Below are 57,671 nucleotides of genomic sequence, written 5' to 3'. Positions count from 1 at the left end.
AAAGGCGGAAACAGAATGGTTACCGTATATGCGAACGATGGGACGTATTTCTGCAAGTATGATTATTCCGTATCCACCCGGTATTCCACTGCTTGTTCCAGGAGAAAAAATAACCGTGGCAAAGCTGAGTCAGTTAGAGGAGTTACTAGCTACTGGTGCAACGTTTCAAGGAAATCACCGTTTAGAAGAAAAGATGATTAAGATCATTAAATAGTTGGAGGCTATAACAGCATGAATTGCAATTTATTTATTACATTTGAAGGTCCAGAAGGTGCTGGAAAAACAACAGTCATTCAAAAAATAGCCGAGCGACTTGCGGAGGAAAAGATTGATGTATTAGCAACGAGAGAACCTGGTGGTATTGAGATTGCTGAGAAAATTAGGAGCGTAATTTTAGACCCCGAACATACAGCCATGGATGAGCATACAGAAGCGTTATTATACGCAGCGGCGAGAAGTCAGCATTATTTTGAAAAAGTTCGACCTGCGTTGGATGCTGGAAAAATGGTTATTTGCGATCGCTTTATCGATTCCTCTTTAGCATACCAAGGATATGCACGTGGTATCGGCGTTGATGAAGTATTATCTATTAATGAGTTTGCAATCGGTAAGAAGTTACCTGATATGACAATCTTATTTGACCTTGCACCAGAGGTAGGCTTGGCACGGATTCATGCTCATGGAGAGCGAGAGGTCAATCGTTTAGATGTTGAAAGTTTAGCTTTTCATAACAAGGTTCGGGAAGGATATTTACAGCTAGTGGAGCGTTATCCTGAGCGTATACATGTCGTCAATGCGGACCAAAATATTGATCATGTTGTTGAAGATGTATGGTCATTAATATATGAAGCAATACAGTAAATGCATGAAGTTGTCTACCACAATGTGATATAATGGTAACAACTATAATCTTATTTTCATTCAGAAAATGTTTTCTGCGCGACAGTAGCGAATGTTTTGAGATGAATGAAGAAGTAGTTTTATTTTAGTAGATGTTCCGAGCACCTACTGAAACAGAGGAACTCTAACCTATGTCACGGAAAAGGTAACTAAAATCTATTTAGATGAATTTTATCGAAGGGGTGAGTGCGAATGAAGTTAGTAGTAGCTGTAGTGCAAGATCAGGATAGCAGCCGCTTATCGAATGCTTTAACGAAAAATCAGTTTCGTGCAACTAAATTAGCGAGCACTGGAGGATTTTTACGCTCTGGAAATACGACGTTTCTTATTGGAACGGAAGACTCTCTCATACCCAAAGTTTTAGATATTATTCGTGATAATTGTCGTGCACGAGAACAAATGGTTGCACCTGTTTCGCCATTAGGCGGGAATACAGATTCCTATATACCTTATCCTGTGGAGGTAGAGGTAGGTGGAGCGACAGTTTTTGTATTACCAATTGAACAGTTCCATCATTTTTAAATTATTTGCCACGTTAAATGGGAAGAAAAACACATTATAATTTAGCTTTTGTGTATTTGGTATAGAAAGCAAGTGGGGGCGAAACAGCTTGAAGATCAATCAAGATATACGTGTCGGGTTAAATACTAATCGTAAAGAACCACTGCATAACAATAATCAAAATAACCGATTTGGAGATATGGTCGTCAAGCAAGGCACCAAATTGCAAACTGAACAGCTTACGCGATTGCTAGGGGATATTTCTACAGCAGGTGATCGTGTCGCAAGATCGCGTAATTTACGAGAGCTTGCTCGTTTTAAAATGCTTGTTAAACGGTTTCTACAAGAAACAGTAGAGCATGGTATGGATTTAAAACAATCGCATTCATGGAATCGTTTTGGTGAAGGAAGACGTTTGAAAATTATTGAAACTATCGATACGCGTCTTGTGGAGCTTGCTCAAGATATTTTAGATGAAGAAAAGGAAGCAATTGATCTTCTCGATAAAATCGGTGAGATAAAAGGCTTATTAATTAATTTGTATATGTAAAACCCGTGTCTCGTTCTCTTGTAGGCGCGGGCTTTTTTCAAACTGAATGGTATGAATTCAATTCACGATGAAACTAATCTATCTGCTCTAAAACTGTAGATATTTCTGTACGAAAATTGGTTCATCACCAAAAGTTGTGGATGACTTTTATTAATACGTCTACTATGTTAATAAGTTGATTTTCGTTACGACTGGGCGACTCCTTGGGGATTAGTAATAGAGGAACGAAGGCTAAAAGCATCACATCCTGTGATAATGCCCTCGTGACCAACATCGGTGCTGTCGCTGCGCTTTCGCACAAACAAAACCAAAACCCTCTGCTGCCGCTACGTTAGCACTATGCTTTCGCGCAAAAAAACATCTGTTGGCCCGAGACCCTGGAGCGAGCGAAGCGGCTCATCGGACGCCCCCAGGAAGCTCTGCTCTGCGCGAAAGCGAAGCGTCAGCTACAAAGCGCCCAGTCGGAACGGAAATCAACCACACGTTTTGGTGATGATCTATAAAATTGAGCAATAGGAAACAATTATGCTATAAGTGTAATTGATATAGGAAGGAATTTTAATATATGGCCAAGAATGTTGAAGAGCTATTCGCACTGCAACCAGTCGTAATGAAGCAGCTTCAAACGATTTTTGACAAACATAGATTAGCACATGCATACATTTTTGATGGTGAAAAAGGGACAGGCAAAGTAGATATAATGCAGTTTTTTGTCAAATTAATGCTTTGTGAGCAACCAATTCAAAATGTTCCATGTGAAACATGTCGAAATTGCAGACGTGTTGATTCGGGTAATCATCCGAATATTCATCAAATTTATCCCGAGGGTCAATTTATAAAAATTGATCAAATACGTGAATTAATTGCAGAAATGAAGATGATGGGTGTTGAAGAGGGACGTAAGATTTATGTACTTCATCATGCAGACCGTCTCAATATTGCATCTGCAAACATGATTCTTAAATTTTTAGAGGAACCTGATGGTGAGGTAACTGCGATTTTATTAACGGAGCAAATGCAGTCAATTTTACCAACGATTCGCTCTCGCTGTCAGCATATTAAATTTCAAAAAATGCCTCGACATTTATTGTTAAAGCATCTACAAGATAATAATATTTCTTATTCGATGGCTTCTACAGTGAGCATGATGACGAACGAGCTCGAAACAGCTATGATTTTAGCAAATGATGAGCAGTTTGCACATGCTCGAAAAACAGTGTTAAAATTAGTAGAGGCAATTCGTCAGAACGTACATGAAGCAATGCTTGTTGTACATGAAGAATGGTTGCCATTATTTAAAGAAAAAGGCGAGATGGAACAGGCATTAGATTTACTACTATTTGCTTACCGTGATATAGTGTCAATAAAAGCTAATCCCGAATCAGCTTGTACTTACCCAGACATGTTACAGACATTTAAAGAAGCTGCGTTACATTCGACTTATGAACGTCTATCTAGTCAAATGGAGTCTATTTTACAGGCGCGTTCATCTTTACAGCGTAACATGAATAGGACGTTAATGATGGAGCAGTTAATGCTAAATCTGCAGGAGGGGTATACATTTGTATAATGTAGTGGGAGTCCGCTTTAAAAAAGCGGGTAAAATATATTATTTTGATCCAGCATCATATCTACTAGAGGACAGTCAATATGTTATTGTAGAGACAGCTCGCGGTGTAGAATATGGTAAAGTAGTTGTCCCTCAAAAGGTTGTTGAGGATAATGATGTTGTTTTACCACTTAAACAAGTTCTACGACCAGCGGATGAACGTGATCGTATTCAAGTAGAGGAAAATGCTGCCGAATCAAAGCGTGCATTTGAACTAGCAAGTACAAAAATCATTGAACATAATTTAGAAATGAAGCTCGTTGATGTTGAATATACATTTGATCGTAATAAAATCATCTTTTATTTTACGGCTGAAGGACGCGTTGATTTCAGAGATCTTGTAAAAGATCTAGCTTCCGTTTTTAGAACACGTATCGAACTTCGTCAAATTGGTGTACGTGATGAGGCGAAGTTGTTAGGTGGTATTGGTCCATGTGGCCGGATGCTTTGCTGCTCAACATTTTTAGGAGATTTTGAGCCGGTTTCTATTAAAATGGCTAAAGATCAAAACTTATCTTTAAATCCATCTAAAATTTCAGGTCTTTGCGGTCGTTTAATGTGCTGCTTGAAATATGAAAATGATGAATATGAGGAAGCTAAAGAGGGCATGCCAGACATCGGTGAATTAACGATGACACCAGATGGACGAGGTAAAGTTGTAGGTTTAAATGTACTGGAGAGACTCATTCAAGTATATTTACATGAGCAGGAGCGTACAGTCGAGTATACACTAGAAGAACTGCTAGCATGCGAAAAAAATCTTATATAAGATAGAGAACTGAATGAGGTGGCTTGGGTGAAGGACCGTAATTTCTTAGATACCGTTATGGAGTTCGAACAACAGCTCGAAGCAATGCAGGAGCAATTTGGTGCATTGAAACAATTTGTAGCGTTAATGATGGAGGAGCATAAGACACTCGAAACAGAAAATCATCACCTTCGTACACGTCTAGAAGAATTACTTTCTAATGAAAACTCTGAACAGACTACTGATGAGAAGAAAGAGAATCCGTTAGATATTGGCGAGGGTTATGATAACCTAGCACGTTTGTACCATGAAGGCTTCCATGTTTGTCATGTTCATTTCGGAAGTTCACGTAAAGGTGAAGACTGTCTGTTTTGTCTATCATTTTTAAATAAACAAAATGTGTAATAGAAGGCTGATTCCCACTATGGTGGTGTCAGTCTTTTGTTTTGTATAGTAGGAGGAAGAAACATGGAAGAATGGTTGAAAGATGACGAACGGTTAGACTATTTATTAGCTGAGGATTTACGTATTATTCAAAGCCCCTCTGTATTTTCGTTTTCATTGGATGCAGTGCTACTTTCGAAATTTGTTAGTGTCCCATACCATAAAGGAAAAATTGTTGATTTATGCTCAGGTAATGGTGTAATCCCACTTTTTCTAAGTGCTAGAACAAAGGGACATATTACAGGAGTAGAAATTCAACCACGCTTATTTGATATGGCTGAGCGAAGTATCCGTTACAATAAGTTGGAAGAGCAAATTCATATGGTCCTTGGTGATGTGAAGGAAATTCCTAAGGAGCTTGGTATTGAAAAGTATGACGTTGTAACATGTAATCCGCCATATTTTTTAGCACATGAAGCTAGTGATAAAAATTTAAGTGAGCATTACGCTATTGCCCGCCATGAACTATATTTAACGTTAGAGGAATCAATACAGTCAGCAAGTAAATTATTAAAACAGGGCGGAAAGGCCGCTTTTGTTCATCGTCCTGGTCGGTTGTTAGATATTGTTACGGCGATGCGAGCGAATCGTATAGAGCCTAAACGTATGCAATTTATTTACCCGAAAGAGGGTAAGGAGGCCAACACACTATTAATAGAAGGAATTAAGGACGGTAAACCGGATCTGAAAATATTACCACCCCTGTATGTTTATAATGCGGATAATGAATATACAGCAGAAGTGAGAGAAATTCTTTATGGAAAAGAACAGTAACCATTATTTTTATGTGTTAGAATGTGCCGACCAATCCTTTTATGCTGGTTACACGAATAATGTAGACAGGCGTGTCGCTGTACATAATGCTGGTAAGGGAGCAAAATATACGAGAGCACGAGGACCAGTGGAATGTATTTATGTAGAGGAATTCGATACGAAACAAGAGGCGATGCGTGCAGAATATGCTTTTAAACAGCTAACACGAACGCAAAAAATGAAATATATAGGGAGGGATGCGTTATGAAATCTCAAAAAAGTACAATGCACAATCATACAGGTTGTTTATATTTAGTTGGAACACCTATTGGTAATCTAGAGGATATGAGTGTGCGTGCGTTACGTATTTTAAAGGAAGCAGATATTATTGCTGCTGAGGATACACGTAATACCAAAAAGCTTTGCAACTACTTTGATATAGCAACACCCCTGATCAGCTATCATGAACATAATATAGAGGTGGGGGGAGAGAAGTTATTAGCATTCTTACGTGAAGGAAAAACAGTTGCATTAGTTAGTGATGCTGGTCTACCGTGTATTTCCGATCCTGGTGCAGATATAGTCGAAAAAGCAATTGAGCAAGACTTTCCAGTTGTGCCGGTGCCAGGTCCCAATGCCGCAATATCAGCATTAATCGCCTCCGGATTAACACCGCAGCCATTTTTCTTTTATGGATTTTTAAATCGAGGAAAAAAGGAACGTCGACAGCAATTAGAGCAACTAAAAAAACGTCAGGAAACCATTTTGTTTTACGAGGCTCCTCACCGTATAAAGGAAACCTTGAAAGACATGGAATTTATTCTTGGTAATCGTCGAATTGTATTAGCTCGCGAGCTAACTAAAAAATTCGAAGAGTTTTTACGTGGTACGTTGGCTGAAGCAGTGGAATGGTCACAAACAGAGGAAATTCGAGGAGAATTTTGTATTGTCCTTGAAGGAAATGAAAATGATGAGGAAGAAAATGATGAACAAGCCTATTGGATGACAATGTCTATTGTTGAACATGTTGATTATATTATTGATCAAAATGGTGTTACATCAAAAGAAGCTATAAAAGAAGTGGCCAAACTACGTCAAGTAGCTAAGCGAGAAATCTATAATGAATACCATAGTTAATGTAAAGAAAGAGGTCGCCTTAATATAGGCACCTCTTTTTTTGTATATCTATTCAAATAGGTGGTTAACACCAATTTATTAAGGCCATGCCATGTATTTAAGCTGATTGGAGTGGAGGCTGGGCGACTCCTTGAGGATCAGCAATAGCGGAACGGAGGCTAAAAGCATCACATTCTGTGATAACGCCTCCGTGACCAACATCATGCTGTTGCTGTCGCTGCGCTTTCGCACAAACAAAACCCTCTGCTGCCGCTACGTTAGCACTACGCTTTCGCGCAAAAAACATCTGTTGGCCCAAGCGGCTCATCGGACGCCCCCAGGAAGCTTTGCTCTGTGCGAAAGCGAAGCGGCAGCAACAAAGCGCCCAGTCGGAACGGAAATCAACCATACGTTTTGCTGAGGAGCATATAAACTATTTAATTGATAATAATTGTAAAAAATAGTACCCTTAACTATGAAAGGTCTGACATGGACATTATAAGGGACTTAAAAATTGGTTATATTATAGTTATCTTCTATTAAATAATAACGCCTCTGGACGCAATTACGCTAAGGAGAAATTGATAAAAAATAAAACACCCAAATCACTGTGCTTGATTTAGGTGTGTATCAAATTATTTTTTTAAGTTAGATTGGATTTCATTCACTAACATTTCTGCGCCTTCTGGGCTTAAAATTAATTTACCACCAACTAGACGGAAGTTATCATCAGAAACTTCACCAGTTACAGCACATGTCATGTTAGGCATATATTTTTTTAAGATGATTTTGTCGTCATCCACATAGATTTCTAAAGCGTCTTTTTCTGCAATACCTAATGTACGGCGTAATTCGATTGGAATTACTACACGACCTAATTCATCGACTTTACGAACGATTCCTGTTGATTTCATAATTATATTTCCTCCTAATGTTAAAAGTTATATTGGTATTTCGTCAAATTTCGACATAATTCCTTGTCTGATAGTTATCATACCAAGTAATGCCATAAACGTCAATTAATTAATACACTAATATTATTGTTTCGAAAAAATTTTTTGAGAAGAAAACAGATATTTTGGTTTTTTTAAAAGGTTTTTATTATATATTTTAATTTATAGTAAAAAAGCTTCTTATTTAATACATTAAATGGATTTATTATATTATTCGACATTTTTCGCGCTCGAGAAACTTTCAACCAATTATGCCTCGGCATAATTGCGTCTGGAATCGGCTAACATCCTATATTAAGCTCCTTTCTGATTACGTGACACCCACTGAAAGAAGTTGAAACGAATTTCGTACTTAGTTAGAATAGATAGTATACTGTGAAACAATGGAGGCAGTTCTAGTGAGCGAACAAAATAAAACATTCTATATAACAACCCCTATTTATTACCCAAGTGGGAAATTCCATATTGGTACAGCGTATACAACTGTAGCATCAGATACAATTGCACGTTATAAACGTTTACTCGGGTATGATGTACGTTTTTTAACTGGAATGGATGAGCATGGGCAAAAAATTCAAGAAAAAGCCGCTGAAGCGGGAAAGCATCCTCAAGAATACGTAAATGAGATTGCAGATGCTGCGAAAAAGCTTTGGGCATTAATGGACATTTCATACGATGACTTTATTCAAACAACGCAAGAGCGTCATACGAAAACTGTCGAAAAGATTTTCCAAAAGTTTTTAGATAATGGTGATATTTATAAAGGTGAGTATGAAGGTTGGTACTGTACACCATGTGAATCATTTTTTACTGAGACACAATTAGTAGACGGTAACTGTCCAGACTGTGGTCGTTCAGTACACAAAGTTAAAGAGGAATCTTACTTCTTTAATATGAAGAAATATGCTGATCGTCTTTTAGCTTATTATGAAGAAAACCTTGATTTTATTGAGCCTGAATCTCGAAAAAATGAAATGATTAATAACTTTATTAAACCAGGGCTAGAAGATTTATCTGTTTCAAGAACATCATTTGATTGGGGCATTAAAGTTCCAGGAGATCCTAAACATGTAATTTATGTATGGGTAGATGCTTTAACTAACTATATAACATCATTAGGTTATCTATCAGAGGATGAAACATTATTCAATAAATATTGGCCGGCAGATGTACATGTAGTTGGTAAAGATATCGTTCGATTCCATACTATTTATTGGCCAATTTTCTTAATGGCACTAGATTTACCACTTCCTAAAAAAGTGTTTGCTCATGGATTTATCATGATGAAGGACGGTAAGATGTCTAAATCAAAGGGCAATGTTATTTATCCTGAAATGTTAATAGAGCGTTATGGTTTAGATGCAACACGATATTTCCTATTGCGTGAGTTACCATTCGGCTCTGATGGTGTATTTTCGCCAGAATCATTTGTTGAACGTACAAACTTCGACTTAGCAAACGATTTAGGAAATTTATTGAATCGTACTATTTCAATGATTAATAAATATTTCGATGGCATTATTCCAAGTGAAAATCTTCAATCGACAGAGTTTGACGCAGCTTTAAAAGAACAGGCTGAATCAGTTCGTATTAAATATGAAGAAAGTATGGAAAAAATGCAATTTAGTGTCGTATTAGCCGACTTATGGACGCTAGTTTCAAGAACAAATAAATATATAGATGAAACTCAACCATGGGTGCTAGCTAAAGAGGAAACTGATAAGCCAAAATTAGGAGCTGTTATGCGAAATTTGGCGGAAAGTTTACACCAAATTGCTGTCATGTTACAACCATTTATGACTTCTACTCCTAAGCGAATTATTGAACAATTAGGGTTAGATGACAAATTCTTAGCATGGGAAACAATTGAAACATTCGGCAATACTATTCCAGCAAACATTAAAGTGGTAGAAAAAGGAATTCCGATTTTCCCTCGTCTAGAAAATGAAGTTGAAATTACGTATATTCGTGAGGAAATGCGTGGTTCAGTGAAAACTCCGCAAGAAGAAGAATCAAAAGCTGATCAGAAAGCTGCGGATATTCCAGAAATTCCTGAAATTACAATTGATGATTTTATGAAGGTGGATTTACGTGTAGCTACTGTAACAGCGTGTGAAACGATTCCGAAAGCAGACAAATTATTAAAGCTTCAAGTGGATCTTGGATATGAGCAACGACAAGTAGTTTCAGGTATTGCAAAGTTCTATTCTCCAGATGAATTAATTGGTCAAAAAGTGATTGTAGTCGCTAACTTAAAGCCAGTTAAATTACGCGGTGAATTATCGCAAGGAATGATTCTAGCTGGTGAAAAAGATGGGATTTTAAAATTAGCATCGGTGGATTCAAAACTAGAGAATGGCGCAAAAGTAAAGTAAACAATTTTAGGAAGGCCTGCTGAATAAAAAAAGTTCAGCAGGCTTTTAAAATCCATTTGAAAATGAGTAATTTATTATCTTGAAATAATTTATTTGCAGTAAAAATTAGATTTTTTTAGGTAAAAAGTAACAAATGAGGGCGCTTTGGTTATGCGAAATGTTATAATACAAAATTGTTTGTAATAAATTTGTAACAGTTATGTAAAATACGAAATAATAATTTTTAATAAAATCTATGTTAGGAGATCGACGATGTTCATTGATACACATGTACACTTAAACGCAGATCAGTATGAAGAGGATTTACAAGAGGTTATAGATAGAGCTCTTGAGGCCAAAGTAGAAACGATGGTTGTTGTTGGTTTCGATCGCAAAACCATTGAAAAAACAATGCAACTAGTTGAGCAATATGATTTTGTTTATGGTGTCATAGGCTGGCACCCGGTTGACGCCATTGATTGTAAACAAGAGGACTTAGATTGGATTGAGGAATTAGCAGCACATCCAAAGATAGTGGGTATTGGTGAAACTGGGTTGGACTATTATTGGGATAAATCACCGAAAGATGTTCAACAAGCACTTTTCCGCAAGCAGATTCATTTGGCACAAAAGTTAGATTTACCAATCATTATTCATAACAGAGATGCAACTGGGGATGTTGTTCAAATTTTACGAGAAGAAAATGCAGCTTCCGTGGGAGGCGTTATGCATTGCTTTAGTGGCAGCGTGGAAACCGCACATGAATGTATTGCTATGAATTTTATGATTAGTCTTGGTGGACCGGTGACATTTAAAAACGCACGAATGCCGAAAGAAGTAGCGACAGAAATACCAGTAGAGCATTTGATGATCGAAACAGATGCACCGTATTTAGCGCCCCATCCATATCGAGGAAAACGTAATGAACCAGCTTTCGTACCGTTAGTTGCAGAAGAAATTGCACGTTTAAAGGGTTTACCGATTGAGGAAATTGCACAGGTAACGACAACCAATGCGAAAAAATTTTTTAAGATTGACAATTAACTAGCTGAGACGCCTCCAATACTAGGTTTGTGGTTGGCTAAAAAGGCTATGTCAATTTTCTTAGAAATACATTCGGGTTGACAGTGCCAAATCTAGTACGTATAATCCAACCTTGTATATTAAGGAGGCGTTTTTTCATGTCAAATAATTCCATGAAAAACTTGTTCTTAGGATCATTGAGGAGTAAGCAAACAGTAATAAGCGTTATTTCACTTATTCTGTTTGTATCTGTAATTTCATTCGTACTTTATCAAGGTACTAAAAAAACCGTAACGCTGGATGCGAACGGAGAAGCAATCGAAGTAACGACACATGCCAAAACTGTAGAACAATTATTACAAGGTCAAAATATAGACGTAGCAGAGCATGACAAAATATCACCCTCTCTGAACACCAAAATTGTTAATGGATTAGCAATTTCATGGGAACAGGCAAAAGAAGTAACTATTTCAGTTGATGGAAATCAGTCAAAAGTTTGGACAACTGAAACACAAGTGAAAGACATTTTGAAAGAAGCGAATATTGAAGTATCAGAGCATGATTCTTTAAAACAAGGCATAGATACAGAAGTAGGAGCAGACAACAAGATCGATATTCAAAAAGCGTTTCAAGTATCACTTGTCGATGGCGTAAACAAAAGACAAGTATGGTCCACTTCGACTACGGTCGCTAACTTTTTAAAACAACAAGGAATTCAGCTAAATGAATTCGATCGTGTCGAGAATAACCTGAAGGACGTAATCACTCCACAGAGTAAAATCACAGTAGTTCGCGTAGAAAAGGTTATCGATGTAGTGGAAGACTCTTTAGATTTCGCAATTGAAAAGAAGCAAGATGCTTCATTGCAAAAGGGAAAACAAAAAATTGTAACAGCAGGCCAAAAAGGTTTAATGACTAAAACGTATGAAATCGTAAAAGAGAACGGCCAAGTTGTAGCTAAAAATCTACAATCTAAAAATGTTGTAAAAGAACCGCAGAAGCAAGTAGTTGCAGTAGGGACTAAAACAGTAGTAGCTACTGTTGCTAGTGCACCGACAGTTTCACGTGGGTCAACAGAGCCAGCTAGCGGTAGAGAATTTTATGTAACGGCAACTGCCTATACACCGTATTGTAATGGCTGCTCGGGGACATCTGCCACTGGCATTGATTTACGATCAAACTCTGGTTTGAAAGTAATTGCAGTAGACCCTTCTGTTATTAAGCTTGGCTCAAAAGTTTGGGTCGAAGGCTATGGAACAGCTATAGCAGGGGATACTGGTGGTGCAATTAAGGGTAATAAGATCGACATACTTGTACAAACGGAATCTCAAGCAAGTTCTTGGGGAGTTAGGAAAGTTCGCATAAAAGTATTAAATTAAAAAAATTGTAAAATTAATCAAAAATGTTTTTTCACTTACTGGCTTTCCCGTTTTGACTGGCGGGGGAGCTTTTTTTATCTTTTTTCAGTATTTGTACTGGAGGATAAATATAGTCCTATCTACAGAAATTAAGCTGGAACATCAACTGCTCGGTTTACTCGAAAGAGAAAGTACAAGCAAAAGCATAAGGTAAGTAGCCGTGAATTTCTGTACAATCATACAGTGCAGTTGTAAAATGGTCTGAAGATAAGGTAGAAAAGAGGGGCCTTTTTGCAAATAAAAGAAATCATCGTTGTTGAAGGGAAAGATGATACAACGGCTATTAAGCGAGCTGTGCAAGCAGATACAATAGAAACAAATGGGTCGGCTATTTCAGAGGAAACACTAAAGAGAATTCAGCATGCACAGGATAAAAGAGGTGTTATTGTTTTTACTGACCCAGACTATCCAGGACGTCGAATTCGTGCCATTATCGAGGAGCATGTAAAAGGTGTAAAACACGCTTTTTTACCAAAAGCTAAAACAATTGCGAAAAACGGTAAAGGACTAGGCATAGAGCATGCAGCAGATGAAGATATACGCGAGGCGCTACGGCATGTCTATACCCCTAATGATGTTGAGCCAACCAATGATGACATTACGCTCGAAGATTTAATGACGGCACGTTTAATTGGCCACCCACAGGCGAAAGCTCGTCGTGATCGTCTTGGAGAAATTTTGAATATTGGTACAACAAACGGTAAACAACTCCATAAAAGATTAAAAATGTTTCAAATCACAGAAAAGCAATTTGGTGCGGCAATCGCACAGGTAGATCAGGAGGAAAATAATGCATAAGGATATTGCAACACCAATTAGAACACAAGAAATCTTAAAAAAATATGGGTTTTCATTCAAAAAAAGCTTAGGTCAAAATTTTTTAGTAGATCCGAACATTTTACGAAATATTGTTAGTCACGCAAATTTAACTGAAAATAGTGGTGCAATCGAAGTTGGTCCAGGTATTGGAGCACTAACAGAGCATTTAGCAAGAAGTGCAAAAAAGGTTGTATCTTTTGAAATTGATCAGCGACTATTACCTGTATTAGAAGACACACTTAGTCCATATAATAATGTTACAATTGTACATTCAGACATTTTAAAAGCGGATGTTGCTAAAGTAATTCAGGAAGAGATGCCGGGTATTGAGGATATTATGGTTGTAGCAAATTTACCTTATTATGTGACGACTCCGATTTTAATGAAATTACTTAATGATCGTTTGCCAATTCGCGGATTTGTTGTCATGATGCAAAAAGAGGTAGCAGACCGTATTACGGCTAAACCTGGAACGAAAGAGTACGGCTCTTTATCAATTGCGATTCAATATTATGTGAAGGCTGATATTGCCATGACAGTGCCGAAAACTGTTTTTATGCCCCAGCCAAATGTTGATTCTGCAGTGATTCGTCTTATTAAACATGATGAACCTCCAGTAAAAGTAATTGATGAGGACTTTTTATTTGTTGTTACTCGTGCGTCGTTTGTACAAAGACGAAAAACAATCTTCAATAATTTACAATCGGGTTTACCAAATGGTAAGGCAAACAAAGAAAAAATAATGGATGCTTTACAAGCGGTAAATATTGAACCAACACGTCGAGGAGAGACATTAACTATTCAAGAGTTTGGAAAATTAGCCGATGTACTATATCCTACGTTCGCAAAGTAAAAAATTTTTGTTAACTTTTTTGAGTATACGTAAAAAAACATGAGGTTTTTATGAAAAATAAGTTGACAATATTTATAATCTGCTGATAAAATATTATATTTTGTTGACATTTTTGGGCGTATCGCTTATACTAATAAATAGTGAGGTGTAAGCGAAAATGCCAAAAACTTTAGCGGACATTAAAAAGTCGTTGGATTGTCATTTGGGTAAACGTTTGCAGTTAAGAGCAAACGGAGGTCGCAAGAAAACGGTCGAGTGTGCAGGGGTATTGCGTGAGACGTATCGCGCTATCTTTGTGGTTGAGCTTGATCAAGAAGACAATACGTGCAAGCGCGTATCGTATAGTTACACAGATATTTTAACTGAAGCAGTAGAGATTACATTTTTAGACGAAGCAAAAGCTGCTATCGCAAAATAGTTTCTAGTACTTATTTCTATATTTTGAAACACTCATGTATGTTAAAAACTACATGAGTGTTTTACGTTTTCTGGGACATACTAAATTCGTCAGTTGTAAAAGGAGGAGTTTATTATGCCTAGAAAGGGTATCATGTCACCTCGTTTAAAAGAAGAGATCGCTAAAGAGCTTGGATTTTATGATGTTGTGCAACGAGAAGGTTGGGGCGGCATTAAAGCTCGAGACGCCGGTAATATGGTCAAACGTGCCATCGAAATGGCTGAAAGAGCTAATGAGCAAGAAAATAATAAGTAGCCTGAACTAGACTGCTTATTAGAAGTCTCTCATCTCTATAGTGGTGAGAGGAGTCACTTTTCAGCGGGAGTCCAGGCATCTTTGAAAGTGCCTGAGGTCCAACGCCGTGTTTGCCTAATGCCTTCGGCGGACGCAATTATGCCGAGGCTTAATTGATCTTCAGCAGGGATGAAAGCTTCCTGTAGACACAACAACACAACTGACGAGAGAGAACCGTTACACCATTTAGGGGTATACGGTTCTTTTTTTCCATTTTCGCTTTCCCATTATGGTAAAATAAAATGAATTAAAAGATGAACAACAGATTTATCTTCATTCAGAAAATCTTTAATATAGCTAAAATGAACGCCGGCTGCTGATATTTTGTAACAGAAGAATCCTACATTTAAGATAGTGGGAGGTTCAAGTATCGACTGAATGATCTGGCGGTAATTGTTAAGTGGAGCTATAAGGAGGAAGAAAGATGCTTTATGTAAAGGCGCCTGCAAAAATAAATTTAACATTAGATGTGCTTTATAAAAGACCAGATAATTATCATGAAGTAGAGATGGTCATGACGACTGTGGATTTAGCTGATCGTATTTGTTTAGAATCTCGGGAAGATGGTGTAATAGAAATAATTTCGACTGATAATTTCGTACCGAACGATCATCGGAATTTTGCTTATCAGGCAGCGCGTCTAGTTAAAGATACATACGGCATTGGACAAGGTGTATCCATTACTATAGAAAAGGAAATACCAATCGCGGCGGGATTAGCGGGTGGCAGTAGTGACGCGGCTGCTACACTGAAGGGTTTAAATGAGCTGTGGAATTTAGGGTTATCTATAGATGAGTTAGCTGAATTAGGTGCGAAAATTGGTTCAGATGTTTCGTTTTGTGTCTATGGTGGCACAGCATTAGCAACGGGGCGTGGAGAAAAAATTCAGGAATTGCCTGCACCACCAAACTGCTGGGTAGTTTTAGCTAAACCTAAAATAGGTGTCTCTACTGCAGAAGTATATGGAGGCCTAAAGGTTGAAGGGTTAGAACATCCAAATACGAAGCAAATGATTCGTGCTATTGAAACGGAAGATTATGAGCTACTATGTGCATCATTAGGAAATGTTTTGGAAACTGTAACATTTAATCTGCATCCAGAGGTAGTAATGTTAAAGGAACAGATGAAGCGCTTTGGAGCAGATGCAACATTAATGAGTGGAAGCGGTCCGACGGTGTTCGGTTTAGTGGATAGTGAAGCTCGAGTAAGTCGCATTTATAATGGTTTACGTGGTTTTTGCGAAGAAGTATATGCGGTTCGGATTTTAGGCGAGCGAAATACGCTTGCTTAAAACCGCAAATTTGTGTTAATTTTACCTATAAATATTCGTGTTTAGGAGAGGGTCGCATGAAATGGAAGCGTAGTGAACGACTAGTTGATATGACGTACTATTTACTAGAACATCCACATCAGCTGATCCCGCTAACTTATTTTTCTGAACTATATCAATCTGCAAAGTCCTCCATTAGTGAAGATTTGACGATTGTAAAAGAAACTTTCGAAGAAAAAGGAATCGGGTTATTGATGACAGTACCGGGCGCTGCAGGAGGAGTAAAGTATATTCCTAAAATGTCCGAAGCCGAGGTCCGTTTAGTTATTCATGATTTAAAAGCGGAGCTTGAGCATTCAGATCGTTTATTACCAGGCGGTTATTTATTTATGACGGATTTACTCGGCAATCCAGATTTAATTAATCGAGTTGGTAAGGTATTTGCATCCGCATTTGCTGATCAACAAATTGATGTCATAATGACTGTCGCTACAAAGGGTATTTCTATTGCCCATGCGATAGCAAGACATTTAAATGTACCGGTTGTTGTTGTCAGAAGAGATAGTAAGGTAACTGAAGGATCTACAGTTAGCATCAACTATGTATCTGGTTCTTCCAGACGAATCCAGACAATGGTATTATCAAAAAGAAGCATGAAGAGTGGGCAACGAGTGCTTATTACTGACGACTTTATGAAGGTCGGCGGTACAATGAACGGCATGAAAAATCTATTAGAGGAGTTTGACTGTCAACTAGCTGGTATTGCAGTGCTTGTAGAGGCTGAGCATGCAGACGAAACTTTAGTAGATGATTATTATTCACTAGTGAAGCTTCATGAGGTCAATGAAAAAGACCGTACAATTGCATTAAGTGAAGGTAACTATTTTTCTAAAAGGGGAAATGACAAATGAAAGTAGTAGCAACAACAAATGCACCAGCAGCAATTGGACCATATTCACAGGGAATTATTGTAAATGGCATGTTTTATAGCTCAGGTCAGATTCCACTAACAGCAACAGGCGAATTAGTGGAAGGTGATATCACTGTTCAAACAAATCAAGTATTTGCTAATTTGAAAGCCGTTTTAGAAGCTGCTGGAGCATCTTTAGACAGCGTTGTTAAAACGACCGTTTTTATGAAGGATATGAACGACTTTGTTGCGATGAATGAAGTATATGCTAGCCACTTCGGGGATCATAAACCAGCACGTTCAGCAGTGGAAGTTGCGCGTCTTCCAAAAGATGTAAGTGTAGAAATTGAAGTTATTGCTATCGTTAAATAAGAAATAAATTAAGCTCACTGAAAGAGAAATGATTAACTCTTTTAGTGGGCCTTTTTTATTCTTCGTTCTAAAATGTTTTTGTAGACGAAAGCGAAGCGATAGCAACAAATGCTTTCTGGCGAAAGTGGAGCGTCGGGGTGACTGACAAACAATTGTCAAAAATTACGTAAATTAGAGGAAATTACACTAATAAGTATTCAAATTTTTTAGAAAATTTGATAGACTATAAAAAGGAAAATATTCGGTAATAAAGAATATTATAGTTATATTTAGGCATCTAAGAAGAGAGGTGGTGAGAAAATGGAAGTTACTGATGTAAGGTTACGTCGTGTACAGACTGATGGTCGCATGCGTGCGATTGCTTCCATTACACTCGACAATGAGTTCGTAGTGCATGATATTCGTGTGATTGATGGCAATACAGGTTTATTCGTTGCTATGCCAAGTAAACGGACGCCAGACGGTGAATTTAGAGATATTGCGCATCCTATTAATTCTACTACTCGTAATAAAATTCAAGAGATTATTTTAAACGAGTACCATAATTCAAGCGAGGAAGACGCGACAGAAAAGACAGAAGAATTAGAAGGAATTGGCGTATAGTAAAAGGGGATAAGTGTAAATTTAACTACGGCAATTTATACTTATGATGAAAGTGAGTAAAAAGAACTCTTCATATTTGGAGAGTTCTTTTTATTTTGAGAATTAGAGAAAACGAGCAGTTTTTAGGACATACATATTAACATTCGAGCATAAGGTGCATTTGATTTGGAAATTCATCTTTTTGTCAAGTCAACATGCCTTGAAAATAGATGGATTTTGCTATATAGTCATAAGAGAAAATGAGCGTATTGGAGGACTTACAGATGAGCAACATTTTTGCTGTCATTTTGGCTGCAGGTCAAGGTACACGTATGAAGTCCAAATTATATAAAGTGCTACATCCAGTATGTGGGAAACCAATGGTGCAACATGTGGTGGATCACATTCAAACGTTAGATGTGAAGCGCATTGTAACGGTTGTAGGACACGGTGCAGAAATGGTGAAACAACAGCTTGGCGATAAAAGCGAGTATGTTTTACAAGCTGAACAGTTAGGGACAGCTCATGCTGTACAACAGGCTGAGGCAATTTTAAGTAGCGAAGAAGGGACAACATTAGTTGTTTGTGGTGATACACCACTTATCCGCCCTGAAACGATGCAAGCTTTGTTTGAGCATCATCAAGCAAAGAAAGCCAAGGCAACAATTTTAACAGCTATTGCTGAAAATCCAACAGGCTACGGTCGCATTTTACGTGGCGACAATGGACAAGTGGAGCAAATTGTTGAACAAAAGGACGCTTCAGCTGAGCAACAACTAGTGAAAGAGATTAATACGGGCACATATTGCTTCGATAATAAGGCCTTATTTGAGACATTAAAACTTGTGAAAAACGACAATGCACAGGGTGAATATTATTTACCTGATGTCATTGAAATTTTACAAAAACAAGGCGAAGTCGTTGAAGCATATGTAACGGGAGATTTCGAAGAAACACTTGGTGTTAATGATCGTGTTGCTCTGTCTCAAGCAGAGGCGCTAATGCGTACAAGAATTAATGAAAAGCATATGCGTAATGGTGTCACAATTATTAATCCAGAAGCAACATATATTAGCGCTGAGGCAATGATTGGTCGTGATACTGTCATCCAACCAGGTTCTATGATTGAAGGTACAACTGTTATTGGTGAAGATTGTATAATCGGGCCAAACACACAAATCATTGATAGCCGTATCGGTGACCGAACAACTGTACATTCTTCTGTTGTACGTGAAAGCGCTGTAGCAGAAGACACAGCTATAGGACCGTTTGCAAATATTCGACCACTTTCTGATATAGGTAGCCATGTGAAAATTGGTAACTTTGTAGAAGTGAAGAAAAGTAAACTAGGTAATGACACGAAAGTATCCCACTTAAGCTATATTGGCGATGCTGAAATAGGAAGCAATGTCAATGTTGGCTGTGGTTCCATTACAGTAAACTATGATGGAAAAAACAAGTTCCAAACAATTATTGAAGATGATGTATTTGTAGGATGTAATACTAACTTAGTAGCGCCAGTGAAAGTTGGAAAAGGTTCATTTATTGCAGCAGGATCTACAATTACAAAAGAAGTTCCTGAGGATGCACTTGCAATTGCTCGTGCAAGACAAGAAAACAAACCGAATTATGTAAGCAAATTAAATTCAAAATAATTATCAACTAAACAGGAGGCCATCATGCCGTATCATTATGCAAACTCACAATTAAAAATATTTTCACTTAACTCTAACAATCCACTTGCTCAAGAAATTGCGCAGGAAATGGGTGTTGAATTAGGTAAATCTTCTGTTAAACACTTCAGCGATGGAGAAGTTCAAATTAGCATTGAAGAAAGTATTCGTGGTTGTGATGTGTTTATCGTGCAGTCTACTTCTGCACCTGTAAACGAACATTTAATGGAGCTTTTAATTATGGTAGATGCTGTAAAACGCGCATCTGCTCGTACAGTAAACGTTGTAATGCCTTACTATGGATATGCTCGTCAGGACCGTAAAGCAAAAGCACGCGAGCCAATTACAGCTAAATTAGTAGCAAACTTACTTGAAACAGCTGGTGCAACACGTGTTATCGTTTTAGATTTACACGCACCGCAAATCCAAGGTTTCTTCGATATTTTAATCGACCACTTGATGGCAGTACCTTTACTATCTGATCACTTCAAATCAAAAGGTATTCCAGAAGATGAAATCGTTGTTGTTTCACCAGACCATGGTGGTGTAACGCGTGCTCGTAAAATGGCAGAACGTTTAAAAGCACCTATTGCAATTATTGACAAACGCCGTCCAAAACCAAACGTTGCAGAAGTAATGAACATTGTTGGTAATGTTGATGGTAAAGTGGCAATCTTGATTGATGATATTATTGACACTGCTGGTACAATTACAATCGGCGCAGACGCATTACGTGCTGCTGGCGCGAAAGAAGTTTATGCTTGTTGCTCTCACCCAGTACTATCAGGTCCAGCAATCGAGCGTATTGAAAACTCTTCGATTAAAGAATTAGTTGTAACAAATACAATCCAGCTTCCAGAAGAGAAAAAATCTCCAAAAATTACAGAGCTTTCAGTAGCTAAATTAATGGCAGATGCAATCTCTCGTGTCTATGAAAACAAATCTGTAAGTACTCTATTTGATTAATATATAAATAAACAAGAGCCGATATGTGGCTTATTAAGGACAAATCTACGTTTGCAAGTAGATTTGTCCTTTTTTCTAGGTTTACTTTGTTTGAATTTTCTTATAAAAGGGTATATGGTAGTTGTGACTTAATAATATTTACACTACTTTATGAAAAATAGTTTACTTCGCCTAAGGTTGGGATATATTTTGTTAAAGCGTAAGTTATGTGAATAAGTTGATCTTCGTTACGGCAGGGCGACTCCTTGGGGATTAGATGATAGAGGAACAAAGGCTAAAACCATCACATCCTGTGATAATGCCTTCGTGACCAACATCGTGCTGCTGCGGCTACGTTAGCACTACGCTTTCGCGCAAAAAACATCTGTTGCCCCAAGCGGCATCGGACGCCCTCGGGAAAGCGCCTGGCTGGAACGGAAATCAACCCCACGTTATGGTGATGAGCTAAAATGGTAGTCAATATTATTATAGCCTTAATAAATGTCATTGAAAGTAGAGACATTTATAATAAGGCGTAAATAATTTTTCTTGGAAGGGGAAGTATAGATATGAGTACAGTATTAAGTGTTAAAAAGCGCGAAGCTGGGCACCGTTCGACATTAACCCAACTTAGAAAAGGGGGAGCCATTCCTGGAGTTATTTACGGCTATAAATTAGATTCTACCCCAATTTCTATTTCAGCGAAGGAATTCAGAAAATCCATTCAAAAAAATGGACAAAACGGTGTGTTTTCGATGGATTTAGATGGAGAAAAAGTGAATGTTGTTGTATCAGAAATCCAACAATGCTCCATGAAAGATGAAGTAAATCATATTGACTTTTTAGCAATTAATATGTCCGAGGCGATAGAAGCTGAAGTGCCTATTAAACTTGTAGGGGAGTCAGTTGGTGTTAGTGTGGGTGGCATATTAATGCAGCCTAACTTAGATGTAAAGATTAATGTAAAACCAGCAGATATACCAGAAGCTATTGAAGTGGATATTACTGAACTTAAAATTGGCGAAACAATTACAGTAGCAGATATTCGAGACACGATTGATTTTGATATTATTAGTGAAGATGGTCATACATTGGTATCAATTATGGCTCCAGCAGTCGTTGAAGAATCGACAGTGGATAGTGAGCAGGTACAAGAGTAAAAATATTTGTTAAGGAAAGGCTACTGAGGAAGCTAAGCTTCTTCAGTAGCTTTTTTATTTTATTTAGCAAGGGCATTGGTTTCCTTTTTAAGTCATAACGATTTCGCGATATATATATATGGTTGAAGTGAAGATTTTAAATAATATCAAGACGTTATTGAACTTTTACTTTCAAAAATTGTCCAAACTGCTTTCTGAGTGCATGATATGGTAAAATAATGACTATTAGATTTGAAAGAAGAGGGGTACTTATGAAAATTATCGTTGGTTTAGGAAATCCAGGTAAACCTTATGAGCATACAAGACATAATATTGGCTTCGATATTATAGATGCATTAGCTGAAAAATGGGGTGCACCTTTAACTAATTCAAAGTTTAATGGTATGTATGCAACGGTACATCGTCCTGAAGGAAAGGTTCTACTTGTTAAACCTTTAACATATATGAATTTATCGGGGGAATGTGTTGGTCCCCTAATGAACTATTTTGATATTGAAGTGGAAGATTTAATTGTTATTTATGACGACTTAGATTTAGAGACAGGTAAATTACGCCTGCGTCAAAAAGGTAGTGCAGGTGGACATAATGGTATTAAATCATTAATTCAGCATTTAGGTACACAAGAATTTAATCGCATACGAGTTGGGATTAATCGCCCACCAGCAGGCATGAAGGTAGCAGATTACGTGTTATCAAAATTTTCAAAAGAAGATCAAGCCGTCGTCGGCGAAGCTATAGAAAAGTGTGTAAATGCTGTGGAAGCATCTCTTTCAAATCCATTTCTTGATGTGATGAATCGCTTTAACGGATAACAATCATGGATATTACAGTTGTTTAGGATGACGATTTAATTGATTTCAGCAAATTTTTTTAGTAACGAAAGGAAAGCGTCAGCTACAGGCCTAAGCACAGAGCCGTCTCCCGGCGCAATTATGCCGAGGTATAATTGATGTTGTTTTTTTCTGCGACAACAGCTAACTAAATATATAGTATTAACCACAGTGCAAAACTATTCTCTATTTCTAAAATGACCTCTAAGACAAAATTGGAAGTGCATAATCTTTTTTCGAAATGTCTATACTTTAAGTAGTAAGTTGCTTAAAGGAGGATGATTTGGAGATGTCAGTTCGATATCGATGTCGGCATTGTGAAGTAGAAATAGGGACGCTACCATTTGATGCAGATGATACAATTCGAAAACTACATATTTTCGAATTGGGTGAAGCGGATGATTATGTTGAGAAAGATCAACATGGAAAAACGACGGTGCACTGCATTTGTGAGCAATGTGAGGATTCGCTGAAACAATATCCAGATTATCACGCACTCAATAAATGGATTCAATAATTGGAAGGACGCTTTGGCGCACATTACGTGCGTCCAAAGCTTTTTCCGTTTAACTTCGCTCAGGTTTAGGTTTAAAGCCAATTCCAGACGAAATTATGCCAAGGTATAATGGATAAAATAAACAATAAAAATACGTAATATAGTACTAGATTACTAGTAATGGTGACGAGAATTATGCGTTGAAAGGAGCTTTTGACATTGGAAGTTTTACGACAGCTTGTGATGCAGGACAAACATATCACATCATTTTTACAGGAGATTCAGAGCGACCATTCTGCAACACAGCTTATTACAGGATTAACTGGAAGCGCACGCCCAGTAATGGTCGATGCTTTATTTGAATATGTAAAAAAACCAATTTATATTATATCTCCTAATCTATTGCAGGCTCAGAAAATGGCCGACGAGCTGGCGGGACTTTTAGGTGAGGAGCATGTTCATTATTATCCTGCCGATGAGTTTATTGCTGCTGATTTATCTGTTGCTTCCCCAGAGCTACGTGCTGAGCGTATCGCAACACTTGATCGTCTTGCTAGAGGTGAAAAAGCTGTTTATGTAATACCGGTTGCGGGCTTACGTAAAATAATGCAGCCTAAAGAGCATTGGCTACAGTATTTTTTACAAATAGCAGTAGGTGAGGATATTCAGGTTGATGAATGGCTCCAAACATTAGTAGAGATGGGGTACGTGCGTAATTCGATGGTGACGACACCTGGAGAATTTGCGTTACGTGGTGGCATATTAGATATTTATCCTCCGTATTTAGAGTCACCGATTCGTATAGAATTATTTGATACGGAAGTGGACTCGATTCGAACATTTTCTGCGGACGATCAACGTTCTATCGATAAATTACAGAAGATTCGTATCCTCCCTGCTTCAGAAGTTATTTTGACAAAGGAAGAAAGAACGGCATTGGCAGGTCGTTTAGAAGCTGCATTAGCGACAAGCTTAAAGAAAGTCAAGAAGCAGGAGACGAAGGAGTTACTGTATCAACATATTCAATATGATATTGAATTGTTACAGCAAGGGAATTTACCGGACTATGTAAATAAATATGGTTCGTTATTGTATGAGAAAACAGCCTATTTAGGAGATTATTTTGTACACGACGGCATTGTGCTATTTGATGAGCTCGGGCGCATTCAGGAGGTTATGGATGCATGGGAGCGTGAAGAAGATGAATGGTTTTTATCTCTAATTGAAGAAGGGAAAATGGTGCATGATGTAAAGCCCGCATTCTCTTTAAAAGAGATTCTAGCAATGTTATCTCAGCAAAAACTATATTTCTCATTATTTTCGCGAACTTTTGCAGGTGTATCCTTCAATAAGACGACGAACTTTTCTTGCAAACCAATGCAACAATTTCATGGCCAAATGTCATTGTTACAAAGCGAGGTTGAACGCTGGCTACTCGGTAAATTTACTGTACTAATTGTGGCGAGAGATAAAGACCGTGTTAAACGTGTACAGCAAATGCTTGAGGAATATGATATTCATACGACAATTGGTCAACCGACAGAAGCGGGTATTTATATTGTGGATGGCTCGCTATCTAGTGGCTTTGAATTACCGTTACAGCGCTTAGTGGTAGTTACAGAGGATGAGCTGTTTAAACAGCAGGCGAAGAAAAAAGCACGTCCTCAAAAAATGACGAACGCAGAACGTATTAAAAGCTATACAGAAATTAAACCTGGCGACTATGTTGTACATGTACATCACGGTATTGGGAAATATATTGGCTTAGAAACACTGGAGGTAAATGGTACACATAAAGATTACCTACACATTCGATATCGCGCAGATGATAAGTTGTATGTTCCAGTAGAGCAAATAGATTTAATCCAAAAATATGTAGCATCTGAAGACCGTGAACCGAAGCTACATAAATTAGGTGGAGCAGAGTGGAAAAAAGCTAAAGCTAAAGTATCCTCTGCCGTGCAAGATATTGCTGATGATTTAATCAAGCTGTATGCGAAACGTGAAGCAGAGAAGGGTCATGCATTTGCGATTGATAATGACGATCAGCGCAATTTTGAGGCCTCATTCGCTTATGAAGAAACAGAGGATCAGTTACGTTCAATTATCGAAGTGAAACGTGATATGGAACGTGAACGTCCTATGGATCGCCTCGTATGTGGAGACGTGGGATATGGTAAAACTGAGGTAGCGATTCGTGCTGCATTCAAAGCAATTCAGGATGGCAAGCAGGTAGCTTTCCTTGTGCCGACTACGATTTTAGCGCAACAACATTACGAAACGATTCGTGAGAGATTCCAAGACTTTGCTATTAATGTAGGTCTCCTGTCTCGTTTCCGCACAAAAAAAGAGCAAACAGCGACATTAAAGGGCTTAAAAGAAGGGCAAGTTGATATTGTTATTGGAACGCATCGAATTTTATCTAAAGACTTGTTATTCCAAGACCTTGGATTGCTTATTGTTGATGAGGAGCAACGTTTCGGTGTAACGCATAAGGAAAAAATTAAACAACTTAAGACGAATGTTGATGTATTAACGCTAACGGCAACTCCGATTCCAAGAACACTTCATATGTCGATGGTAGGAGTTCGTGATTTATCGGTAATTGAAACGCCACCAGCAAACCGTTTCCCTGTACAAACCTATGTAATGGAGCATAGCGGTGCATTAGTGCGGGAAGCTATTGAGAGAGAAATGGCACGTGGCGGGCAAGTATTCTACTTATATAATCGTGTAGAGGATATGGCTCGTAAAGTTGATGAAATTCAAACGCTTGTCCCCGAAGCGCGTATCGGGCATGCACATGGGAAAATGACGGAGTCAGAATTAGAATCTGTCATATTAGCCTTTTTAGAAGGTGCCTATGATGTGCTTGTAACAACAACGATTATTGAGACAGGAGTAGATATACCGAACGTTAATACATTGATTGTTCACGATGCTGATCGAATGGGCTTAGCGCAGCTTTATCAATTGCGTGGGCGTGTTGGGCGTTCTAATAGGGTAGCATATGCGTACTTTATGTATCAGCGTGATAAAGTTCTTACAGATGTAGCTGAGCAACGATTACAGGCGATTAAAGAATTTACAGAGTTAGGTTCAGGATTTAAGATTGCTATGCGTGACTTATCTATTCGCGGTGCTGGGAATCTGCTAGGAGCGCAGCAACATGGCTTTATTGATTCTGTCGGTTTTGACTTGTATTCACAAATGCTACAAGAGGCGATTACTGAGCGCCAAACAGGTGTGAAAAAAGAAGAAAAGCCTGACATCGAAATTTTATTGAGTATTGATGCGTATATTCCAGATGTATACATTCCTGATGGCTATCAAAAAATTCAAATGTATAAACGTATTAAAGCGATGGATCAAGTGGAGGAGTATGGCGAAATCACGGAGGAATTAGAGGATCGCTTCGGAGATCTTCCGATTGAAACTGAGCGCTTACTGCGAATAGCACGTATGAAGGTATGGGGCCTAGGTGCAGGCGTATTGTCGGTGAAGGAAAAGCAAAAAATTATCACAATATTGTTGTCTGAAGAGGGAACAGTACAAGTTGATGGCAGTAAAGTTGTTGAAGAATCCATGAAATTCGAACGAGCTGTCGGTTTTGGTATGGATGGTATGCAACTGAAATTAACGATTGATGAACGGAAATGTGGGAAATATCAACCCTTTGAAATTTTAGAAGACATGATGCATATTATTGCTAACGCAAAAAAACAAAAATAATAAAAAGCTGACCTTATCTAACTAGGATAATGGTCAGCTTTTTATTATAGAAAAACAAAACGATCTAGGAGATCTTAATGAATGTTGACGCTATTGCTGTGCTTACGCATAGAAAACTGTTGTTATAGACGCAACGTTAGCACTACGCTTACGCACAGAAAACCTTTATTGCAGGCGCAACTTAGCGCTTACTCATACACAGGAAACCCTTATTAGTTGCGATGTTAACGCTACATTTACGCACTGAAAATATCCGATGCTGTCGCTTCGCTTTCTCGCAATAAAAAAATTCTGTAAACCTACGTTAGCACTACAATTTTGTACAGAAAATATATGTTGCAGACGCAACGTTAGCACTACACATACGCACAAAAAATAGTTGATGTTGCTCCCTTGCTTTCGTGCAGGTACATTGCAGAAGTTTCGTTTTACCATTATTAACTTTGGATGATATGCCAAAAGGTGCATGCGAATTGAAATTTTGATTGGACTGTAGATGGAGCGACTTCTTAGGTGTCGTTTTTACAAATAAGACTGTGGATCTAGCTGATAGGAGCGAGGAGGTGAAAAGGATTAAATTGCGTGAAAATACCTTTGTAATAAAAAACCTTTTGGCTCATTGACGCAATAATGTAGGTTGGATTATTATTATTTCTTGTTAAAAATTTTTTATAAATTATTTATAAAAATTAGTTTTTGTGGTTAATCTAAGATAAGTTGATTGAAGTTAAAAATTCTATATGCTAAATGTATTTGAAGTACAATAATTTAGGTTTTAAGGCCTTTTTGAAAAATATTGTTGGGTGTGAAATCCTTTTTCTTCAGTTTTTGCATAGATTGCTTCATAAATAACCATACTAGAGTTGAAAAAAATTTTTATTGTAGCGAAAGCGAGGATTATGAATGAAGGCAACAGGAATTGTTCGTCGTATTGATGATTTAGGGCGTGTGGTTATTCCAAAAGAAATTCGTAGGACGCTACGTATTCGCGAGGGTGACCCGTTAGAAATTTATACAGACCGTGAAGGCGAAGTTATTTTAAAGAAATATTCTCCAATTAACGATTTAGGGGAATTTGCAAGGGAATATGTAGAAACATTATATGAAACATTAGGTACTCCAGCGTTTGTAACCGACCGTGATGAAGTAATTGCTGTCGCAGGAATCGGTAAGAAAGAGTATATTAATCGTCGTATTACATCTTTTGCGGAAACTTTTATGGAAGAGCGTTCAACAAAAATAGAAAAAATGGAAACAACTATCGAGATTGTTCCTGGACAATATGAGCAAGTGAAGTCTTATTGTGCAACACCTATTATGGTGAATGGTGATCCAATCGGTTGTATTATCGTTTTATCTAAAGTACATTTTGTTGGTGAAGTTGAAGTGAAAGTTGCAGAAACAGCTGCTAACTTCTTAGCTAAACAAATGAATAGTTGATAAGAATTGAAAGTTATTGCGCTGACCTTTTTAGGCTGAACAATAACTTTTTTTCGTACATAGTTTTATGGTAATCCTACCCGCGCGCGTTAAACTTTTGAGATATGCTATACTATTGGCATTGTTAAAGAAGGAAAGAGGGCAATTTATGTCGGAACGTTTTGGCATGAAAAGCTACATGAAGGGCGCGGCATTACTTACAATTGCTGCCCTTGTTGTGAAGGTTCTAAGTGCAATTTATCGTGTGCCTTTTCAAAACCTTGTTGGTGATGAAGGATTTTATATTTATCAGCAAGCGTATCCAATTATATCCATTTTTGTCGTATGGACATCTAGTGGATTTGCAGTAGCTATTTCTAAGATGCTTGCAGATAATGATTGTATTTTAGACCCGCTAGAGCGAAATCAAAAACGAAGCGGTATTATGCGTATTGTTTTTCGTTATTTAACAGTACTATCGTTGTTGTTTTTTGTTGTTTTATTTAGTGGAGCTGAAATAATTGCAAGGCTTATGGGCGATACGCAGCTTGCTCCTTTAATACGGACAGGTTCATTTATTGCACTTGTCATGCCAGCTCTTGCTATTTTAAAGGGCGGCTTCCAATCAAGAGGTATTATGGAGCCGGTTGCTTATGCACAAGTCGTTGAACAAGCTGTGAGAGTATCCGTCATTATAGCGGGCACATTTATCATTATGAAGACGACAGAATCACTATATAGTGCTGGACAAATGGCTATAATAGGTACAGTTGTTGGTGAAATTGTAGGTTTTATATTACTTGCGTTTATCTTTAAAAAACGTTTCGGTTTATTTAACGATAAGAAAAAGCGGCGACGTATCGAAAGTTTTCCCATTATTAAAGAGGTCACATTGCTAAGTTTAAGTGTAAGCATGAGTGGTCTGTTGTTACTTGGCTATCAGCTAGTTGATTCCTTTACAATTTATTCACTATTAGTAGAGGGTGGAATGGATCAAAAGGTCGCTAAGGTAACAAAAGGCGTTTATGATCGTGGGCAGCCGTTAGTGCAGCTCGGAGTCGTCATTGCTTCTTCTCTTTCACTGGCTATTGTACCGCTTGTCGCACATATGTCCAAAAGACAAGAAGGCCGTAGTGCAATTCCGTTTATACAATTAACGTATAGAGCGTCTGTATTATTTGGGTGGGCAGCATCTTTAGGTTTAATACTCGTTATGCCTTATATTAACGTAATGCTCTTTAAAACAGATGCGCTGTCGGAAGTACTTATGGTATATGTGTTACAAATTGTGCCTTTGTCGATTATTTTGACATTTACAGCTATTCTGCAAGGTTATGGTAAATTAAAAAAGCCAGCCTTATTTTTAATTGTAGGTTTTATATTAAAAGTAATATTGAATGTGCTGACAATTAGTTTATTTGGTGTATTAGGTGCTGCTATTGCTAATAATGTGGGTCTACTGTTTACTGCCCTCATGCTCGTCTTTTATTTGAAGAAAATAATTGCAATTCAATTAGCACCAGCTAGTTTTTATAAAAAAGTTGGAATTGCATCACTAAGCATGGCAGTTGTAGTGCTAGTTTGGCTACAGTTTATACCATCGTTATTAAGCCAATTTTTATCACCTCGATTTGTTGCAGTGGTAGCAGGTTTTACAGCTGTTAGTCTAGGGGCATTTGTAATGGTCACAATAATTGCTAAGTTACGTGTGCTAGGCGAAAAAGAGTGGTACTTACTACCGTTTGGGCGCAAGATGGCAGTTTATCAATTATGGTTAAATCGGAAGAAGTAGGTGGATTTATTGAATACTTTAACAGTTATTGGTCTAGGTGCGGGTGATTTTAATCAGCTGCAAATGGGTGTCTATAAAAAATTAAAAGCGGCTAGAAAATTATATGTTCGTACAGTGGATCATCCGGTATTAGAAGAATTATCAGCTGAGGGCTTACAATTTGAAAGCTTTGACACGATCTATGAAAAACATAGCTCGTTCCAGCCTGTGTATGAAGAAATTGCAGAAACGCTTGTGGCTGCTGCGGCGATTAAAGATGTAATGTACGCTGTACCAGGACATCCACTTGTTGCGGAGCAGACTGTACAATTGTTGATTGCTGCTGCGGATGCGGGAAAAGTAAAATTAGTCATTGAAGGTGGACAAAGCTTCTTAGATCCAATATTCGGCGCGTTAAAGATCGACCCGATTGAGGGTTTCCAGCTGCTGGATGGCACTAGCTTTTCTATGCATGACATTAACATGCGTCAGCATATTTTAATTGCTCAAGTGTATGATACATTCAGTGCGTCAGAAGTAAAGCTTACGTTAATGGAGAAATACGATGACGAATACCCTGTTACAGTAGTTACTGCAGCAGGCTCGACACAGGAAAAATTAGTGACGGTACCACTTTATGAGCTTGACCAAAGTGTTGAGGTGAATAATTTAACAACGGTATATGTGCCACCTGTGAAATCGCAAGAGGAGGCTTTACGAGATTGGGCAACCTTCCGTCAAATTATTGCTGTTTTACGTGGTCCGAATGGCTGTCCGTGGGATCAAAAGCAAACGCATGAATCACTGAAAAAATATTTACTAGAAGAAGCGCACGAATATTTGGCGGCGGTAGATGCAGAGGATGACTTTGCGATGATCGAGGAGCTTGGAGATGTACTATTACAAGTATTCCTTCATGCACAGATCGGAGAAGATCAAGGTTACTTTACATTGGAAGATGTATTAGCTTCAATAAGTGAAAAAATGATTCGTCGACACCCGCACGTATTTGGAGATGTATCGGTAGAAGATGCAGAGGGTGTTGTAGCGAATTGGGAAGTTATAAAAGCAGAAGAAAAGGGTATAAGTGATAAGCCGCTATTGGAAGAGGAATACCGGGCGTCCTCTGCTCTACAAACTGCCTATAATTATCAAAAAAGAGCTGCGAAGGTTGGGTTTGATTGGCCCGATGTAGATGGAGCATGGGACAAGTTTGCGGAGGAATGGCAGGAATTTCGTAATGAGGTGACGAAAGGTACAAGTGCGTCACGTCTAGATGAATTTGGAGATGTCTTGTTCACGCTTGTGAATTTAGCGCGTTTCTACAAGTTAAATCCAGAAGAGGCTATGTTACATGCCAATGAGAAGTTTGCGAGACGCTTTGGTTATGTGGAGGCAAAGGTAGAGGAAAGTGGAAAGCCATTTTCTGATTATACATTAGAACAATTAGATGCTTTTTGGAATGAAGCGAAGCAACTGGAAAAGGAGTAAAAGTATGCGATTAGATAAATTTTTAAAAGTATCACGTTTAATTAAACGTCGTACATTAGCAAAAGAAGTAGCAGTTCAAGGCCGTATTACGATCAATGATAAGATCGCGAAGGCTAGTAGTGCTGTTAAAGCTGGAGACGAGCTAGCCATTCGTTTTGGACAAAAGATTGTGACAGCGCGTGTAGAAGAATTACGTGATACTGTGAAAAAAGAAGATGCCGCAAAAATGTTTACGATTTTGAAGGAAGAGCGTCTTGAAAAAATTGAGCCTGAATTTATTGATGACGAAGATTAAATCAATTATCCCTCTGATAAAAGTGTAGCAACTTTAATAAAGTTGTCATGCTTTTAAGGTTGTCCGCATAAAGTGAACAGAAGCTAGGACGACTAAAGGAGGAAGAAAATGACGCTACATCAAGAAAGTAACCGTTACACAATTCCATCTGGAGAGCATATTTTAACGATTCGTAATCGTAAAAGAATGGACATGACTTCTGTAAAATCAATTGAACGCTTTGATCAGGAAGAGTTTTTCATTAAGACGTCCCAAGGGCATTTGTTAATCCGTGGAGAAGAACTGCATATCGTTCATTTAGATGTTGACAAAGGGTTATTGACACTTGAAGGAACTGTAAAAACCTTACAGTATGACGAGGAGGAAAGTGGCTTCTCGAAAGGTTTCCTTCATAAGTTATTTGGATGATTGTTAGTGAACAATTTGTTCAACTATTAGTCATGGTTTTGAGCGGTATAGCAGTTGGATTCATTATTGATAGTGTAAGGCTTATTGTTTTTTCAACTCCAAAAAGGTCAAGCCTTCGAAGATGGATGATGGTATTTGAACTACTTACCTGGATTCTGCTTGGGGGCATGACATACTATTTATTATTTTGGCTAAAAGATGGCGCTTGGCGGGCTTATGACCCGCTAGCGCAAATAGCCGGAATTTTTTTGTATCAAACATTTTTTCAGACTTTTTTACGTTTCATCGCAAGGGTTTTGGTGAATATAACATGGAGACCTTTGTGGTTCATCATACGATTAATATTTGCTACCATTCGACAAATTTTTAATTTATTAATAAATATTGGAGCATTAGTTTTAAGACCTTTTGTCAAAATTTATTCGTATTTGTCCAACACTTTTTTTAAAAAATTTCGATTTATCAAGTATAATAAAAGACAACAATAACTTTCGGAGGTGCGGGCATGACTAAGCGTCGTTCATCAAATGATCGCCAACAAAACTATACTAAGCTTGATAATGACTATGTCCGTAACACGGATAAAGCTATAAATCGTAAAATTGAAGGGCGGAAACGGAAAATGCGCCGCATTGCCTTTTTTGCGATTGTACCAGTCGTTATTATTGCCGTTCTCGGAAATATACTTTTGAATCAAAATGAAACGCTAGCTGCAAAAGAGCAGGAAAAGGTTGAAGCGAAGGAGCATCTTTCTGATTTGAAAGAAGAGCGAGAATCGTTAAATCTTAGAATTAAACAGTTAGAGGATCCTGAGTATATCGCAAAGTTACTACGCAAAGAGTATTTCCTATCCAAAGAAGGTGAAATAAATTTTATTTTACCGGATGAAAAAGGAGAAAAAGAAAAAAAGGGCGATATACCAGATAAAAAAGACGCCGTATCAGAAAAGAAAGGTAAAAAAGACGACTGAAAAGCTATGTATTGTTGACACTCTTTTTTTGTTATATATAATGAAGAGAGAAACTTATTGTAGTAAAAAGTTTGATAAATTGATTACATGACTCAAAAGAGTCGCTTAATTTTTAAGGAGGAGCATTTTTTTTATGTCAATTGAAGTAGGCAGCAAGGTACAAGGTAAAGTAACAGGAATCACAAATTTTGGAGCATTCGTTGAGCTGCCAGATGGCAAAACAGGCTTAGTACACATCAGTGAAGTTGCTGACAATTATGTAAAAGATATCAATGAGCATCTAAAAGTTGGAGATGAAGTTGAAGTAAAAGTGATGAATGTTGAAGCGGACGGAAAGATCGGTCTTTCAATCCGTAAAGCAAAGCCTCAAGCAGAGAGACCAGAACGTCCGGAGCGTCCAGAGCGTCCAGCACGTCCACGTCGCGATAATCGTTCTAATGATCGTAACGAGCGCCATCAACCAAAAGAGAATTTTGAACAAAAAATGGCCCGTTTCTTAAAAGATAGTGATGAACGTCTAGCAACACTAAAACGTGCTACAGAGTCAAAACGCGGTGGTCGCGGAGCTAGAAGAGGGTAGTTTGCTGACTGTTTTAATCGTAGAAAAAGTGTGTAAATAGAGTTGGGATTAGCTTATATTAAGCTAATCCCTTTTTTTAATAATTTCTGTATACATTTCGTCTATCCATAAGTCATGAGTACTTTTTAAAATCTTTCAGTAAGTGTTTTCGTAGCGAAAGAAAAGAAATTTGTTGGCTAAAGCCTCCGACGTATGTAAAGATAAACGATTCTTACAACGTGGATGTCGGTCTCTTTTTCTTTTTAGGAGTAGGTACGGGAGCTTGTTCGGTAGGTGTCTCTGAAGACTTTTCGGTTGGATGAACAACCATTTTAACAAGTAAAAATACTCCGTATACACTAACGGCTAGTCCAGTAAGAAGTAAAAGTATTTGTACAGCGAATGGTAAATTAATAAGAATGGATACGAGAATGATCATAGAGCCGCTTCCGCAAATTAAAGCAGCTTTCGTTAATGAATTCAAAGGAAATAGACCTCCTAGATAACGCGCTCTTTTCATTATTAGTATGCCATATTTTCAAGCGCATCACCATAACGTGTGGCTGATTCTATTCCTACTGGGCGCTTTCCGATGGGTGGCAGCAACAAATTGTCTGTGCGAAAGCGAAGCGACAGCAACAACAAGGGTTTTGTCTGTGCGAAAGCGAAGCGACAGCAACAACGGAGAGTTGTTCAAGAAGCCGTTATCATAGGCTAGGATGTTTTTTAACCTTTGTTCCTCTATTTATTGCCCCTGCGTCTCATACAGTGAAAAATAAGTAATGTGATATTGCTAATAGGTTACTTTATAGTTTAAAAGGCTGTTGTACTGTTAACCGACAAAAAACAGGCGTCTCAGAAATAATTCTGAGACGCCTGTTTGAGATGACCCCTACGGGATTCGAACCCGTGTTACCGCCGTGAAAGGGCGGTGTCTTAACCACTTGACCAAGGGGCCTACTATGGTGGCGGCCGAGGGGATCGAACCCCCGACCTTACGGGTATGAACCGTACGCTCTAGCCAGCTGAGCTAGGCCGCCAATAAGATTATGGAGCGGAAGACGAGGTTCGAACTCGCGACCCCCACCTTGGCAAGGTGGTGTTCTACCACTGAACTACTTCCGCATTTTAAACAATTTGTTTTAGCAACAAGTTATATAATACAAGCCTTTGTTACTAACGTCAAGTAGTTTTTTGAAAAAAATTAATAAAAATATATGGTTTTATTCATTAATTAAAGATTTGCTAACAAAAAGGGGGAGTATGATGGCTCATCACCATGATGTGTGGTCGATTTCCGTTCCCCTATGCATTGCAAGGGCTCATCTGTGACGCTAGCCCCCAAGGAGTTACCTAGTCCCCACTTCGATCAACTTTATAATGAATGCCATCCACAACTTTTGGTGATGAACCCTTTTTATGGGAAATTTATCAAACTTTTTGTTCTTAAGTAGAAAAGTATCATCGACACAGCTGACTATAGTAATTATGACGAATAATGGAACGTCGATCGGTGAAAAGGAAAGGGTGAGAGGGCATTAGCCCGCTTATGGCATAGATTTTGTAAAGTATCGTATACAACGACAATGGGGAATAATTACCTAAATTTTCTGTTATTTAAAAACCAACCTCATAGAAAGTGATGTTTCTAATCTGTACAACTTATATTTTGTGTAGAAATTGTTGCCATTTCTCGTATTTATGCATATGTATTCGTCGAAATGTTTATATTTTTTTCTGCCACCGTCAGACAATCTTTCCATACATAATTTTTTATAATAGCTCCAAAAGTGCAGAAAGGGGTTAGTGAAATGACGAGTATTGAATGGTATAACACGGCAAATGTAGACGAACAAAAATTAGGAGTGAAAAAAAGGCAATTGTTAATAGGCTCTTTATTTTTTTTAACATCCTTCTTTTTAGCTCAGTCCGTTGTATTCGAAGCGGCCGTACCTTTCTCGGTTCCTTTTTGGGCAATTATTCGAACGAAGTATAAGGAATACGCCAAGTATGTTTTGTTTGGTGGTCTGATAGGATGTTTTTTTCTTGGATTTGGACAAGTCTTTATTTTAGCATTACAAATCGTTATGTATGAATGTATCATGCGCTTCCGTTATTGGCAGTTGCCACAAAGTATAGCAGTCTCTTTGGCGGTACTGCTTGTGCAAATAATGTGGCAGGGAGTTATGCATCAAGGTTTACCGCCGGTGCTTGTGCAATTTTATGTAGGTTGTGAAGTGGCTTTAGCTCTTATTATGACGTTGTTTATGCAAGTGTTGTTTGTCAATTCTTATGAATGGTTTACGAGCCATTGGACTTATGAGAAGTTGGGTTCTGGATTAGTTGTATTTGCTGCTATGCTTACAGGGATGCAAGCAGTTGTCATTAGCTATTTTTCACTCCCCATTTTTTTATTACAACTATTAATTTGCTTTGGTGCATTAGTAGGAAGTGTACCATTAGCGACAGTTATCGGAGCAGTGCTCGGAACGCTTATTGGCATTGCAAAACTTTCGTTTACGGGTATGCTTTCTGTGGCCACGTTAACTGGATTGTGTGCAGGGATGGGGGCCCGCGTAGGAAGATTTGGTGTAGCAATTGGCAGTATTTTGCCGAGTGTGTTTTTTTTATTTTACGATGCAACATTGCCGTTAGATAGCGTTTATTTTACATCGATTGCAGTTGGGAGTATTGCTTTTCTATCCATTCCGAAAAAATATTCTGATAAGGTGCGGGACAAGCTGTTTCCGCAGCGTGAGGAGGTCTTACTCGCCCGTCAAAGTTGGTTAACGGAGCATGTTACGTTTAAATTAGAGCATTTTCAGCACTTTGTACAATTTATGAAGGAGCTTGTGTTTGAGCGCTTTATGACGGCCCCGATAGAAGAGGCGAAGGAAGTTTCGCCGATGAATACATGCCTAAGCTGTTTCCGCTATGATCACTGTTGGGGAGCGCAAAATAACGGAATGGACAAGCTAATGACAGACTGGTTTCATATGAAAGGCGTTGGAAAGGATTCTGGTATGCATCGTGTCGAAGAACAAATACGTTATAAATGTGTGAAATCAACAAAAATTTTCGAAGAATTGGAAACAGAGCTGTACAGAGAGCGTATTAATGGTCAGTATTTTCATGGTAAGAAAATGATTGCCCTTCAGTTACGTGATATGAGCAATCATCTAAATCAATTAATAGCGGAGATGAAAGAAGAGACTATTTCATTCGCTAGTGTGGAAAAGGACATTACTCAACGGTTAAAGGATGCACATATTGAATGTTTTCAACTAGATGTGTTAAGTAATAAGCCGGGAGCACGAAAAATTGTCTGCGCTTTAGCACCAGCACGCGTCAATTGGGAGGAAGACACAACATTAGCTGAACGGATGATATTGCCGATTTTATATGATATTTTTGAAGAACCATTTGAAATTGAAAAGGTAGTAGCAAGCGATATACCATTTCGTCATATTCAAGTAAGTTTTAGATCAGCTATTAGCTTTGAAGTAGAGTATGATATATATAGCATGTCTAAAGATGCGACGTTATATTCCGGTGATTCCCATGCATTATTTCAATTACATCCAGGACTATTTGCAATTTTATTGTCAGATGGTATGGGGCAGAGTAAAGAAGCACAGCATGAGAGTAGAAAGTTAATACATTTAATGCGAGAATGTTTAAATTACAATATGAACCCAGAGACTGCGATGCACACGTTGCATTATGTCATGTCCTTAAAGCAACAAAGTGATATGTATGCAACGCTTGATTTTGCACTTGTCGATTTACAACACGGTGATTTATGGTCGTGGAAGGCTGGTGGTATGTCTACGTATATTTTACGTGGGAAAGAGGTGCTGAAGGTTGAAAGCAATGCAGCTCCTGTAGGGTTTTTATCCATTTCAGCAGTAGAGGCAGAAAAAAGAAAGCTTAAGGCGGGCGATGTAATTTTGATGCACTCTGATGGATTGTTTTCAAGTGTTGATGATTGGGACGAGCAGGAAGAGACATTTTTAGCGTATGCTCAGCAGGTAGCAAGCACTACTAAAACTATACAGGAAAAATTAACGACGATTATGCAATCTTTCCAGTCTTACTATGACATTGAAGACGATTGCACTGTATTGATGCTAGAGGTTACACATGTTGTCCCAACGTGGGCCGTGTTTAGACCAGTTCAGCACTCTATGAGCAATTCATGATAATAGAGAACGAAAAGGGGAGGAGAAGCGTTTGTCACTCGAATTAAAGGTCAAAAAAATTATTGAAAAAGAGCAATTATTACAGCAAGACGACCATCTTCTCATCGCCGTTTCAGGTGGAGTGGATTCAATGGCTTTACTCCATTATTTTGTAAAAACAAAAGATCAATGGGGAATTACGGTTGAAGCCGTACATGTTGATCATATGCTAAGAGGTGAAGCATCGGCTGAGGACAGAGCTTTTGTCCGAAAATATTGTGATGAGTATGGTATATACTTATATGCAAAGGCTATTCCAATACCAGAGATTATGGCTTTAGAAAATGGCAATACACAGCTTATTTGCCGTAGAGAACGTTATCAATACTTTAAAGAGGTCATGGAAAAAACGAATGCTAGCAAGCTTGTAACTGCACATCATGCGGACGACCAACTGGAGTCAGTATTAATGGCCCTGACGAAAAATGCAACGATAAATGGTATGCAAGGTATACGTTCACAACGTACTTTTGAAGGAAAAACATTAATTCGTCCGTTTTTAACGGTTACAAAGCCTGAAATAAGGGAATATTTACTTAAGCAGGGGTTAGATTATCGTGAAGACGCTAGCAATTCTAAGGACACCTATGTACGAAATCGATTTAGACATCATGTGGTGCCATTGTTGGAGGCAGAAAATCCGCGAGTAACAGAGCAGGTAACCCATTTTACAAAGCAATTGCAAGAAGACGATGCCTATTTAATGAATTTAGCGGAGGATGTATTTTCTAGAATAGTAAAAAGAATTGACGAAAATACATATAGCATGGAAATTAAGGCTCTTCAATTGGAACCACTTGCTTTACAAAGGAGGATCATTTTAATACTATTAAACTATCTTTACAAAGATTCAAATACGATACAAAGTTATGCTTTATTGACTTCTATTACAAAGCTTTTTGATACGACAGCGGGGTATGCTGAAGTTCACTTGCCAGAAAATTTTATAGCAGTTCGCCGTTATGGAAAATTTACGATTCAGAAGAAAGATACATTAGAAGGTCAAGCTTCTCCTGAAAAAAAGATTATTTCGACTGCTAATGGGTGGACAACACTGACGAATGGTGAACGTTTATGCGTAGTCGAGTTGCCTGATTTATCGTCTAAAATGCTGACGGATACTGCACAACTTTTTTATTTTAACGCTAGCAAACTCAAACTTCCACTCCATGTTAGAGCGCGTAAGGAAGGGGATAGAATGCTGTTAAAAGGAATGGATCGGCCAAAACGCTTATCTCGCCTTTTTATAGATGAAAAGATTCCTTTGAATGAGCGGAATAGCTGGCCGTTACTGATTTCTCAATCTGAAGAGGTCGTAGCGGTAATTGGTGTGCGCATGGGAATGTTGTTTTCAACCTCTCCGCAACCAAACGATGATACAGTGCTCATCGTAGACTAAGGTCTTTGTAAAATTTCACCGCACATGGTTGAACATTTTTTTATACACACGAGGAGGAATCAAAATGTTACAAAATGACATCGAAAAAGTTATGATTACAGAAGAACAATTGCAAGAAAGAATCGCTGAATTAGGAGCACAATTGACAGAGGAATATAAAGATTCATTCCCGTTAGCTGTTGGTGTTTTAAAAGGGGCTATGCCTTTTATGACAGACTTAATGAAACGTTTCGATTCTTTCATCGAGTTAGATTTTATGGATGTTTCTAGCTATGGTAATGCTACAGTTTCATCTGGGGAAGTAAAAATTCTAAAGGATTTAAATACAAGCGTCGAGGGGCGTGACGTAGTAATTATCGAGGATATCATTGATAGTGGCTTAACGTTGAGCTATTTAGTCGACTTATTTAAATACCGCAAAGCAAAATCCATCAAAATCGTTACATTGTTAGATAAACCATCAGGTCGTAAAGTAAACTTAGCTGCTGATTATGTTGGTTTTGAAGTGCCAGACGGCTTTGTTGTAGGGTATGGTTTAGACTACGCAGAAAAATACCGTAATTTACCGTATATCGGCATTTTAAAGCCAGAAGTTTATTCTTTCTAAAAGAAAGAAGTTAACGAAAGAACACCAGCTATGAAAAGTAAGAGCCTCCAGCGAAGGACATAGATTTTTAGTTTTTTTACTTCCTTCAGCAGTGTTTACGTAGCGAAAGTGAAACGTCAGCTACAAGGTTTTATCTGTGCGACAACAGTAGACAGCACGCGACTGAGTAACCAACACCACGTTGACCTAAAGCTGATTTTGGACGCAATTATGCCGAGGCGTAATTGATCGTAAATTTAAAAATCTAGGCACATTGTACTGAATGAAGTGTCAGATACAAACGCTGGAACATAGTAAATAAATGCATAAATATGTTTCGATTTCGACAAAAATCGCACGAAACTTTTTTTATGTAGGGCTTTTCGTTGTATGATGAAATCATGATATGTTAAGATTTTACTTATAATTTTTCTGTTGTAATGAGGAGGCTGGAGATGAATCGAATATTTCGATATACCATATTCTATTTACTGATTTTCTTAGTGATTATCGGTATTTTTGGTACTTTCAATGGTGGAACTTCACCAACGAAAGAGTTAACTTATCATGAGTTTATAGAAGCTCTAGATAAGAAAGAAATAACAAGTGCTACAATTCAACCTGATAAATCAGTATACATCGTTGAAGGTACATTGAAGGGGTATGAAAAAGGAGAAAGCTTTACTGCAAACATCCCTACCAATAACCCATCTTTAATGGACCGCATCGATGAGGCTGCTAAGGATAAGAATAGTAATATTACATTTTTAACAGCGCCAGAAACAAGTGGATGGATTCAGTTCTTTACAGGGATTATTCCTTTCATCATTATCATTTTCTTATTCTTCTTCCTAATGAGTCAATCTCAAGGTGGCGGTAATAAAGTGATGAGCTTTGGTAAAAGTAAAGCTAAACTTTATGACGATCAGAAGAAAAAAGTTCGCTTTACAGATGTAGCGGGTGCTGATGAAGAGAAAGCAGAGCTTGTTGAAGTTGTTGATTTCTTAAAAGATCACCGTAAATTCACTGAAATTGGTGCTCGTATTCCAAAGGGTATCTTACTTGTAGGTCCTCCTGGTACAGGTAAAACATTACTTGCACGAGCAGTAGCAGGGGAAGCAGGCGTACCATTCTTCTCGATTTCAGGTTCTGACTTCGTAGAAATGTTCGTCGGTGTCGGTGCATCACGTGTTCGTGACTTATTTGAAAATGCAAAGAAAAATGCACCTTGTATCATCTTTATAGATGAGATTGATGCAGTAGGTCGTCAACGTGGCGCAGGTCTTGGTGGTGGCCATGACGAGCGTGAACAAACACTGAACCAATTGTTAGTTGAAATGGATGGTTTCGGGGCAAACGAAGGTATTATTATTATCGCTGCAACAAACCGCCCAGATATTTTAGATAAAGCTTTATTACGCCCTGGTCGATTTGACCGTCAAATTACAGTAGGACACCCTGATGTAAAAGGTCGTGAAGCAATTCTAAAAGTACATGCGCGCAACAAACCTTTATCAGATACAGTGGATTTAGCAGCTGTTGCACAACGTACACCAGGTTTCTCGGGTGCCGACTTAGAGAACTTGTTAAATGAAGCTGCGCTTGTAGCGGCTCGTAAAAGCAAACGTACAATTAATATGGCAGATATCGATGAGGCATCTGACCGAGTGATTGCAGGTCCAGCAAAAGCTAGCCGCGTTTACTCAGCGAAAGAGAAGAAACTTGTAGCGTTCCATGAAGCCGGCCACGTAGTTGTTGGTTTAGAGCTAGATGAAGCAGATACAGTACACAAAGTAACGATCGTCCCTCGTGGCCAAGCTGGAGGTTACGCGATTATGTTACCGAAGGAAGAACGTTTCTTCACAACAAAACAAGAACTATTAGACCGTATTGCTGGACTTCTTGGTGGTCGTGTAGCAGAGGAAATCGTCCTTGGCGAAGTATCTACTGGGGCACACAATGACTTCCAAAAGGTAACAAGTATTGCACGTGCCATGGTCACTGAATATGGTATGAGTGAAAATCTTGGTGCAATGCAGTTTGGTTCAAGTCAGGGTGGGAATGTATTCCTTGGTCGTGACTTTAATTCAGATCAAAACTATTCTGATTCAATCGCTTATGAAATTGATAAGGAAATGCAAAAAATTATCGATTCGCAATATGAGCGTACTAAACGAATCTTAACTGAAAAACGTGGATTACTTGATTTAATTGCTAACACGTTGATGGAAAAAGAAACATTGAACGCGCAAGAAATCGAGCATTTACGTGATCACGGTGTCTTACCGGAACCAGAGGTAGAACCGGTTGTAGAAAAAGCTCCTAAAGCTGAAGCTCAACCAGTATTAGATGTAGTTGGTGAACCAGTTGTTAAGAAAGAATTGCTTAACAATGAACCAAATCCAACAACAGCTGATTTACCTAAAGAGGACGTAGGGCCGAATGATACACCAAAAGGTATCGATGAAAAGCGTGATTAATATGGGAAAGACTGTTTACGATTTTAGTAAGCAGTCTTTTTCTTTGCCTTTTTTCTGTATTAGGTATTACGATAATTTTATATAGGTTCTTTAATATTTTAGAGCCAAAATAGATAGGAGTGTTGAAACATGGGTAACGTAACATTGAATAATGGTTTAGAAATGCCGTTAATCGGCTATGGCGTTTTTCGGGTACCTGAAGGAGATGACTTGGCTGAAGCGGTAAAAACAGCTATTGCAAAAGGTTACCGCAGCATTGATACAGCGCAAGTATATCGCAATGAAGAAAGTGTAGGGCGAGGAATTCGTGCAGCGATTGATGAGGGCTTAGTAACACGTGAAGAACTATTCGTAACATCAAAGGTTTGGAACGATGGACTCTCCTATGAAGAAACACTTGCAGCTTATGATAGTAGTTTAGAGAAATTAGGATTAGATTATTTAGATTTATATTTAGTTCACTGGCCTGGTATAGATACAAATTATGTTGATGTTTATAAGGCGCTTGAAAAAGTTTATCAGGATGGACGTGTACGCTCAATTGGTGTTAGTAATTTCCATGTTCATCATTTAGAACATTTATTAAAGGAAACATCAGTTGTTCCTGTTATTAATCAAATTGAATTTCACCCGCACTTAACTCAAGAGGAAGTACGTGCATTTTGTAAGGAGAAAGGAATACAGGCAGAAGCTTGGTCACCACTAATGAATGGTTCTCTATTGGAAGAATCATTGATTCAGCAGCTAGCTTCTAAATATGGCAAAACACCTGCACAAATTGTGTTACGCTATGATGTTCAGCATGGTGTAGTCACTATTCCAAAAACAATGACTCCTGCACGAATGACGGAAAATCTAACGGTCTCTGACTTTGCATTAACAGAGGAAGAAATGGCTCAGTTAGATGCACTAAATGATGGTTTGCGTTGCGGACCAGACCCAGAGAAATTTAATTTTAAATAATTTGAAAGGAGCTACCTAAGATGAGGGTGGCTCCCTTTTGTAGTGGATGAATGTTATTTCGTAGGAATAAAAGTGTGGTATCATTTTCTAAAGTGTTTTAACTTCTTTCCGATTCCGGACGGAATTTTACCGAGGTATAATTGATTTTGATTTTTTGTGCATGAATATGCATTGTTTTAGTTGTATCAATTGCATTGTGACAGGTACAATTACGATGAGGGGCAATAAATAGGAGGCATCAACGATGATTTTAGTTTTAGATGCAGGAAATTCGAATATCGTATTAGGTGTCTATGATGACAACAATCAATTGGCCTTCCATTGGCGTATGGTGACAGACCTTCATAAAACAGAAGATGAATACGCAATGCAAGTATTATCTTTCTTTAATCATGCAGGCATTTCATTTGAACAGGTTAAAGGCATTATTATATCCTCTGTTGTACCACCGATCATGTTTTCGTTAGAAGCGATGTGTCAAAAGTATTTTCGAAAAAAACCGCTCGTCGTAGGACCAGGTGTGAAAACAGGATTGAATATTAAATATGAAAACCCTCGTGAAGTTGGCTCGGACCGTATAGTGAACGCTATTGCGGCTCTTGATGAATATAAAGCACCATTGATTATTGTTGATTTTGGTACTGCCACGACGTATTGTTATTTAAACGAAAAGGGCGATTATATGGGCGGTGCTATCGCTCCAGGTATTTCGATTTCAACGGAGGCGCTTTATACACAGGCAGCTAGATTGCCGCGTATTGAAATATTGCGCTCTACACATATTGTTGGAAAGACAACCGTATCTGCTATGCAGGCCGGAATTTTTTACGGCTTTGTTGGGCAAGTTGAGGGAATTGTTAATCGCATGAAAGCACAAAGTAAGGAAGAACCTTTAGTAATTGCTACTGGAGGATTAGCAAATTTAATTGCTGGGGAGACGCAAGCTATTGATGTAGTCGACCCGTTTTTAACATTAAAAGGCTTATATAAGCTATATAAACGCAATCAATAAGAAATGAGGGACATTTCATTTATGAAAGACTATTTAGTACGCGGTTTAGGATTCAACGGGCAGGTTCGTGTTTTTGCGGCTTGTACAACAGCAACAGTAGGAGAAGCGCAACGACGTCATAATACATGGCCGGTTGTTTCAGCAGCCCTTGGTCGTTCTATGACTGCTGCGGTGATGATGGGTGCCATGTTAAAAGGTGAAGAAAAAATCACTGTTAAAATTGAGGGGGACGGTCCAATCGGTCCAATGGTAATTGACAGTAACGCGCACGGTGAAGTACGCGGCTTTGTGACAAATCCTCATGTTCATTTCGATTTAAATGAGCACGGTAAGCTTGATGTTCGAGCAGGTGTTGGAACAGAGGGTGCATTAACGGTCGTAAAAGATCTGGGCTTGAGAGATATGTTCTCTGGGCAAACGCCAATTGTATCAGGTGAAATTGCTGAGGACTTTACTTATTATTTTGCTACATCAGAGCAAGTGCCTTCATCAGTTGGTTTAGGGGTTTTAGTAAATCCTGATAACACAATTCTTGCAGCTGGTGGTTTTATCCTTCAATTAATGCCAGGTTGTGAAGAAGAGACAATCAATGAAATTGAGCAGCATCTAGCTACTTTAGAGCCGGTTTCAAAAATGATTGAAAAAGGTTTTACACCTGAGCAAATTTTAGAGGCTGTATTAGGAGAGAGCCATCTACAAATTTTAGACTCCATGCCTGTAGAATTTAAATGTCAATGTTCAAAAGAGCGATTTGGTGCAGCGATTTTAGGGTTAGGGACACAGGAAATTAGAGAAATGATTGAAGAGGATGGCGCAGCGGAAGCGCAATGTCACTTCTGTTTAGAAACATACAGTTTCTCAAAAGAAGAGTTAGAAGGATTTATTGATGAGCTCAACGCGTAATCGAAGACCTTTATCCGCTGGAACACCTAACCAAACGCCCTTACTGCAACGCCGCCTTAAGACAAAACCGGCTTTAACAGTTATTTCAATCTTGCTATTAGGAAATATTATATGGTTTATTACTTGGTTAATCCCTAATAAAGACCAGGAAATTGGTAGCGACGAGCAAGTCGCTGCCGTTGACGGGGAAGTTATTACACGTCAAGAGTGGATGATTGCCATGGAAGAACGCTATGGTAAAGAGACGCTACAAAATTTAGTAAACGAATCTGTAATGGAAAAGGCAGCTAAAAAATTTAAAATTCAAGTGACAGATAAGGAGATTGATTTAGAGTTAGCCTTAATGCGATCTGCTCAAGATAAATTTGATACTGCCATGCAAAACCTCTCATCAGAGCAACTACGACAAAAACTTCGTTCACAGCTTATTTTGGATAAAGTGTTGACGAAAGATGTGGTTATAAAAAAAGGTAGTATTGAGAAATACTACGAGGAAAATCAGGCGTTATATAATACAAAAACAAACTACCGTACGAATTTTATAGAGGTGGATTCAAAAAAAGCTGCTGAGGAAGCATTAAGTGAAATAAAAAATGCCTCTGATTTTTCGGTACTGGCACGTGAAATATCCGTAGACAGTGCATCAGCTAGCTTAGGTGGAGATGTCGGTTTCCTTACAGAAAACCAAGAAAATATCGATCCGGCTATTTTAAAAGCAGTGCAAGCTTTAAAAGCAGGTGAGATTAGTAAAGCGTTTAAGCTTGCTAATGGTCATTATGGAATTGTACAAGTACAAGAGATATTAGAAGGTCAATCCTTTACATATGATGATGTGAAAGAACATATTGAACGTGAGCTTGCCTTAGAGCAGTTGTCACAATCTGTTACACCAGAAGCATTTTGGTCTGAATTTAATGCAACTTGGTATTACGGTGAAGCGAAAAAAGGTAAATAACAGATTGCTCGGAAATGAGCTTAAAGAATCTGCGAGATATCTGCGGGAAAAGTGAGCCAGGGAAACCCCTGCAGACGTTTAGCGTCACAGAGTAACGGCCACCCCAGGATATTGAGCAGATTTTTATTTCTCTTTATTCGCAAAAGTTGACTGAAAGCTTTATGACGTGATTATGCCAAGGCGAAATTATTATAAGTTGAGGTTGGATCGGATGTAATAAATATTCTGAAAATATAAGTTATATTTATTGACAATCGAATGGAAAAATTGATAAAATCAAAATAAGTAAAACCTATAAAATTAGTAGGGATTAGGAGTGGATTGATAAATGAGTAGATTAGCAAATTCAGTAGCTGAATTAGTTGGTAAAACGCCAATTGTTAAATTAAATCATGCAACAGGTGATAATGAAGGTACTGTTTATGTAAAATTAGAATACTTTAACCCAGGCAGCTCAGTAAAAGACCGTTTAGCTTTAGCGATGATTGAGGCGGCTGAGAAGGATGGTACATTAAAGCCAGGTGGTACAATTATTGAGCCTACTTCTGGAAATACAGGTATTGGTCTTGCAATGATTGCTGCAGCTAAAGGCTATAAAGCGATTTTAGTAATGCCAGAAACAATGAGCTTAGAGCGTCGTAACTTATTGCGTGCTTATGGTGCAGAACTAGTATTAACACCTGGACCAGCAGGTATGAAAGGTGCAATTTCTAAGGCGGAGGAATTGTCTGCTGAGCATGGCTACTTCTTACCACAACAATTTACGAACCCAGCTAATGCTGTTGTTCACCGTTTAACAACAGGTCCAGAAATTGTAGAAGCGTTTGAAGGTTTAACATTAGATGCATTTGTTGCTGGTGTTGGTACAGGAGGTACAATTACTGGTGCTGGTGCTGTGCTAAAAGAGAAATACCCAAATATTGAAATTATTGCTGTTGAACCAAAAGATTCACCAGTACTTTCTGGCGGTCAACCGGGGCCTCATAAAATTCAAGGTATCGGAGCTGGTTTCGTACCTGAAGTATTAGATACAGATGTATACTCTACTGTATTCCCAGTTGAAAATGAGATTGCTTTTGATGTAGCCCGTAAAGTAGCGCGTGAAGAAGGCATCTTATGTGGTATTTCATCAGGTGCAGCTATTCATGTTGCGATTGAAGCAGCGAAACGTTTAGGTAAGGGTTCAAATGTTCTTGCAATCGTACCTTCGAATGGGGAACGTTATTTATCAACACCGTTATATCAATTTGAAGACTAATCAATTATATGTATGAAGGGCTCCTTTAACGAGGAGTCTTTTTTTTATGATCAATTGTGCAAAGTATAATTGATCATAAAAAAACTGCCCGTAAATGTTAGAAGTATAACTAACATCTATGGGGCAGTTCAAAAAATATGATTAGAATAGACTTCACTATACAACTGTATTACTTAAGACTTTTACGAAGCCATTGTTAGTGGCAGTTTTAATTAATTGATCAATAGATTCACGTGCTTTAACAGTGGATGAATACCATTTATCTGCAGTAACATCATGAATTAATACTTCTGGGTATCCTTTCAATTCTTCTTCCGAGAAGGGTCCATTTAAAGAATAAAGGTCAAATTGTTGAATGCTTTTATTTTCATGACTCATAAAATTATATTGTCCATCCTTATAATAGGAACCCGGAACGTCTAGATTAATTTGCCATGAATAGTTAGCAGGGGCATCAACAACTTTTCCTTTATTTTCATTGAAAACTTTATATAAGGCTTTATTATAGGTGTTTCCTTGGATCTGCTGTACGATCCCACCCATTGTCATATGGTATTCATATTGAATAGCTTTTACTTTTACATTGTTTATAACCAATGGCTCAGTATTCACTGTTACTGTGGAATTTTGATAATTGACTTGGCAACCAAAGGTCTCTGCAATAAATCGAATAGGAACAAATAGTCTATTATTCTTTAAATACGGTTTGACATCAAGTAACTCTGTTTTACCGTTTTTTATAACGGTGTTGCTATTCGGTTGTAACGTTATCTGCATTTTGTTATTCGTTAGTGTTACTTTTGAGTCTTTCCAATTTACTGTTGCTCCTAAATTTTCGCTGATAACACGCAAAGGTACCATTGTTCGATTATTCTTAGTCTCTGGTGCCGCATCTGTAGTAACGACAACACCATCGATCTTAATAGTGCTATGTGCCGCATATGCAGGTAGAGAAATCAGCGTGAGTATCATTGCGAGGACAACCCCTGAAAAAAGCTTTTTCATGGTATAACAGCTCCTTTTTATGAAATAAATATACACAATTTGTAAAAAAATCTATTTGCTATTAGTATAGCAAATGCCCTTCTTTTAGCCAATTTATAAAGTAGACATATATTCAAAAACCATTCGTTGCTGACGCTTCGCTTTCGCTACAAGAAGACATGTGCTGAAAGAAGGTAATTTTTATGTGACGCTTGAAAAATATTCGCTTCAAAGTAATATTCAAGTTAAGATGGAATCACATCATATGACTTAAAGGGGAATAGCAACTTGAAGACAATACTTACGAAAACAATATCGATGGATGCAGACTCGTTTTTTTATAGTTATAAGAAGCAAACAGAAGCGCAACAGGCACATATTTTTTTAGAAAGTGGACGCGGAGGAAATTTTACGATAGCTGCTTGGAATCCGTTAGCTACAGCACAATCGGTTGAGAATGGTTTACTTATAAAGTGGAGAAATGGTGAGACTGAAAATTTAAACGGTGAGCCTCTCGATTTATTAGAGAAATTAGTGGAGAAATATCACGTTTCTTATAATGCTGAGCTTCCTGTTTTTCAAGGTGGAGCGATTGGGTTTGTAGCATACGATTACGCTCGTAAAATTGAAGTGTTGCCTAATACTGCTATAGATGATTTACATGTACCAGATATCTATTTTTATATGTTTGATTGCTGGGCGGTACACGATGTGAAAACAAATAATGTCACGCTTATGAAGCTAGCAGACTGTAATGTGAATTTGGAGGAATGGGCTAATGTGTGGCAAGGGGCAGCGCAAGAAGGATTGCTTACTCGTAAATTTGAAAAAGCAAGTGCTATAGAAATCGTAAATGATGAAAGTGAACTGTTAGTATCATTCGCTGGAACGGCTTTTGAGGAAGCGGTGTGTAAGATCCAAACATACATAGCGCAAGGTGATGTATTTCAAGTGAATTTGTCAGTACGTCAATCTAAAAAGTTAAACGCAACTGCAATGGATGTATATGAAGCGTTACGTGCATTTAATCCTTCACCGTACATGGCGTATATAGAAGCACCTGATTTTGCTGTCGTTTCTGGTTCACCTGAGCTTTTGGTGAAGCGTCACGGTAACGAATTGTCTACTCGACCGATTGCTGGTACACGACCAAGAGGGAAATCCGAGGCAGAGGATTTAGCGTTAGCGCAGGAATTAATTGATAACGACAAAGAACGTGCTGAACATGTAATGCTTGTTGATTTAGAGCGCAATGATTTAGGGAGAGTATCTACGTATGGGACGGTTGAAGTGGATGAGTTCATGGTGATTGAACGCTATTCACACGTGATGCACATTGTTTCCAATGTACGAGGAGAAATAGCTGAAGGGAAAACCAATGCAGACGTTATCTGTGCCATGTTCCCAGGAGGAACGATAACAGGTGCACCGAAAATTCGTACGATGCAGATTATTGAAGAATTAGAACCTGTAAGAAGAGGATTATACACGGGTTCGATTGGCTGGCTAGGCTATACAGGTGATATGGAATTTAATATTGTCATTCGTACAGCATTTGTTAAAGATGGAGTAGCACATATTCAGGCGGGAGCAGGCATTGTTATTGATTCTGTTCCGGAAAGAGAATACCAAGAATCTTTAAATAAAGCGAAGGCGATGTGGCAGGCGAAGGCAATGGCAGAGGAGCGAGCAAAATGATTTTAATGATTGATAACTACGATTCTTTTACGTATAACCTTGTACAGTATTTTGGGGAATTTGGTCATGAATTAGTAGTAAAAAGAAACGATGTATTGACGGTGAAAGATATTGAGCAGCTTGCGCCAGATATGATTGTCATTTCTCCTGGACCATGCAGCCCGAATGAAGCGGGTGAAAGCCTGAACATTATTAAGTATTTCGCGGGAAATATTCCGATTTTAGGCGTTTGTCTTGGCCATCAAGCCATTGCTCAAGTGTTCGGGGGGAATGTTATACGAGCTGAGCGTTTAATGCATGGTAAAACATCACCTGTGCACCATGCTGAGATAGGTTTGCATAAGGGGATGCCAAATCCGTTTGAAGCTACTCGTTACCATTCTTTAATTGTAGAGAAGGAAACATTACCTGCATGTTTTGAAGTAACGGCATGGACGGAAGAAGGCGAAATTATGGGCATTCGTCATAAGGATTATCCAATTGAGGGAGTGCAATACCATCCTGAATCGATTATGACAGAACATGGTAAGAAGCTTCTACGCCAGTTTATAGATTTGTATGTTGAGGGAGCGAAGTAAATGCTGTGCTGGATGAATGGGGACTACGTAGAGGCGCAGGATTTGCGCATTTCACCTTTTGATCATGGATTTTTATACGGACTAGGCTTTTTTGAAACGTTTCGAACGTATAAAGGAAAGGTGTTTTACTGGGAAGCACATATTGAAAGGTTGCAAACGGCGCTTTCTCAATATCGTATTCATATGTCCTATACCGAAGCGGATTTACTTAAGGTTGTTCAACTATTAAATGAGCAGGACAAAGGACAAGATGGTTATTTCCGTATAAACGTCTCAGCTGGAGAACATAGTATCGGTTTACAGCCTACTGAATATAGACAACCGAATGTTATTGTTTTTCGCAAAGAATTACATGCTACACCTCGAGGCATGGGAAAAAACGCACAATGGCTTGTAACACCTCGTAACACTCCTGAAAAAGGGCTTCGAGTGAAGTCGCACCATTATGGTAATAACGTTCTTGGGCGTTTTGAGATGCCATCTCTAGCGCAACAAGAGGGCTTCTTTTTAACGGAAGATGGCTTTGTTGCTGAAGGTGTAACATCAAATATTTTTTGGGTGAAAGATGATATACTATATACGCCTTCCTTAGAGACGGGTATTTTACCCGGAATTATCCGAGCGTGGGTAATTGAGCGAGCACAATCTCTGGGCATTAAGGTGGAAGAAGGTTTCTTTACTAGTGAGGATGTAGAGGAAAGCTCGGAGTGCTTTATTACTAACTCTATACAAGAACTTGTTCCAATTCTTAAATTAGAGAGCAAGCTATTATTAGGCAATAAAGGGCCTGTTTATTCGCGTTTACATGAAGCATTTGCCAATGAAGTGGGACAAGAATAGAAGGAGAGTTTACATGCTAGAAAACTATACAACAACATTAACTATTAACGGTATCACGTTAGACTATACAGCAGAAACTTTTGTGATGGGTATTTTAAATGTCACACCGGATTCATTTTCAGACGGAGGAAAGTTTAATAATGTTGAGGCAGCTGTTGAACAAGCGAAAAAAATGGTAGCTGATGGTGCTAAAATTATTGATGTTGGCGGAGAATCAACACGACCAGGCTATGAACGTATATCCGATGAAGATGAAATTGCACGCATTGTGCCAGTTATTCAAGCGTTAGTAGCTGAAGTACCGGCAATTATCTCGGTGGATACGTATAAAGCGAACGTAGCTCGAGCGGCTATTGAAGCTGGTGCGCATATTATTAATGATATTTGGGGAGCGAAAGCTGAACCTGAGATCGCTCAAGTGGCTGCAGATTTAAATGTACCGATTATTTTAATGCATAATCGAGAAAATACTGATTATGGTACTGATTTCTGGATGACGGCTAAGAGCGACTTAGAAAAGAGTATTGCTATTACCCGAAATGCAGGTGTACCAGATAATCATATTATTTTAGATCCGGGTATAGGTTTTGCGAAAACTACTGCTCAGAATATTGAAATGATGCAGCATTTAGATGAATTGGTAGCGATGGGTTATCCTGTTTTGCTAGCGACTTCACGTAAATCAATGATTGGTAATGTCTTAAGGCTGCCTGTTGAGGAGCGTATAGAAGGTACAGGTGCAACGGTTGTTTACGGGATTGAAAAGGGCTGTCATATGATTCGTGTGCATGATGTAAAGGAAATGGCACGAGCGACACACATGGCTGATATTTTAGTAGGTAAGCGTATCTACAAGGAGGAAGCGTAATGGACTATATTCATTTAAAGGATATGCAGTTTTACGGTTATCACGGTGTTTTAGCGGCGGAAACAACACTCGGTCAACGCTTCCGTGCCAATGTTTCACTTGCTGTAGATATGACAAAGGCTGGAGAGACTGATGACTTGGACTATACGGTAAACTATGCAGAGGTTTATGCGTTATGCCGTGATATCGTAGAAGGTGAGCCTTTCAAGCTTATTGAAGCACTTGTTTCAAAAATAGCAAATAGTATTTTAGAGACATACTCAGAAAAGGTTAAGGGTGTACGCGTGGAGCTTATTAAGCCGGACCCACCGATACATGGTTATTATAAAGAGGTGTCAGTAGAGGTAACGAGAGGTGATTACTAATGAATGATGTGTATTTATCGATCGGTACAAATATGGGCGAGCGATTTGAAAACCTGCAACACGCTGTTAAACTTTTAGAGGGTAAAGATGAAATTGAAGTTGTACAAACTTCTTCAGTTTATGAAACAGCAGCGGTAGGCTACACTGACCAAGCAGACTTTTTAAATATTGCTGTTCATATTAAAACGAGCCATTCATCTTCCAAAATGCTAAAAATTTGCCAATGGGTTGAAGGTGAACTAGGGCGGGTTCGTGAATTTCGATGGGGCCCTCGAATCATTGACCTTGACATTTTGCTCTACAATCACGAAAATATTGAAACTGAAAGCTTAATTGTGCCACATCCAAGAATGTATGAGCGAGCTTTCGTACTAGTACCACTCATAGAAATTACGCCTGCGCCAGTTGGAGAACAGCTGAGAAGGGCACACGATATAATGCAACAGATGGATAGTGAAGAGGAAGGCGTAACTTTATGGCAAGCATCAGCGAAGTTAAAAATGATGCAGTCCGTTAATTAGGTTTCTAATCTTTAAATTAAAGCCTCCTGTGGTTGCTTTTATATAGAAATAGGTGAAAACCTATAGAAGGGGGAAAACAACGTTGAGTCAGACAACTGAGAAACCGTTTCAAATTGGAAATATCGTCATGGACAACCGTGTCGTATTAGCACCAATGGCTGGAATTTGTAACTCTGCTTTCCGTTTAACTGTTAAGGAGTTCGGGGCAGGTCTAGTGTATGCAGAAATGATTAGTGATAAAGGGATTGTCCAGAAGAACGAAAAAACACTGGGCATGCTTTATATCGATGAGCGTGAAAATCCACTTTCTTTACAAATTTTCGGTGGTGATAAAGCAACACTAGTGGAAGCAGCTAAGTATGTAGATGAAAACACAACTGCCGATATTATCGATATTAATATGGGCTGCCCAGTTAATAAAATTATTAAATGTGAAGCGGGCGCTCGTTTACTTTTAGATCCGAATAAATTGTATGAAATGGTAGCCGCTGTTGTCGAAGCAGTAAAAAAACCTGTCAGCGTAAAAATGCGTATTGGTTGGGATGACGAGCATATTTTTGCTGTTGAGAACGCACAAGCTGCTGAACGTGCTGGTGCTTCAGCAATAGCTGTTCATGGACGTACACGTGTACAAATGTACGAAGGAAAAGCAAACTGGGATATCATTCGACAAGTGAAGGAAAATGTGAAAATCCCTGTGCTTGGTAATGGTGATGTAGAAACTCCTCAAGATGCAAAACGTATGCTTGATACTACTGGGGTAGATGCAGTAATGATTGGACGCGCAGCTTTAGGTAATCCGTGGATGATTTATCGTACAGTTCAATACCTTGAAACTGGTGAGCTAAAGGAAGAGCCAGGTGTACGTGAAAAAATTGATGTGTGTTTGCTTCACTTTGAACGCCTTATGCAATTAAAAGGAGAGAGTGTGGCAGTACGTGAAATGCGTAAGCATGCTTCATGGTATTTAAAAGGTATTCGCGGTAATGGTAAAGCGCGTAAAGCGATTAACCAAACAGAAACTGCGGTAGAGCTTCGTGCATTATTAAATGGACTTGTGCAAGACTATGAAGAGCTTGAATCTACATTAATAGTTCCAGAAGCAAAAGAATTAATTCTATAACTTCTTTCAGCGGGTGTCCAAAACACCGGCTGAAATAGAGGTACTCAGCGAAAGTGAAGCGGCAATTATGTCGAGGTATAATTGATTACATTAAAAAGACGTCTCGTTGTTTTTGAGACGTCTATTTTTCTGCCAACATCAATTTTTAGAATTATTAATCATTTTTTCTCTTATGGAAATTAAAGCGAAACAGATGATTACAGCAATAAAATTGTGTACAATAGAAATATTATGGATATAAACACAACGCGGACAATTTAATAAGGAGTGAATCAAGTGTCAAACATAGAAGAATTAAATGATCAGCTTTTGGTGAGACGCCAAAAAATGACGGCTATTCGAGAAAATGGTCAAGATCCATTTGGTAGTCGTTTTGAACGTACGCATTTATCACCAGAAGTTCGTGAACAATTTGCAGATCAAACAAAAGAGCAGCTAGAGGAAAACCTACAAGAGGTAATTATTGCGGGTCGTATTATGACGAAGCGCGGTAAAGGAAAAGCTGGCTTTGCACATATTCAAGATTTAGGTGGCCAAATTCAAATTTACGTTCGCCAAGATCATGTTGGCGAAGAAGCATATGAATTATTTAAACAAGCTGACCTAGGTGATATCGTAGGTATTCGTGGTAATGTATTCCGAACACAAGTGGGAGAGCTTTCTGTAAAGGCTGAAGAATTTACATTCTTATCAAAAGCGCTACGCCCTATGCCGGAAAAATTCCATGGTTTACAAGATGTTGAACAACGATACCGTCAACGTTATTTAGATTTAATGACGAATGAGGAAAGTAAAACAACATTTATTACGCGTTCTAAAATTATCCGTGCTATTCGCAATTATTTAGATAATGCAGGATATTTAGAAGTAGAAACACCAATGCTTCATACAATTGCTGGTGGTGCAGCAGCTCGTCCATTTATTACACACCACAATGCACTTGATATGGAATTATATATGCGTATTGCAATCGAACTGCATTTGAAACGTCTAATTGTTGGTGGACTAGAGAAAGTGTATGAAATTGGTCGTGTTTTCCGAAATGAAGGGATCTCAACACGCCACAACCCTGAATTTACAATGATAGAGCTGTATGAAGCTTATGCGGACTACAAAGATATTATGTCTCTAACAGAAAACCTTATTGCTCATGTAGCGCAAGAAGTTCTTGGGACAACTACAGTTCAATACGGTGAAGATGAAATTAATCTTGCTGTAGGCTGGAAACGAGTTCATATGGTAGATGCAGTAAAAGAAGCTACAGGTGTAGACTTCTGGCAGCCTATGACTAAGGAACAAGCTCAAGCACTTGCTAAAGAACACGGAGTAGAAGTTAAAGGAACACATGAGGTAGGGCATATTATCAACGAGTTCTTTGAGCAAAAGATTGAGGAAACTCTAGTTCAACCTACATTTGTTTATGGTCATCCAGTAGAAATCTCACCTCTAGCTAAGAAAAATCCAGAGGACGAGCGTTTTACAGACCGTTTCGAACTATTCATCGTTCGTCGTGAGCATGCAAATGCCTTTACAGAACTAAATGACCCTATTGACCAACGTGAGCGCTTTGAAGCTCAATTAGTTGAAAAAGCAGCCGGTAATGATGAAGCACATGAAATGGACAATGATTTCATTGAAGCATTAGAATACGGTATGCCTCCAACAGGTGGATTGGGCATTGGTATCGACCGTTTAATCATGCTTCTTACAAATTCACCATCAATTCGCGACGTATTATTATTCCCTACAATGCGTCATACTACTAAATAGTTGTTTTAACTTAATTGATAGAGGATATAGCACGACTACTACTCAGGATAAAAAAGCGGTAATCGAACTAGAAAAGAACAGCTTTGTTAAGAGGTAATCGTGAAAAGGCAGGAGTCGAGGTGTAGGAGAAGCACTAAGACTCCTGTTTTGCGTTTTCTATGATGAAATAGTCTTACTTAGTTAAGTTAACGTTTGAAAAGTTTAAATTTAGAAAGAATTAAGTAGAGTATTTAAATGATGAATGAATATAAGGTATACTTTTAGAGTTCTGTAATTTGCAGATAAAATAGAAATAGACATTATAGAAGTATTATTGGAGGCTTATAATGAATTATAAAATCTTTAACAAACTAGTATTTGAACAGGCGCAAGTACGCTCAGTTTCAGATGTTCCGTTTACTGAGGAAGAACTTGAAAATGGCATGAAATTAGCGGTTTCTAAGGTGGAACCGACTCTAGCTTTATATTTAGTGGATATAAACGGTCAGAAAAAGTTCGATGTCCGTTGGGATGATTCCTCTGAAGTTTTCACTGGCTGGTATTCGGCATGGGATAATTTCTCTTGGTGCCTAGATGTAGTTGAGAAACAAAATAACTAATTAGAATTAGTAGATTCTTTATATTTTAGTTTTGAAAAACACACTTTCAATTTTGAATTCCGCAATTGAAAAGCGAACATAATATATTCTTCTTTCTTTTTTGTTATTATGTGCGGAACAATAAAGTTAAAAAAGTAATAAACATGAAGTAAGTAGGAGTCGAGGTGTAGGAGTACCACTTTGGCTCCTTTTTTCTATTGTTTATTTGTTAGAGTGATGTGTAAGAGGGGAGATGACGCATTTTATTGTGTAGATCTTAGATGCTTTTTCAAGAAAAGCTTGAGAAAGCATCCTTTTAAAAAGGATATTCTTAGATAGAAGTAAGACTCTTCTTATTTAGTTTGTTGAGATTTTTAAGAAAGAGATGTATAGTAAAACAATTAAAGTGATAGATAGAAAGTTATAAGAGTTATTTAGTTCTCGAAAAAACGCAAAATAACTCACTAATTCGCCATTTATAAAAAAAGAAAATTTTATAGTAAAAAACACTTGCGGTTGTATTAAAATCATGATAAATTATTACTTGTCGTTAAGACGACGCTAGAAACAAACTGAGTTCGAAAAAAACATCAAAAAAGATGTTGACATCGAAAACTAAGAATAGTATTATATAAGAGTTGCTGCTTTTGAAACGAAGTGAAAAAACTTCTAAAAAAAGAGTTGACAACGAAAAACAAAAATGTTATACTAAAAAAGTTGTTGAAACAAAACAACAACGAAATGAACCTTGAAAACTGAACAAGCAAAACGTAATCAATAAAGTTTTTAGTAGTTAGCCTTGAGTTAGTGAACGAAACAAAATTTTGGACATCAAACATGATGCCAGCAAAACAATTTGAGCTAATCAAATTTC

Annotated in this window: 57 protein-coding genes and 3 tRNA genes (1 of these 60 running past the window's edge); 53 read left to right on the top strand and 7 right to left on the bottom strand. The window is 38.2% G+C overall.

The genetic code is table 11. From position 1 onward, the window contains the following. The 10 genes from AC3WSK_RS23115 to rsmI all read left to right on the top strand — a co-directional run. Positions 1 to 214: the final stretch of an aminotransferase class I/II-fold pyridoxal phosphate-dependent enzyme gene (locus tag AC3WSK_RS23115; protein ID WP_492414939.1), read on the top strand. Its footprint begins 1,211 nt before the window's first position; only the last 214 of its 1,425 coding nucleotides appear in the window; its start codon lies off the left edge, out of view; the stop codon is at positions 212 to 214. Positions 215 to 231: 17 nt separating this feature from the next. Then, positions 232 to 861, top strand: coding sequence for a dTMP kinase (gene tmk, locus AC3WSK_RS23110; RefSeq protein WP_079563664.1), 630 nt, complete (start codon positions 232 to 234; stop codon positions 859 to 861). 231 nt (positions 862 to 1,092) lie between these two features. After that, positions 1,093 to 1,422 (top strand): cyclic di-AMP receptor DarA, encoded by a 330-nt coding sequence (gene darA / locus AC3WSK_RS23105; protein WP_049667342.1) that lies wholly within the window; start codon positions 1,093 to 1,095, stop codon positions 1,420 to 1,422. Positions 1,423 to 1,510: 88 nt separating this feature from the next. Then, positions 1,511 to 1,951, top strand: a complete 441-nt coding sequence (locus AC3WSK_RS23100; protein WP_079563665.1) for a YaaR family protein — start codon at positions 1,511 to 1,513, stop codon at positions 1,949 to 1,951. Between the two features lie 565 nt (positions 1,952 to 2,516). Further along, positions 2,517 to 3,521 carry a DNA polymerase III subunit delta' gene (gene holB / locus AC3WSK_RS23095; RefSeq protein WP_079563666.1) on the top strand — a complete coding sequence of 335 codons (1,005 nt, stop codon included), beginning with the start codon at positions 2,517 to 2,519 and terminating at the stop codon, positions 3,519 to 3,521. Beyond that, the gene (locus AC3WSK_RS23090; RefSeq protein WP_079563667.1) at positions 3,514 to 4,329 is read left to right on the top strand and encodes a PSP1 domain-containing protein; all 816 of its coding nucleotides are present in this window, start codon (positions 3,514 to 3,516) and stop codon (positions 4,327 to 4,329) included. The genes holB and AC3WSK_RS23090 overlap by 8 nt, the downstream gene beginning before the upstream one ends. A gap of 27 nt (positions 4,330 to 4,356) precedes the next feature. Further along, positions 4,357 to 4,713, top strand: coding sequence for a DNA replication initiation control protein YabA (gene yabA / locus AC3WSK_RS23085; protein WP_079563668.1), 357 nt, complete (start codon positions 4,357 to 4,359; stop codon positions 4,711 to 4,713). 63 nt (positions 4,714 to 4,776) lie between these two features. Then, the gene (locus AC3WSK_RS23080; protein ID WP_079563669.1) at positions 4,777 to 5,526 is read left to right on the top strand and encodes a tRNA1(Val) (adenine(37)-N6)-methyltransferase; all 750 of its coding nucleotides are present in this window, start codon (positions 4,777 to 4,779) and stop codon (positions 5,524 to 5,526) included. Beyond that, positions 5,510 to 5,773 carry a GIY-YIG nuclease family protein gene (locus tag AC3WSK_RS23075; protein ID WP_079563670.1) on the top strand — a complete coding sequence of 88 codons (264 nt, stop codon included), beginning with the start codon at positions 5,510 to 5,512 and terminating at the stop codon, positions 5,771 to 5,773. The genes AC3WSK_RS23080 and AC3WSK_RS23075 overlap by 17 nt, the downstream gene beginning before the upstream one ends. Further along, positions 5,770 to 6,642: a 16S rRNA (cytidine(1402)-2'-O)-methyltransferase gene (gene rsmI / locus AC3WSK_RS23070; RefSeq protein ID WP_079563671.1), complete on the top strand. Its 873-nt coding sequence runs from the start codon at positions 5,770 to 5,772 to the stop codon at positions 6,640 to 6,642. Before AC3WSK_RS23075 ends, rsmI begins: the two co-directional genes overlap by 4 nt. A gap of 97 nt (positions 6,643 to 6,739) precedes the next feature. Here the strand turns inward: rsmI and AC3WSK_RS23065 are convergent, their stop codons facing one another. Beyond that, a complete protein-coding gene (locus AC3WSK_RS23065; RefSeq protein ID WP_427484831.1) occupies positions 6,740 to 6,949 on the bottom strand; it encodes a hypothetical protein in 210 nt (69 codons plus the stop codon). A gap of 307 nt (positions 6,950 to 7,256) precedes the next feature. After that, a complete protein-coding gene (gene abrB, locus AC3WSK_RS23060) occupies positions 7,257 to 7,535 on the bottom strand; it encodes a transition state genes transcriptional regulator AbrB (protein ID WP_079563673.1) in 279 nt (92 codons plus the stop codon). A gap of 437 nt (positions 7,536 to 7,972) precedes the next feature. Between abrB and metG the strand changes: the two genes are divergently transcribed. The 25 genes from metG (at position 7,973) to AC3WSK_RS22935 (ending at position 33,696) form a co-directional block, all read left to right on the top strand. Beyond that, on the top strand, positions 7,973 to 9,949 hold the full coding sequence (gene metG, locus AC3WSK_RS23055) for a methionine--tRNA ligase (protein ID WP_079563674.1): 1,977 nt from the start codon (positions 7,973 to 7,975) through the stop codon (positions 9,947 to 9,949). 252 nt (positions 9,950 to 10,201) lie between these two features. Then, positions 10,202 to 10,972, top strand: coding sequence for a TatD family hydrolase (locus AC3WSK_RS23050; protein WP_492414940.1), 771 nt, complete (start codon positions 10,202 to 10,204; stop codon positions 10,970 to 10,972). Between the two features lie 137 nt (positions 10,973 to 11,109). Next, positions 11,110 to 12,330: a resuscitation-promoting factor gene (locus tag AC3WSK_RS23045; protein ID WP_492414941.1), complete on the top strand. Its 1,221-nt coding sequence runs from the start codon at positions 11,110 to 11,112 to the stop codon at positions 12,328 to 12,330. A gap of 270 nt (positions 12,331 to 12,600) precedes the next feature. Next, a complete protein-coding gene (gene rnmV / locus AC3WSK_RS23040) occupies positions 12,601 to 13,167 on the top strand; it encodes a ribonuclease M5 (protein WP_079563677.1) in 567 nt (188 codons plus the stop codon). Then, the gene (gene rsmA, locus AC3WSK_RS23035) at positions 13,160 to 14,041 is read left to right on the top strand and encodes a 16S rRNA (adenine(1518)-N(6)/adenine(1519)-N(6))-dimethyltransferase RsmA (protein WP_079563678.1); all 882 of its coding nucleotides are present in this window, start codon (positions 13,160 to 13,162) and stop codon (positions 14,039 to 14,041) included. Before rnmV ends, rsmA begins: the two co-directional genes overlap by 8 nt. 157 nt (positions 14,042 to 14,198) lie before the next feature. Continuing rightward, positions 14,199 to 14,459 carry a biofilm formation stimulator Veg gene (gene veg / locus AC3WSK_RS23030; protein WP_049667356.1) on the top strand — a complete coding sequence of 87 codons (261 nt, stop codon included), beginning with the start codon at positions 14,199 to 14,201 and terminating at the stop codon, positions 14,457 to 14,459. Between the two features lie 114 nt (positions 14,460 to 14,573). Further along, positions 14,574 to 14,753 (top strand): small, acid-soluble spore protein, alpha/beta type, encoded by a 180-nt coding sequence (locus tag AC3WSK_RS23025; protein WP_079563679.1) that lies wholly within the window; start codon positions 14,574 to 14,576, stop codon positions 14,751 to 14,753. 463 nt (positions 14,754 to 15,216) lie between these two features. Then, entirely contained in the window at positions 15,217 to 16,083 is an 867-nt protein-coding gene (gene ispE, locus AC3WSK_RS23020) for a 4-(cytidine 5'-diphospho)-2-C-methyl-D-erythritol kinase (RefSeq protein WP_079563680.1), read from the top strand. Between the two features lie 56 nt (positions 16,084 to 16,139). After that, on the top strand, positions 16,140 to 16,973 hold the full coding sequence (gene purR, locus AC3WSK_RS23015; RefSeq protein WP_079563681.1) for a pur operon repressor: 834 nt from the start codon (positions 16,140 to 16,142) through the stop codon (positions 16,971 to 16,973). Then, positions 16,970 to 17,344 (top strand): RidA family protein, encoded by a 375-nt coding sequence (locus AC3WSK_RS23010; protein WP_079563682.1) that lies wholly within the window; start codon positions 16,970 to 16,972, stop codon positions 17,342 to 17,344. Before purR ends, AC3WSK_RS23010 begins: the two co-directional genes overlap by 4 nt. A gap of 300 nt (positions 17,345 to 17,644) precedes the next feature. Then, a complete protein-coding gene (gene spoVG / locus AC3WSK_RS23005; RefSeq protein ID WP_079563683.1) occupies positions 17,645 to 17,947 on the top strand; it encodes a septation regulator SpoVG in 303 nt (100 codons plus the stop codon). Positions 17,948 to 18,210: 263 nt separating this feature from the next. Beyond that, entirely contained in the window at positions 18,211 to 19,581 is a 1,371-nt protein-coding gene (glmU, locus tag AC3WSK_RS23000) for a bifunctional UDP-N-acetylglucosamine diphosphorylase/glucosamine-1-phosphate N-acetyltransferase GlmU (protein ID WP_079563684.1), read from the top strand. Positions 19,582 to 19,605: 24 nt separating this feature from the next. Continuing rightward, positions 19,606 to 20,565 carry a ribose-phosphate diphosphokinase gene (locus AC3WSK_RS22995; protein WP_079563685.1) on the top strand — a complete coding sequence of 320 codons (960 nt, stop codon included), beginning with the start codon at positions 19,606 to 19,608 and terminating at the stop codon, positions 20,563 to 20,565. Between the two features lie 548 nt (positions 20,566 to 21,113). Continuing rightward, positions 21,114 to 21,704 carry a 50S ribosomal protein L25/general stress protein Ctc gene (locus AC3WSK_RS22990; protein WP_079563686.1) on the top strand — a complete coding sequence of 197 codons (591 nt, stop codon included), beginning with the start codon at positions 21,114 to 21,116 and terminating at the stop codon, positions 21,702 to 21,704. Between the two features lie 251 nt (positions 21,705 to 21,955). Continuing rightward, positions 21,956 to 22,516: an aminoacyl-tRNA hydrolase gene (pth, locus tag AC3WSK_RS22985; RefSeq protein ID WP_427484834.1), complete on the top strand. Its 561-nt coding sequence runs from the start codon at positions 21,956 to 21,958 to the stop codon at positions 22,514 to 22,516. Between the two features lie 307 nt (positions 22,517 to 22,823). Beyond that, complete coding sequence (locus AC3WSK_RS22980; protein WP_079563688.1) at positions 22,824 to 23,051, top strand: anti-sigma-F factor Fin; 228 nt, start codon at positions 22,824 to 22,826, stop codon at positions 23,049 to 23,051. A 198-nt stretch (positions 23,052 to 23,249) separates the two neighbouring features. Next, positions 23,250 to 26,762, top strand: a complete 3,513-nt coding sequence (gene mfd / locus AC3WSK_RS22975) for a transcription-repair coupling factor (RefSeq protein ID WP_427484835.1) — start codon at positions 23,250 to 23,252, stop codon at positions 26,760 to 26,762. A 903-nt stretch (positions 26,763 to 27,665) separates the two neighbouring features. Beyond that, the gene (gene spoVT, locus AC3WSK_RS22970) at positions 27,666 to 28,202 is read left to right on the top strand and encodes a stage V sporulation protein T (RefSeq protein WP_079563690.1); all 537 of its coding nucleotides are present in this window, start codon (positions 27,666 to 27,668) and stop codon (positions 28,200 to 28,202) included. A gap of 148 nt (positions 28,203 to 28,350) precedes the next feature. Next, on the top strand, positions 28,351 to 29,973 hold the full coding sequence (locus AC3WSK_RS22965) for a putative polysaccharide biosynthesis protein (protein WP_427484836.1): 1,623 nt from the start codon (positions 28,351 to 28,353) through the stop codon (positions 29,971 to 29,973). 9 nt (positions 29,974 to 29,982) lie between these two features. Next, entirely contained in the window at positions 29,983 to 31,443 is a 1,461-nt protein-coding gene (yabN, locus tag AC3WSK_RS22960) for a bifunctional methyltransferase/pyrophosphohydrolase YabN (RefSeq protein ID WP_427484837.1), read from the top strand. Between the two features lie 4 nt (positions 31,444 to 31,447). Next, on the top strand, positions 31,448 to 31,738 hold the full coding sequence (locus tag AC3WSK_RS22955) for an RNA-binding S4 domain-containing protein (protein ID WP_079563693.1): 291 nt from the start codon (positions 31,448 to 31,450) through the stop codon (positions 31,736 to 31,738). A gap of 108 nt (positions 31,739 to 31,846) precedes the next feature. Beyond that, positions 31,847 to 32,146: a sporulation protein YabP gene (yabP, locus tag AC3WSK_RS22950; RefSeq protein ID WP_004229167.1), complete on the top strand. Its 300-nt coding sequence runs from the start codon at positions 31,847 to 31,849 to the stop codon at positions 32,144 to 32,146. Continuing rightward, positions 32,143 to 32,634, top strand: a complete 492-nt coding sequence (gene yabQ, locus AC3WSK_RS22945) for a spore cortex biosynthesis protein YabQ (RefSeq protein ID WP_492414906.1) — start codon at positions 32,143 to 32,145, stop codon at positions 32,632 to 32,634. Before yabP ends, yabQ begins: the two co-directional genes overlap by 4 nt. A gap of 17 nt (positions 32,635 to 32,651) precedes the next feature. Next, positions 32,652 to 33,116 carry an FtsB family cell division protein gene (locus AC3WSK_RS22940; protein WP_427484838.1) on the top strand — a complete coding sequence of 155 codons (465 nt, stop codon included), beginning with the start codon at positions 32,652 to 32,654 and terminating at the stop codon, positions 33,114 to 33,116. 133 nt (positions 33,117 to 33,249) lie between these two features. Further along, positions 33,250 to 33,696 (top strand): S1 domain-containing RNA-binding protein, encoded by a 447-nt coding sequence (locus tag AC3WSK_RS22935; protein WP_079563696.1) that lies wholly within the window; start codon positions 33,250 to 33,252, stop codon positions 33,694 to 33,696. 211 nt (positions 33,697 to 33,907) lie between these two features. On the opposite strand, the gene AC3WSK_RS22930 is transcribed toward AC3WSK_RS22935, so the two are convergent. The 4 genes from AC3WSK_RS22930 to AC3WSK_RS22915 all read right to left on the bottom strand — a co-directional run bounded on the left by AC3WSK_RS22930 (position 33,908) and on the right by AC3WSK_RS22915 (position 34,800). After that, positions 33,908 to 34,159 carry a hypothetical protein gene (locus AC3WSK_RS22930; protein ID WP_427484839.1) on the bottom strand — a complete coding sequence of 84 codons (252 nt, stop codon included), beginning with the start codon at positions 34,157 to 34,159 and terminating at the stop codon, positions 33,908 to 33,910. A gap of 402 nt (positions 34,160 to 34,561) precedes the next feature. Beyond that, positions 34,562 to 34,633 (bottom strand) — tRNA-Glu (locus AC3WSK_RS22925). Positions 34,634 to 34,638: 5 nt separating this feature from the next. Next, positions 34,639 to 34,715 (bottom strand) — tRNA-Met (locus AC3WSK_RS22920). A gap of 10 nt (positions 34,716 to 34,725) precedes the next feature. Next, positions 34,726 to 34,800, bottom strand: a tRNA-Gly gene (locus tag AC3WSK_RS22915). Between the two features lie 686 nt (positions 34,801 to 35,486). Between AC3WSK_RS22915 and AC3WSK_RS22910 the strand changes: the two genes are divergently transcribed. From AC3WSK_RS22910 to cysK, 9 genes are all read left to right on the top strand, one after another. Further along, on the top strand, positions 35,487 to 37,877 hold the full coding sequence (locus AC3WSK_RS22910; RefSeq protein WP_079563698.1) for a SpoIIE family protein phosphatase: 2,391 nt from the start codon (positions 35,487 to 35,489) through the stop codon (positions 37,875 to 37,877). 31 nt (positions 37,878 to 37,908) lie between these two features. Continuing rightward, complete coding sequence (gene tilS / locus AC3WSK_RS22905; protein WP_492414907.1) at positions 37,909 to 39,315, top strand: tRNA lysidine(34) synthetase TilS; 1,407 nt, start codon at positions 37,909 to 37,911, stop codon at positions 39,313 to 39,315. Between the two features lie 64 nt (positions 39,316 to 39,379). After that, the gene (gene hpt / locus AC3WSK_RS22900; RefSeq protein WP_079563700.1) at positions 39,380 to 39,922 is read left to right on the top strand and encodes a hypoxanthine phosphoribosyltransferase; all 543 of its coding nucleotides are present in this window, start codon (positions 39,380 to 39,382) and stop codon (positions 39,920 to 39,922) included. 434 nt (positions 39,923 to 40,356) lie between these two features. Then, positions 40,357 to 42,381 (top strand): ATP-dependent zinc metalloprotease FtsH, encoded by a 2,025-nt coding sequence (gene ftsH, locus AC3WSK_RS22895; RefSeq protein ID WP_079563701.1) that lies wholly within the window; start codon positions 40,357 to 40,359, stop codon positions 42,379 to 42,381. A gap of 129 nt (positions 42,382 to 42,510) precedes the next feature. Next, positions 42,511 to 43,344: an aldo/keto reductase gene (locus tag AC3WSK_RS22890; protein ID WP_079563702.1), complete on the top strand. Its 834-nt coding sequence runs from the start codon at positions 42,511 to 42,513 to the stop codon at positions 43,342 to 43,344. A gap of 244 nt (positions 43,345 to 43,588) precedes the next feature. Further along, positions 43,589 to 44,356, top strand: coding sequence for a type III pantothenate kinase (locus tag AC3WSK_RS22885; RefSeq protein ID WP_079563703.1), 768 nt, complete (start codon positions 43,589 to 43,591; stop codon positions 44,354 to 44,356). Between the two features lie 21 nt (positions 44,357 to 44,377). Then, positions 44,378 to 45,259 carry an Hsp33 family molecular chaperone HslO gene (hslO, locus tag AC3WSK_RS22880; protein WP_079563704.1) on the top strand — a complete coding sequence of 294 codons (882 nt, stop codon included), beginning with the start codon at positions 44,378 to 44,380 and terminating at the stop codon, positions 45,257 to 45,259. Then, positions 45,243 to 46,214, top strand: coding sequence for a peptidyl-prolyl cis-trans isomerase (locus AC3WSK_RS22875; RefSeq protein WP_079563705.1), 972 nt, complete (start codon positions 45,243 to 45,245; stop codon positions 46,212 to 46,214). The genes hslO and AC3WSK_RS22875 overlap by 17 nt, the downstream gene beginning before the upstream one ends. Before the next feature lie 328 nt (positions 46,215 to 46,542). Next, positions 46,543 to 47,472: a cysteine synthase A gene (cysK, locus tag AC3WSK_RS22870; protein ID WP_492414908.1), complete on the top strand. Its 930-nt coding sequence runs from the start codon at positions 46,543 to 46,545 to the stop codon at positions 47,470 to 47,472. Between the two features lie 156 nt (positions 47,473 to 47,628). On the opposite strand, the gene AC3WSK_RS22865 is transcribed toward cysK, so the two are convergent. Next, on the bottom strand, positions 47,629 to 48,477 hold the full coding sequence (locus AC3WSK_RS22865; protein ID WP_492414909.1) for a copper amine oxidase N-terminal domain-containing protein: 849 nt from the start codon (positions 48,475 to 48,477) through the stop codon (positions 47,629 to 47,631). A gap of 267 nt (positions 48,478 to 48,744) precedes the next feature. Between AC3WSK_RS22865 and AC3WSK_RS22860 the strand changes: the two genes are divergently transcribed. From AC3WSK_RS22860 to AC3WSK_RS22820, 9 genes are all read left to right on the top strand, one after another. Beyond that, the gene (locus AC3WSK_RS22860; protein WP_492414910.1) at positions 48,745 to 50,154 is read left to right on the top strand and encodes an anthranilate synthase component I family protein; all 1,410 of its coding nucleotides are present in this window, start codon (positions 48,745 to 48,747) and stop codon (positions 50,152 to 50,154) included. Further along, the gene (gene pabA, locus AC3WSK_RS22855; protein WP_492414911.1) at positions 50,151 to 50,732 is read left to right on the top strand and encodes an aminodeoxychorismate/anthranilate synthase component II; all 582 of its coding nucleotides are present in this window, start codon (positions 50,151 to 50,153) and stop codon (positions 50,730 to 50,732) included. Before AC3WSK_RS22860 ends, pabA begins: the two co-directional genes overlap by 4 nt. After that, positions 50,733 to 51,572: an aminodeoxychorismate lyase gene (gene pabC, locus AC3WSK_RS22850; RefSeq protein WP_079563709.1), complete on the top strand. Its 840-nt coding sequence runs from the start codon at positions 50,733 to 50,735 to the stop codon at positions 51,570 to 51,572. It begins immediately after the preceding gene. A gap of 13 nt (positions 51,573 to 51,585) precedes the next feature. Then, positions 51,586 to 52,440 carry a dihydropteroate synthase gene (gene folP / locus AC3WSK_RS22845; protein WP_079563710.1) on the top strand — a complete coding sequence of 285 codons (855 nt, stop codon included), beginning with the start codon at positions 51,586 to 51,588 and terminating at the stop codon, positions 52,438 to 52,440. Next, positions 52,440 to 52,805, top strand: a complete 366-nt coding sequence (folB, locus tag AC3WSK_RS22840; protein WP_079563711.1) for a dihydroneopterin aldolase — start codon at positions 52,440 to 52,442, stop codon at positions 52,803 to 52,805. Before folP ends, folB begins: the two co-directional genes overlap by 1 nt. Beyond that, complete coding sequence (gene folK / locus AC3WSK_RS22835; RefSeq protein ID WP_492414912.1) at positions 52,805 to 53,326, top strand: 2-amino-4-hydroxy-6-hydroxymethyldihydropteridine diphosphokinase; 522 nt, start codon at positions 52,805 to 52,807, stop codon at positions 53,324 to 53,326. The genes folB and folK overlap by 1 nt, the downstream gene beginning before the upstream one ends. An 82-nt stretch (positions 53,327 to 53,408) precedes the next feature. Then, positions 53,409 to 54,449 (top strand): tRNA dihydrouridine synthase DusB, encoded by a 1,041-nt coding sequence (gene dusB, locus AC3WSK_RS22830; protein WP_492414913.1) that lies wholly within the window; start codon positions 53,409 to 53,411, stop codon positions 54,447 to 54,449. Positions 54,450 to 54,716: 267 nt separating this feature from the next. After that, entirely contained in the window at positions 54,717 to 56,219 is a 1,503-nt protein-coding gene (gene lysS, locus AC3WSK_RS22825; protein ID WP_170939063.1) for a lysine--tRNA ligase, read from the top strand. A gap of 326 nt (positions 56,220 to 56,545) precedes the next feature. Continuing rightward, positions 56,546 to 56,818, top strand: coding sequence for a hypothetical protein (locus AC3WSK_RS22820; protein WP_079563715.1), 273 nt, complete (start codon positions 56,546 to 56,548; stop codon positions 56,816 to 56,818). Positions 56,819 to 57,671: the final 853 nt, after the last annotated feature.

The sequence above is a fragment of the Lysinibacillus sp. EB271-A1-10B genome, from assembly GCF_058791335.1.
The sequence above is the reverse complement of the archived record's forward strand: the minus strand, read 5'-3'. Positions and strand labels throughout refer to the sequence as shown.

Bases quoted from the DNA above. Each gene is read 5' to 3' on its own strand.
- tmk (WP_079563664.1), top strand. From the start codon at position 232: ATGAATTGCAATTTATTTATTACATTTGAAGGTCCAGAAGGTGCTGGA.
- darA (WP_049667342.1), top strand. From the start codon at position 1,093: ATGAAGTTAGTAGTAGCTGTAGTGCAAGATCAGGATAGCAGCCGCTTA.
- holB (WP_079563666.1), top strand. From the start codon at position 2,517: ATGGCCAAGAATGTTGAAGAGCTATTCGCACTGCAACCAGTCGTAATG.
- AC3WSK_RS23080 (WP_079563669.1), top strand. From the start codon at position 4,777: ATGGAAGAATGGTTGAAAGATGACGAACGGTTAGACTATTTATTAGCT.
- AC3WSK_RS23075 (WP_079563670.1), top strand. From the start codon at position 5,510: ATGGAAAAGAACAGTAACCATTATTTTTATGTGTTAGAATGTGCCGAC.
- rsmI (WP_079563671.1), top strand. From the start codon at position 5,770: ATGAAATCTCAAAAAAGTACAATGCACAATCATACAGGTTGTTTATAT.
- AC3WSK_RS23065 (WP_427484831.1), bottom strand. From the start codon at position 6,949: ATGAGCCGCTTGGGCCAACAGATGTTTTTTGCGCGAAAGCGTAGTGCT.
- abrB (WP_079563673.1), bottom strand. From the start codon at position 7,535: ATGAAATCAACAGGAATCGTTCGTAAAGTCGATGAATTAGGTCGTGTA.
- AC3WSK_RS23050 (WP_492414940.1), top strand. From the start codon at position 10,202: ATGTTCATTGATACACATGTACACTTAAACGCAGATCAGTATGAAGAG.
- AC3WSK_RS23045 (WP_492414941.1), top strand. From the start codon at position 11,110: ATGTCAAATAATTCCATGAAAAACTTGTTCTTAGGATCATTGAGGAGT.
- rsmA (WP_079563678.1), top strand. From the start codon at position 13,160: ATGCATAAGGATATTGCAACACCAATTAGAACACAAGAAATCTTAAAA.
- veg (WP_049667356.1), top strand. From the start codon at position 14,199: ATGCCAAAAACTTTAGCGGACATTAAAAAGTCGTTGGATTGTCATTTG.
- AC3WSK_RS23025 (WP_079563679.1), top strand. From the start codon at position 14,574: ATGCCTAGAAAGGGTATCATGTCACCTCGTTTAAAAGAAGAGATCGCT.
- ispE (WP_079563680.1), top strand. From the start codon at position 15,217: ATGCTTTATGTAAAGGCGCCTGCAAAAATAAATTTAACATTAGATGTG.
- purR (WP_079563681.1), top strand. From the start codon at position 16,140: ATGAAATGGAAGCGTAGTGAACGACTAGTTGATATGACGTACTATTTA.
- AC3WSK_RS23010 (WP_079563682.1), top strand. From the start codon at position 16,970: ATGAAAGTAGTAGCAACAACAAATGCACCAGCAGCAATTGGACCATAT.
- spoVG (WP_079563683.1), top strand. From the start codon at position 17,645: ATGGAAGTTACTGATGTAAGGTTACGTCGTGTACAGACTGATGGTCGC.
- glmU (WP_079563684.1), top strand. From the start codon at position 18,211: ATGAGCAACATTTTTGCTGTCATTTTGGCTGCAGGTCAAGGTACACGT.
- AC3WSK_RS22995 (WP_079563685.1), top strand. From the start codon at position 19,606: ATGCCGTATCATTATGCAAACTCACAATTAAAAATATTTTCACTTAAC.
- AC3WSK_RS22990 (WP_079563686.1), top strand. From the start codon at position 21,114: ATGAGTACAGTATTAAGTGTTAAAAAGCGCGAAGCTGGGCACCGTTCG.
- pth (WP_427484834.1), top strand. From the start codon at position 21,956: ATGAAAATTATCGTTGGTTTAGGAAATCCAGGTAAACCTTATGAGCAT.
- AC3WSK_RS22980 (WP_079563688.1), top strand. From the start codon at position 22,824: ATGTCAGTTCGATATCGATGTCGGCATTGTGAAGTAGAAATAGGGACG.
- spoVT (WP_079563690.1), top strand. From the start codon at position 27,666: ATGAAGGCAACAGGAATTGTTCGTCGTATTGATGATTTAGGGCGTGTG.
- AC3WSK_RS22965 (WP_427484836.1), top strand. From the start codon at position 28,351: ATGTCGGAACGTTTTGGCATGAAAAGCTACATGAAGGGCGCGGCATTA.
- AC3WSK_RS22955 (WP_079563693.1), top strand. From the start codon at position 31,448: ATGCGATTAGATAAATTTTTAAAAGTATCACGTTTAATTAAACGTCGT.
- yabP (WP_004229167.1), top strand. From the start codon at position 31,847: ATGACGCTACATCAAGAAAGTAACCGTTACACAATTCCATCTGGAGAG.
- yabQ (WP_492414906.1), top strand. From the start codon at position 32,143: ATGATTGTTAGTGAACAATTTGTTCAACTATTAGTCATGGTTTTGAGC.
- AC3WSK_RS22940 (WP_427484838.1), top strand. From the start codon at position 32,652: ATGACTAAGCGTCGTTCATCAAATGATCGCCAACAAAACTATACTAAG.
- AC3WSK_RS22935 (WP_079563696.1), top strand. From the start codon at position 33,250: ATGTCAATTGAAGTAGGCAGCAAGGTACAAGGTAAAGTAACAGGAATC.
- AC3WSK_RS22910 (WP_079563698.1), top strand. From the start codon at position 35,487: ATGACGAGTATTGAATGGTATAACACGGCAAATGTAGACGAACAAAAA.
- hpt (WP_079563700.1), top strand. From the start codon at position 39,380: ATGTTACAAAATGACATCGAAAAAGTTATGATTACAGAAGAACAATTG.
- ftsH (WP_079563701.1), top strand. From the start codon at position 40,357: ATGAATCGAATATTTCGATATACCATATTCTATTTACTGATTTTCTTA.
- AC3WSK_RS22890 (WP_079563702.1), top strand. From the start codon at position 42,511: ATGGGTAACGTAACATTGAATAATGGTTTAGAAATGCCGTTAATCGGC.
- AC3WSK_RS22885 (WP_079563703.1), top strand. From the start codon at position 43,589: ATGATTTTAGTTTTAGATGCAGGAAATTCGAATATCGTATTAGGTGTC.
- hslO (WP_079563704.1), top strand. From the start codon at position 44,378: ATGAAAGACTATTTAGTACGCGGTTTAGGATTCAACGGGCAGGTTCGT.
- AC3WSK_RS22875 (WP_079563705.1), top strand. From the start codon at position 45,243: ATGAGCTCAACGCGTAATCGAAGACCTTTATCCGCTGGAACACCTAAC.
- cysK (WP_492414908.1), top strand. From the start codon at position 46,543: ATGAGTAGATTAGCAAATTCAGTAGCTGAATTAGTTGGTAAAACGCCA.
- AC3WSK_RS22865 (WP_492414909.1), bottom strand. From the start codon at position 48,477: ATGAAAAAGCTTTTTTCAGGGGTTGTCCTCGCAATGATACTCACGCTG.
- pabA (WP_492414911.1), top strand. From the start codon at position 50,151: ATGATTTTAATGATTGATAACTACGATTCTTTTACGTATAACCTTGTA.
- pabC (WP_079563709.1), top strand. From the start codon at position 50,733: ATGCTGTGCTGGATGAATGGGGACTACGTAGAGGCGCAGGATTTGCGC.
- folP (WP_079563710.1), top strand. From the start codon at position 51,586: ATGCTAGAAAACTATACAACAACATTAACTATTAACGGTATCACGTTA.
- folB (WP_079563711.1), top strand. From the start codon at position 52,440: ATGGACTATATTCATTTAAAGGATATGCAGTTTTACGGTTATCACGGT.
- folK (WP_492414912.1), top strand. From the start codon at position 52,805: ATGAATGATGTGTATTTATCGATCGGTACAAATATGGGCGAGCGATTT.
- AC3WSK_RS22820 (WP_079563715.1), top strand. From the start codon at position 56,546: ATGAATTATAAAATCTTTAACAAACTAGTATTTGAACAGGCGCAAGTA.